This is a genomic window from Vibrio sp. HA2012 (assembly GCF_002812955.1).
Taxonomy (GTDB): Bacteria; Pseudomonadota; Gammaproteobacteria; order Enterobacterales; family Vibrionaceae; genus Vibrio.
The window spans coordinates 171,517-229,187 of sequence record NZ_PFXK01000006.1 but is presented as its reverse complement, the minus strand read 5'-3'; the positions used below and the strand labels follow the sequence as shown (position 1 = coordinate 229,187).

The 57,671-nt window shown below is 45.6% G+C and carries 57 protein-coding genes and 5 tRNA genes (2 of these 62 only partly in view); 37 read left to right on the top strand and 25 right to left on the bottom strand.

The window, feature by feature from the left end; translation table 11 throughout:
• The 4 genes from carA to secA all read right to left on the bottom strand — a co-directional run.
• Positions 1-933: the 5' portion of a glutamine-hydrolyzing carbamoyl-phosphate synthase small subunit gene (carA, locus tag CSW98_RS12960; protein WP_100800897.1), read on the bottom strand. It extends 207 nt beyond the left edge of the window; only the first 933 of its 1,140 coding nucleotides appear in the window; its start codon is at positions 931-933; its stop codon lies beyond the left edge, outside the window.
• 507 nt (positions 934-1,440) lie between these two features.
• Entirely contained in the window at positions 1,441-2,250 is an 810-nt protein-coding gene (gene dapB / locus CSW98_RS12955) for a 4-hydroxy-tetrahydrodipicolinate reductase (protein ID WP_100800896.1), read from the bottom strand.
• 75 nt (positions 2,251-2,325) lie between these two features.
• Entirely contained in the window at positions 2,326-2,724 is a 399-nt protein-coding gene (mutT, locus tag CSW98_RS12950) for an 8-oxo-dGTP diphosphatase MutT (protein ID WP_100800895.1), read from the bottom strand.
• 77 nt (positions 2,725-2,801) lie between these two features.
• Positions 2,802-5,528, bottom strand: a complete 2,727-nt coding sequence (gene secA / locus CSW98_RS12945) for a preprotein translocase subunit SecA (protein ID WP_100800894.1) — start codon at positions 5,526-5,528, stop codon at positions 2,802-2,804.
• A gap of 363 nt (positions 5,529-5,891) precedes the next feature.
• Here secA and CSW98_RS12940 point away from each other — a divergent pair, with 363 nt between their 5' ends.
• The 6 genes from CSW98_RS12940 (at position 5,892) to ruvX (ending at position 9,726) form a co-directional block, all read left to right on the top strand.
• Complete coding sequence (locus tag CSW98_RS12940; RefSeq protein ID WP_100800893.1) at positions 5,892-6,353, top strand: DUF721 domain-containing protein; 462 nt, start codon at positions 5,892-5,894, stop codon at positions 6,351-6,353.
• Complete coding sequence (locus CSW98_RS12935; protein WP_100800892.1) at positions 6,350-6,865, top strand: SprT family zinc-dependent metalloprotease; 516 nt, start codon at positions 6,350-6,352, stop codon at positions 6,863-6,865. Before CSW98_RS12940 ends, CSW98_RS12935 begins: the two co-directional genes overlap by 4 nt.
• An 83-nt stretch (positions 6,866-6,948) precedes the next feature.
• Positions 6,949-7,680 carry a 16S rRNA (uracil(1498)-N(3))-methyltransferase gene (gene rsmE / locus CSW98_RS12930; protein WP_100800891.1) on the top strand — a complete coding sequence of 244 codons (732 nt, stop codon included), beginning with the start codon at positions 6,949-6,951 and terminating at the stop codon, positions 7,678-7,680.
• 13 nt (positions 7,681-7,693) lie between these two features.
• Positions 7,694-8,641, top strand: a complete 948-nt coding sequence (gene gshB, locus CSW98_RS12925) for a glutathione synthase (protein WP_100800890.1) — start codon at positions 7,694-7,696, stop codon at positions 8,639-8,641.
• 50 nt (positions 8,642-8,691) lie between these two features.
• Positions 8,692-9,255, top strand: a complete 564-nt coding sequence (locus tag CSW98_RS12920) for a YqgE/AlgH family protein (protein ID WP_100800927.1) — start codon at positions 8,692-8,694, stop codon at positions 9,253-9,255.
• Between the two features lie 45 nt (positions 9,256-9,300).
• On the top strand, positions 9,301-9,726 hold the full coding sequence (ruvX, locus tag CSW98_RS12915) for a Holliday junction resolvase RuvX (RefSeq protein ID WP_100800889.1): 426 nt from the start codon (positions 9,301-9,303) through the stop codon (positions 9,724-9,726).
• Here the strand turns inward: ruvX and CSW98_RS12910 are convergent.
• Both CSW98_RS12910 and CSW98_RS12905 read right to left on the bottom strand, forming a co-directional pair.
• The gene (locus CSW98_RS12910) at positions 9,723-10,829 is read right to left on the bottom strand and encodes a PilT/PilU family type 4a pilus ATPase (RefSeq protein WP_100800888.1); all 1,107 of its coding nucleotides are present in this window, start codon (positions 10,827-10,829) and stop codon (positions 9,723-9,725) included. The genes ruvX and CSW98_RS12910 overlap by 4 nt on opposite strands.
• Before the next feature lie 21 nt (positions 10,830-10,850).
• Complete coding sequence (locus CSW98_RS12905; protein WP_100800887.1) at positions 10,851-11,888, bottom strand: type IV pilus twitching motility protein PilT; 1,038 nt, start codon at positions 11,886-11,888, stop codon at positions 10,851-10,853.
• A gap of 28 nt (positions 11,889-11,916) precedes the next feature.
• Here CSW98_RS12905 and CSW98_RS12900 point away from each other — a divergent pair, with 28 nt between their 5' ends.
• From CSW98_RS12900 to hemW, 6 genes are all read left to right on the top strand, one after another.
• Positions 11,917-12,627, top strand: coding sequence for a YggS family pyridoxal phosphate-dependent enzyme (locus CSW98_RS12900; protein ID WP_100800886.1), 711 nt, complete (start codon positions 11,917-11,919; stop codon positions 12,625-12,627).
• 29 nt (positions 12,628-12,656) lie between these two features.
• Positions 12,657-13,475: a pyrroline-5-carboxylate reductase gene (proC, locus tag CSW98_RS12895; protein ID WP_100800885.1), complete on the top strand. Its 819-nt coding sequence runs from the start codon at positions 12,657-12,659 to the stop codon at positions 13,473-13,475.
• Positions 13,476-13,498: 23 nt separating this feature from the next.
• Entirely contained in the window at positions 13,499-14,056 is a 558-nt protein-coding gene (locus CSW98_RS12890; RefSeq protein WP_100800884.1) for a YggT family protein, read from the top strand.
• Entirely contained in the window at positions 14,056-14,358 is a 303-nt protein-coding gene (gene yggU, locus CSW98_RS12885) for a DUF167 family protein YggU (protein ID WP_100800883.1), read from the top strand. The genes CSW98_RS12890 and yggU overlap by 1 nt, the downstream gene beginning before the upstream one ends.
• 140 nt (positions 14,359-14,498) lie before the next feature.
• Positions 14,499-15,092 carry an XTP/dITP diphosphatase gene (locus tag CSW98_RS12880; RefSeq protein WP_100800926.1) on the top strand — a complete coding sequence of 198 codons (594 nt, stop codon included), beginning with the start codon at positions 14,499-14,501 and terminating at the stop codon, positions 15,090-15,092.
• A 7-nt stretch (positions 15,093-15,099) separates the two neighbouring features.
• Positions 15,100-16,254, top strand: coding sequence for a radical SAM family heme chaperone HemW (hemW, locus tag CSW98_RS12875; RefSeq protein WP_100800882.1), 1,155 nt, complete (start codon positions 15,100-15,102; stop codon positions 16,252-16,254).
• A 203-nt stretch (positions 16,255-16,457) separates the two neighbouring features.
• Here hemW and trmB read toward each other — a convergent pair whose 3' ends face one another.
• On the bottom strand, positions 16,458-17,177 hold the full coding sequence (gene trmB, locus CSW98_RS12870) for a tRNA (guanosine(46)-N7)-methyltransferase TrmB (RefSeq protein ID WP_100800881.1): 720 nt from the start codon (positions 17,175-17,177) through the stop codon (positions 16,458-16,460).
• A gap of 141 nt (positions 17,178-17,318) precedes the next feature.
• Between trmB and mutY the strand changes: the two genes are divergently transcribed.
• From mutY to CSW98_RS12835, 7 genes are all read left to right on the top strand, one after another.
• Positions 17,319-18,380, top strand: coding sequence for an A/G-specific adenine glycosylase (gene mutY, locus CSW98_RS12865; protein WP_100800925.1), 1,062 nt, complete (start codon positions 17,319-17,321; stop codon positions 18,378-18,380).
• 13 nt (positions 18,381-18,393) lie between these two features.
• The gene (locus CSW98_RS12860) at positions 18,394-18,666 is read left to right on the top strand and encodes an oxidative damage protection protein (RefSeq protein WP_100800924.1); all 273 of its coding nucleotides are present in this window, start codon (positions 18,394-18,396) and stop codon (positions 18,664-18,666) included.
• A 123-nt stretch (positions 18,667-18,789) separates the two neighbouring features.
• Positions 18,790-19,920, top strand: a complete 1,131-nt coding sequence (gene mltC, locus CSW98_RS12855; protein ID WP_100800880.1) for a membrane-bound lytic murein transglycosylase MltC — start codon at positions 18,790-18,792, stop codon at positions 19,918-19,920.
• Positions 19,921-20,031: 111 nt separating this feature from the next.
• A tRNA-Phe gene (locus CSW98_RS12850) sits at positions 20,032-20,107 on the top strand.
• Between the two features lie 52 nt (positions 20,108-20,159).
• A tRNA-Thr gene (locus tag CSW98_RS12845) sits at positions 20,160-20,235 on the top strand.
• Between the two features lie 7 nt (positions 20,236-20,242).
• Positions 20,243-20,318: transfer RNA gene (locus CSW98_RS12840), tRNA-Phe, on the top strand.
• Positions 20,319-20,325: 7 nt separating this feature from the next.
• A tRNA-Asn gene (locus CSW98_RS12835) sits at positions 20,326-20,401 on the top strand.
• Between the two features lie 129 nt (positions 20,402-20,530).
• On the opposite strand, the gene CSW98_RS12830 is transcribed toward CSW98_RS12835, so the two are convergent.
• From CSW98_RS12830 to CSW98_RS17640, 3 genes are all read right to left on the bottom strand, one after another.
• Positions 20,531-22,093, bottom strand: a complete 1,563-nt coding sequence (locus CSW98_RS12830; protein WP_100800879.1) for a methyl-accepting chemotaxis protein — start codon at positions 22,091-22,093, stop codon at positions 20,531-20,533.
• Positions 22,094-22,223: 130 nt separating this feature from the next.
• Positions 22,224-22,841, bottom strand: coding sequence for a LysE family translocator (locus tag CSW98_RS12825; RefSeq protein WP_100800878.1), 618 nt, complete (start codon positions 22,839-22,841; stop codon positions 22,224-22,226).
• A gap of 210 nt (positions 22,842-23,051) precedes the next feature.
• Complete coding sequence (locus CSW98_RS17640) at positions 23,052-23,213, bottom strand: hypothetical protein (protein WP_198517336.1); 162 nt, start codon at positions 23,211-23,213, stop codon at positions 23,052-23,054.
• A 561-nt stretch (positions 23,214-23,774) separates the two neighbouring features.
• Here CSW98_RS17640 and CSW98_RS12820 point away from each other — a divergent pair.
• Positions 23,775-25,898, top strand: coding sequence for a methyl-accepting chemotaxis protein (locus CSW98_RS12820; protein WP_100800877.1), 2,124 nt, complete (start codon positions 23,775-23,777; stop codon positions 25,896-25,898).
• 96 nt (positions 25,899-25,994) lie between these two features.
• Here the strand turns inward: CSW98_RS12820 and CSW98_RS12815 are convergent, their stop codons facing one another.
• Positions 25,995-26,342 carry a hypothetical protein gene (locus tag CSW98_RS12815; protein WP_100800876.1) on the bottom strand — a complete coding sequence of 116 codons (348 nt, stop codon included), beginning with the start codon at positions 26,340-26,342 and terminating at the stop codon, positions 25,995-25,997.
• A 393-nt stretch (positions 26,343-26,735) separates the two neighbouring features.
• On the opposite strand from CSW98_RS12815, the gene CSW98_RS12810 reads away from it, so the two are divergent.
• Both CSW98_RS12810 and CSW98_RS12805 read left to right on the top strand, forming a co-directional pair.
• On the top strand, positions 26,736-27,962 hold the full coding sequence (locus CSW98_RS12810; RefSeq protein ID WP_100800875.1) for an IucA/IucC family protein: 1,227 nt from the start codon (positions 26,736-26,738) through the stop codon (positions 27,960-27,962).
• A gap of 96 nt (positions 27,963-28,058) precedes the next feature.
• Positions 28,059-28,143 (top strand) — tRNA-Leu (locus CSW98_RS12805).
• 64 nt (positions 28,144-28,207) lie between these two features.
• Here the strand turns inward: CSW98_RS12805 and CSW98_RS12800 are convergent.
• The gene (locus CSW98_RS12800) at positions 28,208-29,110 is read right to left on the bottom strand and encodes a LysR substrate-binding domain-containing protein (RefSeq protein ID WP_100800874.1); all 903 of its coding nucleotides are present in this window, start codon (positions 29,108-29,110) and stop codon (positions 28,208-28,210) included.
• 112 nt (positions 29,111-29,222) lie between these two features.
• On the opposite strand from CSW98_RS12800, the gene CSW98_RS12795 reads away from it, so the two are divergent.
• Complete coding sequence (locus tag CSW98_RS12795; protein ID WP_100800873.1) at positions 29,223-30,218, top strand: TDT family transporter; 996 nt, start codon at positions 29,223-29,225, stop codon at positions 30,216-30,218.
• Here CSW98_RS12795 and CSW98_RS12790 read toward each other — a convergent pair.
• Positions 30,155-31,477 (bottom strand): diguanylate cyclase, encoded by a 1,323-nt coding sequence (locus CSW98_RS12790; RefSeq protein WP_100800872.1) that lies wholly within the window; start codon positions 31,475-31,477, stop codon positions 30,155-30,157. The two genes, CSW98_RS12795 and CSW98_RS12790, sit on opposite strands and share 64 nt — an antisense overlap.
• Positions 31,474-32,445 (bottom strand): ABC transporter substrate-binding protein, encoded by a 972-nt coding sequence (locus CSW98_RS12785; RefSeq protein ID WP_269799023.1) that lies wholly within the window; start codon positions 32,443-32,445, stop codon positions 31,474-31,476. The genes CSW98_RS12790 and CSW98_RS12785 overlap by 4 nt, the downstream gene beginning before the upstream one ends.
• A 200-nt stretch (positions 32,446-32,645) precedes the next feature.
• Here CSW98_RS12785 and CSW98_RS12780 point away from each other — a divergent pair, with 200 nt between their 5' ends.
• Positions 32,646-33,128 (top strand): RDD family protein, encoded by a 483-nt coding sequence (locus CSW98_RS12780; RefSeq protein ID WP_100800871.1) that lies wholly within the window; start codon positions 32,646-32,648, stop codon positions 33,126-33,128.
• A 40-nt stretch (positions 33,129-33,168) separates the two neighbouring features.
• Here the strand turns inward: CSW98_RS12780 and lptG are convergent, their stop codons facing one another.
• Complete coding sequence (gene lptG, locus CSW98_RS12775; RefSeq protein ID WP_100800870.1) at positions 33,169-34,239, bottom strand: LPS export ABC transporter permease LptG; 1,071 nt, start codon at positions 34,237-34,239, stop codon at positions 33,169-33,171.
• A gap of 3 nt (positions 34,240-34,242) precedes the next feature.
• The gene (gene lptF / locus CSW98_RS12770) at positions 34,243-35,352 is read right to left on the bottom strand and encodes an LPS export ABC transporter permease LptF (protein ID WP_100800869.1); all 1,110 of its coding nucleotides are present in this window, start codon (positions 35,350-35,352) and stop codon (positions 34,243-34,245) included.
• 192 nt (positions 35,353-35,544) lie between these two features.
• Here lptF and pepA point away from each other — a divergent pair, with 192 nt between their 5' ends.
• The 4 genes from pepA to CSW98_RS12750 all read left to right on the top strand — a co-directional run bounded on the left by pepA (position 35,545) and on the right by CSW98_RS12750 (position 41,050).
• Positions 35,545-37,053, top strand: a complete 1,509-nt coding sequence (gene pepA / locus CSW98_RS12765; protein ID WP_100800868.1) for a leucyl aminopeptidase — start codon at positions 35,545-35,547, stop codon at positions 37,051-37,053.
• A 16-nt stretch (positions 37,054-37,069) separates the two neighbouring features.
• Positions 37,070-37,519, top strand: coding sequence for a DNA polymerase III subunit chi (locus CSW98_RS12760; RefSeq protein WP_100800867.1), 450 nt, complete (start codon positions 37,070-37,072; stop codon positions 37,517-37,519).
• Between the two features lie 100 nt (positions 37,520-37,619).
• Positions 37,620-40,481, top strand: coding sequence for a valine--tRNA ligase (locus CSW98_RS12755; protein ID WP_100800866.1), 2,862 nt, complete (start codon positions 37,620-37,622; stop codon positions 40,479-40,481).
• A 170-nt stretch (positions 40,482-40,651) separates the two neighbouring features.
• The gene (locus CSW98_RS12750; protein ID WP_100800865.1) at positions 40,652-41,050 is read left to right on the top strand and encodes a DUF2061 domain-containing protein; all 399 of its coding nucleotides are present in this window, start codon (positions 40,652-40,654) and stop codon (positions 41,048-41,050) included.
• An 83-nt stretch (positions 41,051-41,133) separates the two neighbouring features.
• On the opposite strand, the gene CSW98_RS12745 is transcribed toward CSW98_RS12750, so the two are convergent.
• Entirely contained in the window at positions 41,134-43,179 is a 2,046-nt protein-coding gene (locus tag CSW98_RS12745; protein ID WP_198517334.1) for a methyl-accepting chemotaxis protein, read from the bottom strand.
• A gap of 115 nt (positions 43,180-43,294) precedes the next feature.
• Entirely contained in the window at positions 43,295-43,717 is a 423-nt protein-coding gene (gene rraB / locus CSW98_RS12740) for a ribonuclease E inhibitor RraB (RefSeq protein WP_100800863.1), read from the bottom strand.
• Positions 43,718-43,923: 206 nt separating this feature from the next.
• Between rraB and arcA (CSW98_RS12735) the strand changes: the two genes are divergently transcribed.
• From arcA (CSW98_RS12735) to CSW98_RS12695, 9 genes are all read left to right on the top strand, one after another.
• Positions 43,924-45,144 (top strand): arginine deiminase, encoded by a 1,221-nt coding sequence (gene arcA / locus CSW98_RS12735; protein WP_100800862.1) that lies wholly within the window; start codon positions 43,924-43,926, stop codon positions 45,142-45,144.
• A gap of 537 nt (positions 45,145-45,681) precedes the next feature.
• A complete protein-coding gene (locus tag CSW98_RS12730) occupies positions 45,682-47,127 on the top strand; it encodes a YfcC family protein (protein WP_100800861.1) in 1,446 nt (481 codons plus the stop codon).
• 161 nt (positions 47,128-47,288) lie between these two features.
• Complete coding sequence (arcA, locus tag CSW98_RS12725; RefSeq protein ID WP_100800860.1) at positions 47,289-48,509, top strand: arginine deiminase; 1,221 nt, start codon at positions 47,289-47,291, stop codon at positions 48,507-48,509.
• Between the two features lie 54 nt (positions 48,510-48,563).
• A complete protein-coding gene (arcC, locus tag CSW98_RS12720; RefSeq protein ID WP_100800859.1) occupies positions 48,564-49,478 on the top strand; it encodes a carbamate kinase in 915 nt (304 codons plus the stop codon).
• 126 nt (positions 49,479-49,604) lie between these two features.
• Positions 49,605-50,609, top strand: a complete 1,005-nt coding sequence (locus CSW98_RS12715) for an ornithine carbamoyltransferase (RefSeq protein WP_100800858.1) — start codon at positions 49,605-49,607, stop codon at positions 50,607-50,609.
• A 423-nt stretch (positions 50,610-51,032) separates the two neighbouring features.
• Complete coding sequence (pyrB, locus tag CSW98_RS12710) at positions 51,033-51,962, top strand: aspartate carbamoyltransferase (RefSeq protein WP_100800857.1); 930 nt, start codon at positions 51,033-51,035, stop codon at positions 51,960-51,962.
• A 14-nt stretch (positions 51,963-51,976) separates the two neighbouring features.
• Entirely contained in the window at positions 51,977-52,438 is a 462-nt protein-coding gene (pyrI, locus tag CSW98_RS12705) for an aspartate carbamoyltransferase regulatory subunit (protein WP_100800856.1), read from the top strand.
• A gap of 308 nt (positions 52,439-52,746) precedes the next feature.
• Entirely contained in the window at positions 52,747-53,241 is a 495-nt protein-coding gene (locus tag CSW98_RS12700) for an arginine repressor (protein ID WP_100800855.1), read from the top strand.
• Between the two features lie 82 nt (positions 53,242-53,323).
• Entirely contained in the window at positions 53,324-53,716 is a 393-nt protein-coding gene (locus CSW98_RS12695; RefSeq protein WP_100800854.1) for a RidA family protein, read from the top strand.
• A gap of 66 nt (positions 53,717-53,782) precedes the next feature.
• Here CSW98_RS12695 and CSW98_RS12690 read toward each other — a convergent pair whose 3' ends face one another.
• The 7 genes from CSW98_RS12690 to mlaE form a co-directional block, all read right to left on the bottom strand.
• Positions 53,783-54,517 (bottom strand): 1-acylglycerol-3-phosphate O-acyltransferase, encoded by a 735-nt coding sequence (locus tag CSW98_RS12690; protein ID WP_100800853.1) that lies wholly within the window; start codon positions 54,515-54,517, stop codon positions 53,783-53,785.
• A 91-nt stretch (positions 54,518-54,608) separates the two neighbouring features.
• Positions 54,609-55,874, bottom strand: coding sequence for a UDP-N-acetylglucosamine 1-carboxyvinyltransferase (gene murA, locus CSW98_RS12685; RefSeq protein WP_100800852.1), 1,266 nt, complete (start codon positions 55,872-55,874; stop codon positions 54,609-54,611).
• A gap of 9 nt (positions 55,875-55,883) precedes the next feature.
• Positions 55,884-56,138, bottom strand: a complete 255-nt coding sequence (gene ibaG, locus CSW98_RS12680; protein ID WP_100800851.1) for a BolA family iron metabolism protein IbaG — start codon at positions 56,136-56,138, stop codon at positions 55,884-55,886.
• Between the two features lie 3 nt (positions 56,139-56,141).
• Positions 56,142-56,453 (bottom strand): STAS domain-containing protein, encoded by a 312-nt coding sequence (locus CSW98_RS12675; protein ID WP_100800850.1) that lies wholly within the window; start codon positions 56,451-56,453, stop codon positions 56,142-56,144.
• The gene (locus tag CSW98_RS12670) at positions 56,453-57,070 is read right to left on the bottom strand and encodes an ABC transporter substrate-binding protein (protein WP_232733530.1); all 618 of its coding nucleotides are present in this window, start codon (positions 57,068-57,070) and stop codon (positions 56,453-56,455) included. Before CSW98_RS12670 ends, CSW98_RS12675 begins: the two co-directional genes overlap by 1 nt.
• Before the next feature lie 41 nt (positions 57,071-57,111).
• Positions 57,112-57,597, bottom strand: a complete 486-nt coding sequence (gene mlaD / locus CSW98_RS12665; protein ID WP_100800848.1) for an outer membrane lipid asymmetry maintenance protein MlaD — start codon at positions 57,595-57,597, stop codon at positions 57,112-57,114.
• A gap of 2 nt (positions 57,598-57,599) precedes the next feature.
• On the bottom strand, positions 57,600-57,671 hold the 3' portion of the coding sequence (gene mlaE / locus CSW98_RS12660; RefSeq protein WP_100800847.1) for a lipid asymmetry maintenance ABC transporter permease subunit MlaE. It continues 720 nt past the right edge of the window; the window shows 72 of its 792 coding nt (coding positions 721-792); its start codon lies off the right edge, out of view — the gene reads right to left on this strand; the stop codon is at positions 57,600-57,602.

Here is a 57,671-nt window from a genome sequence, read left to right as displayed (position 1 = left end):
ATTCTGAGAAGTAATCATCACCACATCCCGATCCAGATCTTTTACCGGATGGTTAGCTCCATGGTGGCCAAATTTCATTTTTACAGTCTGGGCACCGGAAGCCAGAGCCAGGATCTGGTGTCCAAGACAGATACCGAAAACCGGTACCCCCTTCTCCAGAAATGTTTTCGTTGCTTCTATGGCATAGGTACAAGGAGCCGGGTCACCCGGACCATTAGACAGGAATACACCATCCGGACTCAGTGCCAGAACATCTTCCGCCGGAGTTTGCGCCGGTACGACTGTCAGACGACAGCCACGATCCACCAGCATACGCAGAATATTACGTTTCGCACCGAAATCGTAGGCGACGACATGGTATGGCAGTTCACTATCATCTTTAGCCTCAGGAAGTCCCTGTTCCAGGGTCCATGAACCTTGTTTCCACTGATAGGCTTCCTGCGTGGTAACTTCTTTCGCCAGATCCATACCTTTCAGCCCCGGAAACTCTTTCGCTTTAGCCAGAGCCAGAGCTTCATCCAGATTAGTACCGGCCAGAATACAGCCATTCTGAGCACCTTTTTCACGTAGAATACGTGTCAGCTTACGAGTATCGATATCTGCGATACCCACAATATTCTGTGATTTCAGATAATCAGAAAGAGATTGTTCATTACGGAAGTTGGAAGCTATAAGAGGAAGATCGCGGATCACAAGGCCTTGAGCATGAATAGAAGAGGATTCTTCATCTTCAGTATTAGTACCGGTATTGCCTATATGAGGATAAGTAAGAGTAACAATTTGTTGTGAATAAGAAGGATCGGTGAGTATTTCCTGATACCCCGTCATCGAGGTGTTAAAAACGACTTCTCCAACGGATGAACCATCTGCTCCAATGGATGTTCCGTGGAATACCGTCCCGTCTTCCAGGACTAGCAATGCTGACTTACTCAAGACAACCTCCAGAATAAAAATGCATAAATTTTAATTTAAATTGCAAATTACCTTACTTTAAACCAAAAAGAAACCATTCCTTGGAATTCAGGTAAATTGGCGGCATTTTAGTGATCGATGTGATGTATGTCAATATTTAACCCGGAAGAATATATGCACTTTCTTCACCAATAAGACAAATCAGACCACAAACCTCTAAAAAAACAACTTAATTATAGTTATCACCGGCTTTTTTTGTGAGAATTCTTTCAACCAAATGGAAAATCATACCCTTTTTTATCTTTTCACTAACAACACCCACGCAAACGTTACCTAACCAGAAATAACCTAGACTTTTGGATATCTCCACCAAAAAAAGACCTATCGACACGATAACAAACAGAAAATCAGCCACAAACAGAAATAATTCACTCAGTTAACTGTAAAGTTGTTTGCTACGAGCAAAAGAAACGCCAGATAAATCTGGCGCATAATTATGTGTTTTCAGTTTGAAGATAAGAAACCGGGTTATATCTCATTTAATCCCAGAACATCTGTCATGGAATAAAGACCAGCCGGTTTATCATTTAGCCAAATAGCGGCTTTAACCGCACCATTAGCAAACGTCATCCTGTCAGTGGCCTTATGAGTGATCTCCACGCGTTCACCGATATCTGCAAACATAGCGGTATGCTCACCAACAATATCACCGGCACGGATAGTAGCAAAACCAATCTCATTGTTTGAACGTTCACCGGTTATCCCTTCCCGGGCATACACGGCAACATCGCTAAGCTTGTTCCCCATAGCCCCGGCAATAGCCTCACCCATACCAAGAGCCGTTCCGGAAGGAGCATCCACTTTATACCGGTGATGTGCCTCTATAATTTCGATATCACAGTAATCACCCATCACCCTGGCAGCTTTTTCCAGCAACTTAAACACCAGATTAACACCTACGCTATAGTTAGGCGCCATAATCAAGGGTACCTGCTCTGCGGCTTTATCAATCAGTTGCTTTTCCTGCTCAGAAAAACCGGTAGTACCTATAACCATCTTCTTGCCATGTTTTTTACACAGTTCAAGATTGGCTATCGTGCTTTTCGGAGCGGTAAAATCAATAATAACATCAAAATTGGCAATCGTTTTTTCCAGATCATCGACAAGAGAAATATCGAAGTGTCCTTCTCCGCACAGCTCGCCAACATCCACACCAATTAAAGAAGACTCCGATCGCTCAGACGCTGCACCCACTGAAGCCTGATGATTATGGTAGGTAGCTTTGACTAAATTGCGGCCCATACGGCCTGCTGCTCCTGCAATCGCAATTCGAACCATTGCGTAAATCTCCGTTTGTTAGGGGTTGCACCAATCTAACGCAAAAGCGCCGGGTTATCAAAGGGAAAGGGAAAATTAAGAAAACTCCGCAATCACCCGCTCCAGCACAGGGATATTGGCTTCAGGAAAATCATAATGCATCAAATCTGTTATCGGCACCCACTCACCTCTCTGACCTTCTTTTCCATACGGTTGCTCGTTAAAGTTCGTAACAGCAAAAAAATCAAAAGCTAACGACTTTTCCGGATAATCATATTCTAGTGACTGGAAATGATATAACTCGGTTACATGGATCCCGACTTCTTCAAACAGCTCCCGGACAGTCGCCTGCTCTGCCGTTTCACCCGCCTCAACTTTCCCTCCGGGAAATTCCCAGCAACCGCCTTTATGCACCTTATCCGGACGTTTGGTAATAAATACCTGCTCTTTTTCTGCATTGAGAATAATTGCAGCAGCAATATGAAGACGTTGCATCTTTCTCTCCATGTTTCATAAAAAAGCCTGTCAACAATCAAGTTAACAGGCTTCTGTCTCGTACTTCAGAGCTGTATTTAACTCAGTTTACCGCAGCACTGCTTATATTTTTTCCCGGAGCCACAAGGACACGGGTCATTGCGACCAATTTTCTGGCCTTCCCGCACGACAGGCTGCGCCGGAGCTTCTGCATCTTCTTCCGCATTACTACCCATCTGACCAGCATCCTGATGCTGGAACTGCTGACGACGAGCGGCTTCTTCTGCCTGAGCACGACGCTGCGCTTCCATACGTTCGACTTCTTCCTGCTGCTGTACGCGAACTTTACTCAGGATGGTAATCACATCCATCTTCAGCGCGTCCAGTAAACCTTCAAACAATTCAAACGACTCACGTTTATATTCCTGTTTCGGGTTCTTTTGTGCATAACCACGCAGATGAATACCCTGACGAAGATGATCCATTGCCGCCAGATGTTCTTTCCACAGATTATCCAGAGTCTGCAACATAACTGATTTTTCGAAGTTACGCAGCACGTCAGCACCGACCGCTTCTTCTTTACTGTTATAGATATCAACAGCTGCTGTCAGGATTTTTTCACGCAAGGCTTCTTCATACAGTTTATCATCTTCATCCAGCCAGGACTGAATAGCCAGATCCAGATCAAAATCATTTTTCAGGCGTTCGCTCAGCCCCGGAATATCCCACATATCTTCCAGAGACTGTGGCGGAATATACTCATCGATTACCGCCATAAAGACATCTTCCCGATTCTGCTGCAGCATATCACTGATATCATCCGTCTCCATCAGCTCATCACGCAGCTCGTACACGACCTTACGCTGATCGTTAGCCACATCATCGTAATCCAGCAGTTGCTTACGAATATCAAAGTTACGGCCTTCAACTTTGCGCTGTGCTTTTTCAATCGAACGCGACAACATGCGACTTTCAATCGCTTCACCTTCACTCATGCCACTCTGAATAAGACCGGCCATACGATCAGAAGTAAAAATACGCAACAAGGTATCTTCCATAGACAGATAGAAACGGGAAGAGCCCGGATCTCCCTGACGACCGGAACGACCACGCAACTGGTTATCTATACGACGGGATTCATGTCTCTCAGTACCAATAATATGCAGGCCACCCGCTGCCAGCACTTTTTCATGTTCAACTTTCCAGTCAGCCTTAAGCTGAGCTATTTGAGCATCCGTTGGATTATCCAGTTTAGCCACTTCAGACTGCCAGCTACCGCCCAGAACGATATCGGTACCACGACCGGCCATATTAGTCGCGATCGTTACTGCACCAGCAGAACCGGCAAAGGCAACAATATCCGCTTCCTGTTCATGAAATTTAGCGTTCAGTACGTTATGTTTTATCTTGGCTTTTTTCAGTGCATTAGAAAGCAGTTCCGATTTTTCGATAGAAACCGTCCCCACCAGTACCGGCTGACCTTTTTCCACTCGCAGCTTAATATCTTCAATAATGGCACTGAATTTTTCAGCTTCAGTACGATAAACCATATCCGCCATATCATCACGGATCATCGGCTTATTGGTTGGAATAACCACTGTTTCCAGGCCATAGATTTGTTGGAATTCAAAAGCTTCCGTATCTGCCGTACCAGTCATACCGGACAGTTTTTCATACAGACGGAAATAGTTCTGGAATGTGATCGAAGCTAGTGTCTGGTTTTCATTCTGGATCCGGACTCCTTCTTTTGCTTCCACAGCCTGATGCAAACCTTCTGACCAGCGACGTCCCGGCATAGTACGTCCGGTATGCTCATCAACGATGATAACTTCACCGTCTTTTACAATATAATCGACATCTTTTTCAAACAAGACATGTGCACGCAGTGCTGCATTCACGTGATGAAGCAGGCTGATATTCGCCGGAGAATACAAGGTATCGCCTTCAGCCATCAGACCGTTGCTCACCATCAGTTCTTCGACAAACTCTTGACCGGTTTCTGTCAGATAAACCTGTTTGGATTTTTCATCTACAGTATAGTGACCATCCCCGCGATACTCTTCCGTATCTTCCTTATCCTGCTTTTGCAAAGAAGGGATCAAGGTGTTAATGCGGGTATACAATTCGGAACTGTCTTCTGCAGGACCGGAGATAATCAGTGGTGTTCGCGCTTCGTCGATCAGAATCGAGTCAACTTCATCGACGACGGCGAAGAAACGTGCGCGCTGAACACGATCTTCCTTGCGGAAAGCCATATTGTCACGCAGATAGTCGAAACCAAATTCATTGTTAGTACCGTAGAGGATATCAGCCTTATAAGCAGCCTGTTTCTCTGGCGGAGCCATATTAGGTACGTTAACGCCAACCGTCATACCAAGAAACTCAAATAAGGCACGGTTGGTTTCCGCATCCCGCTTAGCCAGATAATCGTTCACGGTAACGATATGAACACCTTTACCAGGCAATGCATTCAGATAAGCCGGTAAGGTGGCGGTCAGTGTTTTACCTTCACCTGTACGCATCTCTGCGATCTGACCGGAATTCAGTACCATACCGCCGATAAGCTGAACATCAAAATGCCGCATGCCGAAAACACGCTTAGACGCTTCACGTACGGTGGCAAATGCTTCAGGAAGAAGCTGATCCAACGTTTCGCCCTGCTCTAAACGTTCACGGAATTCTACCGTTTTTGCTTTAAGCTGCTCATCAGATAGAGCTTCAAAATCCGGCTCATAGTTATTAATTTCTTTTACAATTTTTCTTAAACGCCGCAAAGTTCGGTCATTACGGCTGCCAATTACTTTGGTCAGTAGCTTAGTTATCATCTGCTATGGATCTCTTGTTACTTTCCTGAACGGTCTCTATTTTGAAGATAACCACTCACTGATACTACTTAAATACGGTCAGTCTCTAAACTAAGAATACTGATATGAATCCTATGGTTCCGATATGGCGACCAGAGAGACTGTTTTCAAGCCTGATGGCTGTGTATCTTTCAAATTGAAACAAAACGGCACCTATAATAAGGGATTATCCAGCTAACAACCATCAGGAATACCATTAGTTTGAGCAAGTTAGTGTTTTCTGCATAAATTCGCTTGATGTATCCCTTCAATGGCCGCCTGCCCCTGTAGACTGAGTCTTCACACTTCATTACACTGGAAGTACATTTATACTACGAGTCATTTATGCGCGATCATCGACCCACGTCAACAGAAGCGATTATTTCCGACAGTAAGCTGCAGTTATTACAGGAACATGCAAGCCAGATCAATCGACTGAACCGGTTACTGATGCCTTTGCTGCCGAAAGGAACAACAGAACAGTGCCGGGCGGCCAATATTCGTGAAGGGATTCTGATCATTGAAACTGCGAGTGCCGCAATAAAAATGAAGCTCGACTACGAAAGACTCTCTATTCTTAACCATCTGAGGGCCAACGGTTTTGCCAGACTGAGTGGTATAGAGATAAAAATCAACCCTGCACTATACCGTCAGCAGGAAGAAAAGCATAAGCAACTGAAAAAAAGGCCCCCCTTGTCTGATTCTGCAGCCCTCTCTATTCTGACGACAGCCAGTATGGCTTCGTCACCAAAAGTAAAATCTCGTCTGGAAAGTATTGCCCGGCTGGCAAAAAAAGGGGACGAATGAGTTACTGTTTTACCCCGACCACTACAGACATTCATGCTATTGAAAACCAGCTCAGCCACTGCTTGCATCTGGCTGAAACCTTTTTCCAGCGTCACTTTTCTCGACCGGAAGTATCGTTTAGATTACGAGGTAAAACAGCCGGCAAAGCTTACCTGCAGTTGAATGAGATCCGATTGAATCCGGTTCTGTTTCAGGAAAATAAACTGGCATTTCTGAGTGAAGTTATTCCGCATGAAATAGCCCATTTACTCACCTATCAGCTTTACGGGCGGGTTCGCCCGCACGGCAGGGAATGGCAGGAGATCATGCAACAGGTTTTTACCCTGCAGCCGGAAACCACCCATCGCTTTGCTATTGATTCTGTTCAGGGAAAAACGTTTGAATATCAGTGTGAATGTACCTGCCATGCCCTGACCATCCGCCGTCATAATAAAGTACTGCGACAGGAGAACCGCTACCTGTGCCGTCAGTGTGGTCAGGAACTGGTATTTACCGGTCGCAGGCTTTCCTGAGTTCATCGGCTATTTCCCCTTGTTTTTTGGTCTCTCTGCATCCATGTTAAGAGAACTAACAATAACCTGCGGAATCAGCAGCAATGAGAATCCCCCGAATTTATCACCCGGAACCTATTACCACGCTGGGTCCTGTCATGCTCAGTGAAGATGCGACTGGCCATATAGGGCGAGTACTGCGCATGCAACCGGGACAGGACGTACAGCTGTTTGATGGCAGTGGTGCTGAGTTTCCGGCGACGATTACCGAAGTGAGTAAAAAACACGTTCAGGTCACACTCTCAGAGCGCACAGAACACAGCACTGAATCCCCGCTGAATATCCATCTCGGACAAGTCGTTTCCCGGGGGGAAAAAATGGAATTCACCATCCAGAAATCCGTCGAACTGGGGGTAAATACCATTACGCCGCTAATATCAGAACGCTGTGGCGTAAAATTGGATCCCAAACGTTTCGAGAAAAAACTGGCACAATGGCAGAAAATTGCTATTGCCGCCTGTGAACAATGCGGACGCAATATAGTGCCTCAGGTTCGCCCGCTTATGACACTGGAAGACTGGTGCGCTGAAGAAGATGATGCCCTGAAGCTCAACCTGCATCCCCGCGCTCAGTATTCTATCAATACTCTTCCTGAACCGGTCTCCAGAGTCCGTCTGCTTATCGGTCCGGAAGGTGGTCTCTCTGCGGAAGAGATCACCATGACAGAAAAATATCACTTTGCAGAAACACTGCTGGGCCCGAGAGTACTGCGTACTGAAACAGCGGCACTGACAGCCGTCACTGCACTTCAGGTTCGCTTCGGCGATCTGGGCTGATTAGGAGAAAATAATGATCAAACTAGGCGTAGTGATGGATCCTATTTCATCCATCAAAATCAAAAAAGATTCAACCTTTGCTATGATGCTGGAAGCTCAAAAACGTGGCTATGAAATCCACTACATGGAAATGGCCGATCTGCATCTGGATCAGGGTACAGCTTTCGCGGATACGAAGATCGTCGAAATTAAAGAAGATCCGGACAACTGGTACCAGTTTAAATCAGAACAGACCATTGAGCTGTCTGAGCTGGATGCAGTGCTGATGCGTAAGGATCCGCCTTTCGATACCGAATATATCTACGCGACTTATATCCTTGAGCGGGCAGAAGAGAAAGGGACTCTGATTGTCAATAAACCTCAGAGTCTGCGCGACTGTAACGAAAAATTATTTACCGCATGGTTCCCTGAACTGACACCGACAACCATAGTAACCCGTAAGGATAAGCAGATTCGTGCCTTCTATGAAAAACACGGTGATATCATTCTGAAGCCGTTGGATGGTATGGGAGGAGCCTCTATCTTCCGGGTAAAAGCTGGTGATCCGAACCTATCGGTGATTATTGAAGCTTTGACCAACCATGGCCAATACTACGCGATGGCTCAGGCTTTTATTCCGGATATCAGTAACGGCGATAAGCGTATTCTGGTTGTTGATGGTGAACCCATGCCATACTGCCTGGCCAGAATTCCGGCTCAGGGAGAAACCCGCGGTAATCTGGCAGCTGGTGGCCGGGGTGAACCAAGACCATTAAGTGACACAGACAGGAAGATCGCAGAAGCAGTTGCGCCTACACTTAAAGAAAAAGGACTGATCTTTGTCGGACTTGACGTCATTGGCGATAAGTTGACTGAAATAAACGTAACCAGCCCGACCTGTATCCGTGAGATAGAAGCAGAATTCGATATTTCAATTACCGGTAAACTGATGGATGCTATTGAGCGCCGTCTGAATCTATAATCTGAGATTCTGTTGGAGATGAGGTACAGAGAACGATGGGAGGAGAAATTATGAATCTGGCGAATCACTTTCTAGTCGCAATGCCCGGAATGACGGATCCATTCTTCTATCGTTCTGTGATCTATATCTGTGAGCATAATGAAGAAGGTGCAATGGGGCTAATCATCAATGCCCCGATCGACATCACCGTTGCCGGGATGCTGAAGCAGGTAGAAGTCGAATCGATCCATCCGAAGATCTATAAAGAACATTTGAATATGCCGGTACTGAATGGCGGCCCTGTCTCTGAAGATCGCGGTTTTATCCTGCACGAGCCCAAAGATGATTATCATTCCAGCATCCGTATGACGGATAATCTGTCGGTGACGACATCTAAAGATATCCTCGGAGTTCTGGGGACAGAAGCCGAGCCGAAAAATTATATAGTCGCTCTGGGATATTCAGGCTGGACAGCAGGACAACTGGAGAAAGAGCTGGCCGAAAATGCATGGCTGACGGTACAAGCAGATCCGGACGTTATGTTTAATACTCCGGTGCATGAACGCTGGCATAAGGCTTTAGAAATGCTCGGGGTTGACCCCGCACAATTGTCCTCAGAAGCCGGACATGCATAAATAAAAACAGATAGATAACTTAAATAAAAAAACAGACAGACAATTATGACATCAAAAACCATCATGGCTTTTGACTATGGCACAAAAAGTATTGGTAGTGCCATCGGTCAGGCAATCACCGGCACAGCTACACCGCTGAAAGCCTTTAAAGCCAAAGACGGGATCCCAAACTGGGATGAAATTGAAAAACAGATCAGAGAATGGCAGCCGGATCTACTGATTGTCGGACTACCCACCGATCTGCAAGGCAAAGATCTGGAAACCATCACACCCCGAGCCCGGAAATTTGCCAACCGCCTGCACGGACGTTTTGGTCTGCCAGTCGAACTGCACGATGAAAGACTTTCAACAGCAGAAGCCCGCGCAGACTTGTTTTCCATGGGTGGATACAAGGCATTAAGCAAAGGCAATATCGACTGCCAATCTGCGGTCGTCATCCTCGAAAGCTGGTTTGAGAACCTTTATGGTTAATCCATGTCAATCTGCACACCATCCAGCATGCTGCGATTCTGGCTGTCTCCACGCTTTGTTTTCAGCATCATCCTTAAGTCATTAGCCGAATCAGCACAGTGCATGGCATCCTGTTCAGCGACCTTCTCCTCAACAATCAATTCATACAGCGACTGATCAAACGTTTTCATGCCAGTCTCATTCGAGTTCGCCATGGTGCTTTTCAGTTCATGCAATTCACCCCGGCGGATCAAATCCGATACCCTTGGGGTGTTAAGCAAGATTTCAAACACACCATGACGCCCATTGCCCTGTTTGTCCCGTACTAGCTGCTGCCCGATGATCCCTCGTAAATTCATAGAAAGATCAAACAGAAACTGTTCTTTCTGCTCTTTAGGCACCAGATGAAGAATACGCTCTAGTGCCTGATTAGCATTATTGGCATGCAGAGTTGCCATACAGAGATGGCCTGTTTCAGCGAACATCATTGCGTACTGCATGGTTTCCCGGGTACGGATTTCACCAATCAGAATCATATCCGGAGCCTGACGCAGTGAATTTTTCAGTGCAATTTCATAACTGTCTGTATCCAGCCCGACTTCTCTCTGAGTAATAATGCAGCGGTTATGTTCATGCACAAACTCTATCGGATCTTCTACCGTTAAAATATGCCCGGGAAGGTTCGCATTCCGGTATCCAGTCATTGCAGCCATAGTCGTAGACTTACCGGATCCGGTAGCACCGACTACCAGTACCAGCCCCCGTTTAGACGTAGACAGTTCCTTTAACACCGGAGGCAGTTTCAATGCATCAAACGTCGGAATCTCCGTTTCGATACGACGTAAAACTGCTCCCGGCAATTCACGCTGATAAAACGCACTGACCCGAAACCGACCCGTTTCTTTTACCATAGCAAAATTGGCTTCTTTGCTTTGATGAAACTCCTGCTGCCGCTCTTTATCCATCATGGCATACAGAAGTTGCGTTACCTGCGTTTCATTCAACGCTACTCCCAGCGGCTTTAGCTCACCATCAACCCTTAACAGGCAAGGTGCTCCCACCGTTATATACACATCCGATGCCCGGGAAGAAATCATCGCATCCAGTATCTGACTCAGTTCCATTTATACCTCTTTCGTCACCGATTAAAACGGTGAGCTTTCTATCTCAACCTTCTTCTGTACTTCTTCAAAGTCCACAATACCCTGAGCAATAAGCTGTTTAGCACTTTGTTCCATGGTGCGCATACCGACGGACGACCCCGTCTGAATCATAGAAAACATCTGTGCCACCTTGTCTTCACGGATCAGATTACGGATAGCGGGGGTTGCCAGCATAATTTCATGGCAGGCAACCCGGCCACCACCAATACGCTTCAATAATTTTTGGGCAATAACTGCCCGCAGCGATTCAGAAAGCATAGAGCGCACCATCCCTTTATCACTACCGGGAAACACATCGATAATCCGGTCTATCGTCTTGGCGGCTGAACTGGTGTGCAGGGTACCGAATACCAGATGCCCGGTTTCAGCCGCTGTGAGCGCCAGACTGATCGTTTCCTGATCACGCAGTTCCCCAACCAGTATAACATCCGGATCCTCACGCAGAGCAGAACGCAGTGCTGCTTTAAAACTATGAGTATCTCTGTGTACCTCTCGCTGGTTTACCAGACATTTGTTATTCAGATGTACAAATTCGATCGGATCTTCAATAGTCAGAATATGCTTATTGAAATTACGGTTAATGTAGTCCACCATCGCCGCCAGTGTCGTTGATTTACCGGAACCCGTCGGCCCGGTCACCAGTACCAGCCCTTTTTCATAGTTAGCAATATCCGTGAAGATCTGCGGTGTATCCAGTTGCTCCAGCGTAGGGATGTCTGTAGGAATGGAACGAAATACGGCTGAACAACCACGACGCTGATGAAATGCATTGACACGGAAGCGACCGATTTTAGGTAGCTCGAATGAGAAATCGACTTCCAGTTTCTCTTCAAACTCACTTCTTTGCATATCGTTCATAATTTCAAACACCAGACGATGTACCTCTGAGTGTTCAAATGCAGGGAGTCCAAGCTTTCTGACGTCGCCATCAATCCTTACCATAGGAGGAACTCCTGCAGAAAGATGTAGATCTGACGCATTATGTTTTACACTAAACTCCAGTAACTCGGCGATATCCATTTACAATCCTTAATAAAGTCAACTAACTATGTGTAGTATTCAACAAAATATTGAGCAGGTCACCACACAGATCCGTAATACTGAACATAAGTGTGGTCGAGAACCAAATTCTGTACAACTTTTGGCTGTCAGTAAGACCAAACCCAACGCTGCCATTGTCGCCGCCCTTGCGGCAGGACAAAAAGCCTTCGGTGAAAACTATGTTCAGGAAGGTGTAGATAAAATCCATTATTTTTCAGAACACTATAGGGATGCAAAAATAGAATGGCATTTTATAGGACCACTTCAATCCAATAAAACCCGACTGGTTGCAGAAAATTTTGACTGGGTTCACTCTGTTGACAGAGCAAAAGTAGCCCAGAGACTTAATGATCAACGCCCTAAGGGGTTACCCCCGTTGCAGGTTCTTATTCAGGTCAATACTAGTGGGGAAACCAGCAAATCCGGCATTGATGAGTCAGAAGTTTTTGCTCTGGCCGAGTTGATTTCCGGCCTTCCCAACCTCACGTTAAGAGGATTGATGTCGATCCCTGCCAATGTTTCCGACTATGACTCTCAGTTCAGAGCGTTTAAACAGCTGGCAGAACTGAAAATAAAACTAGCCGAACAATACACTGAACTGGATACTTTATCGATGGGTATGAGCGGTGATATGGAGGCTGCCGTTGCCGCAGGAAGTACCATGGTTCGTATTGGAACCGCAATTTTTGGTACCAGAGACTACACAAGCAGAGATTAAAAGCAGGCTGACCATTTAAGGAAAAAATCATGCAACAGAAAAAAATCGCCTTTATCGGCGCTGGGAATATGGCTCGCTCTATTATCGCCGGACTGGTTGCCAGCGGTTATCCCGCAGAACTGATAACAGCCACTGACCCGAATCAGGAACAGAGAGACCTGCTGACAAATCTGTACACTATCAACACCAGTGCAGATAACTCAGCGGCAGCAACGCAGGCTGATGTTGTGGTTCTGGCGGTAAAACCTCAGTTAATGCAGGTCGTCTGTGAAGGTTTTACAGAAGTGGACTTTGCCGATAAGCTGGTGATATCCATTGCAGCCGGAGTATCCGTTTCCAGGCTGAATGCGCTGCTGAAAACAGACCTGAAACTGGTACGGGTAATGCCAAACACCCCGGCACTAGTCAGTAAAGGGATGAGCGGACTCTTTGCAGCAGAAACGGTTTCAGCGGCAGATAAACGCTTCGCCGCTGAGCTGATGCAGGCTGTTGGTGAAATTTGCTGGGTTAATCAGGAATCAGGCATAAATAATGTTATTGCTGCTGCAGGCAGTGCTCCGGCTTACTTCTTCCTGTTTATGGAAGCAATGCAGAAAGAAGCGATTGCACAAGGTTTCGATCAGAATACCGCCCGCTTGCTGGTGCAGCAGTCTGCGCTGGGGGCAGCGGCAATGGTTGTAGCCAACCCGGATACCGAACTGTCCGTGTTAAGAGAGCAGGTAACATCTAAAGGTGGCACAACAGCCGAAGCGCTGCGTACCTTTAACGAACATCAACTTTCCGATATTGTGGCAAAAGCCATGCAGGCCGCAGTTAACCGTGCCGAAGAGATGGAAAAGCTATTTTAAGCGAGCTGAACAAAGGGTAACCCATGAACTCGATACATTTTTTATTATCCACCGTACTTGATCTGTATATTATGGTGGTTCTGCTGCGAATCTGGTTGCAGGCGGTGCGAGCCGATTTCTATAACCCGTTTTCCCAATTTATCGTTAAAGCTACCCAGCCGGTTGTCGGTCCGTTAAGACGTATTATTCCGTCCCTCGGCCCTATCGATATGGCAACACTATTATTCGCTTATTTCCTGAGCGTAATGAAGTTTGTTCTGATGGTCATGCTGCTGTCCGGAGGCTCTGCTGTACTGAGTGTACAATTCCTGCTTCTTGGTCTGTTATCCCTGATAAAAGCTGCAGGCGGATTACTGTTCTGGATCCTGCTGCTGCAGGCAATTATGAGCTGGGTCAGTCAGGGGCGCAGCCCTATGGAATATGTGTTCCATCAACTGACGGCTCCTATGCTGGCCCCTATTCGCCGCATTATTCCACCCATGGGGGGACTGGATCTGAGTGTTCTGGTGCTGTTTATCGCACTTCAGTTTGCTAATTATCTGATGGGGGATATCGTCGGCCCCGTCTGGCATCAGCTCTAATGTCTCAAACAGAGAACCCGGCGGTACGGCGCGATGACGATGATCTGATCCTGAGGCTGTATATCCAGCCCAAAGCCAGCCGGGATCAAATCGTAGGACTGCACGGTGAAGAACTCAAAATAGCCATTACTGCCCCTCCGGTTGACGGCAAAGCCAACAGTCATCTAACGAAATATTTGTCTAAGCAGTTTAAGGTTGCCAAGGGACAGATTGATATCGAGAAAGGAGAACTGGGCAGGCACAAACAGGTGCGAATTCACTCTCCGGAGCTGATTCCCAAAGAAGTGGAAGTATTACTTTAATTCCGGTCATCCCTACGCGGGCAGAAGCGGATAAGCAGGGGATACGAGTTAAGTTACTCCCTGCCTTGCAAGGGATGCCCGTTATTGACCCCAAATATAAGACACCTATTTCCAACAGTTATATATTCAGAGAAAACATCATGACAAAAATCGTTCTGGCTACCGGTAATCAGGGTAAAGTTCGTGAGATGGCAGATTTGCTGTCTGATTTCGGTTTCGAGGTACTGGCACAAAATGAACTTAATGTGTCAGATGTTGCCGAAACAGGTACAACCTTTATTGAAAATGCCATCATTAAGGCTCGTCATGCAGCAAAAGAAACCGGCTTACCGGCTATTGCTGATGATTCAGGATTAGAAGTCGATGCGCTGAAAGGGGCTCCGGGAATTTATTCGGCTCGTTATGCAGGAAATGACTCTAATGATCGGAATAACCTGAATAAATTACTTGATGATATGCGTAATGTACCGGAAGCCGAAAGAACAGCACGCTTTCACTGTGTTCTGGTCATGATGCGTCACGCCGATGACCCTACCCCTATCGTTTGCCACGGTATCTGGGAAGGACGGATTCTGACCGAAGCTCACGGCAGCAACGGTTTTGGTTATGATCCTGTATTTTTTGTTCCGGAAAAAGGCTGTGCTTCTGCTGAGCTGGAAGCGGCAGTGAAAAAACAACTTTCCCATCGGGGCAAGGCTCTTCAACAGTTATTTACCACATTAAGACAATCTTAATACTGTTATGTTAATCCTTCCTCCGCTCAGCCTGTATATTCATATTCCCTGGTGTGTACAGAAATGTCCGTATTGCGACTTCAACTCGCATGCCATGAAATCTGAGATCCCGGAAGATCAGTATATCGATGCTCTTCTGGAAGATCTGAGTCTCGACCGTCAACGCTACCACTTAGAACAGGATAACAGGAAGCTGCACTCGATCTTTATCGGTGGTGGTACACCCAGTCTGGTATCCCCCGAAGGGATCGGCAGGTTACTCCGGGGAGTTGCAGAGCAGATCCCGTTTGCGACTGAGATTGAAATCACCATGGAAGCCAACCCCGGTACTATTGAGGCTCAGCGTTTTGCCGACTACAGGAAACAAGGGGTGACCCGTATTTCTATCGGTGTTCAAAGCTTTGAGCAGGATAAACTACAGAAGTTGGGGCGGATCCACGGACAGAATGAAGCCGTCAATGCCGCTAAACTGGCACACAGTATTGGCCTGAAAAGTTTTAATCTGGATCTGATGCACGGCTTACCGGATCAGACTCCAGAACAGGCACTCAAGGATCTGGATAAAGCCATTGAACTGAATCCACCACACCTTTCCTGGTACCAGCTGACTATAGAACCGAATACCCTGTTCTACTCTAAGCCACCACAACTACCAAACGATGATGCACTGTGGGATATCTTCGAGCAAGGGCATCAAAAACTGACTGATGCTGGCTATGTTCAGTATGAGATTTCCGGCTACAGCAAGCCGAGATATCAGTGCCGGCATAACCTGAACTACTGGCGTTTCGGTGATTATCTGGGTATCGGATGTGGTGCACACGGCAAGCTCAGCTTTGCTGACGGGCGCATTATCCGCACCACAAAGGTAAAACACCCCCGGGGTTATCTGAATCTGCTCAAGCCTTATCTGGAAACAGAAAGCAACGTTGCAGAAGAAGATCGCCCGTTTGAGTTTTTTATGAATCGTTTCCGTCTGTTAGAGGCTTGTCCGAAAAAGGATTTTCCTGACCGCACTGGTCTGTCGCTGGAGACAATCCAGTCAACAATCCGTCACGCTCTCAACTCTGATTATCTCATAGAGACAGAAACCCACTGGCAGGTAACAGAAAAAGGTAAGCTGTTTTTGAATGATTTGCTGGAGATGTTTGTTGGGGATTAAAGACCAGATGATATAGATTTGTCGCCCCGATGACTATCGTCATTCCCAAAATCACCGTCATCCTTGTGTAGGCAGCAAAGCATTTCGCTGAGTTAAACCAGATTCCTGCCTTCGCAGGAATGACGATATCATTGTTTCCGGAAGCAGAGCAGACTAAGGCTAGTATCTTATAAAGAGATCGGCGTCCGCTCTGTAATCTCGTCTTAACTTACGCGCTTAAACTTAATATCCCATACACCATGCCCTAAACGATGACCTCGTGCTTCAAACTTAGTCAGCGGACGTTCTTCCGGACGTGGCACATAATCCCCATCTTCTGCCGTATTTTCGTAACAGGGAGCAGCTTTCATCACTTCAATCATATGCTCAGCATAGTTTTCCCAATCTGTCGCCATATGGAAGATACCAGCACCCGGGATCAGCTTCTGGCGAACCATTTCCGCAAATTCTGCCTGAACGATACGACGCTTATGATGGCGTTTTTTATGCCATGGATCAGGGAAAAACAGTTGTAATGTAGACAGGCTACCATCCGGAATCATATGCGCAAAGACTTCCACTGCATCATGGCACATCACTCGCAGGTTAGTCAGCCCGGCTTCCTGAGCCGCAGCAAGACAAGCACCAACACCAGGGCTATGCACTTCGATACCGATAAAGTTTTTCTCCGGTGCATTTTTAGCCATTTCAACCAGAGAAGCCCCCATACCAAAACCAATTTCGAGTACCACAGGATTATCGTTACCGAACACTTCCTGCCAGTTCAGCAGCTGTTTCTGATAATCAACTCCCATCGCAGGCCAACACTCTTTCAGTGCGTGTTCCTGGCCTTTGGTTAAGCGTCCTTCACGACGCACAAAGCTGCGCACTTTACGTAATAGTTTGCCGTCTTCAGTGTATTCGTTAGTGGTCACTTCACTCATTGGTTCTGCCTGTTTATACCTGTTCATTGTTCAATCAAAGCGGGGATTATCCAAAGAAACCGTCGCTATGCAAGTGGAATTTACTTATCCCGGTAAGTGTGGTGCAATTTGCTGCCGGACAGAATAACAAAAGAGAAAATTGTGACACCATTTGCAAATGCCATTCTTGATTGGTACGAAACATACGGGCGGAAAAATCTGCCGTGGCAACAGAATAAAAATGCCTACAGAGTATGGCTGTCGGAAATTATGCTGCAACAGACACAAGTAGCAACGGTGATCCCTTACTTTGAACGTTTTCTGCAGAGATTCCCGACTGTACAGGCACTGGCAGAAGCCCCTCAGGATGAAGTACTGCACCAGTGGACAGGGCTTGGCTACTATGCCCGGGCTCGCAATCTGCATAAAGCAGCTAAAATTATCGTGGAACAATATCAGGGAGAATTTCCGCTCACACTTGATGAAATGCATGCTTTACCCGGTGTCGGACGTTCTACTGCTGCCGCCGTTCTCTCATCGGTCTACCGACAGCCTCTTGCTATTTTAGATGGTAATGTCAAGCGAACCCTCGCCCGCTGTTTTGCCGTAGAAGGGTGGCCAGGGAAAAAGCCAGTGGAAAACCGACTATGGGAACTGTCAGAAGAACATACCCCGGCAGAAAATACAGACAAATACAATCAGGCAATGATGGATATGGGAGCAATGGTTTGTACCAGAAGCCGCCCAAAATGTACTCTCTGTCCCGTAGAAACGCTCTGTGAAGCAAAGAAACAGCAACGTCAGGATGAGTTCCCAGGCAAAAAGACGAAACAGGAAAAACCGGTAAAAGCGACCTGGTTCGTGATCCTGTATTGTGATCATCAGATCTGGCTGGAACAAAGACCGGAAACAGGGGTCTGGGGAGGCCTGTTCAGTTTTCCAGAACATCACTGTGCAGAGATTATTCCTCAACTGGATCGTCTGTCTGTGGAAGAATCCGATATCGAAACAATCCGGCCACTGATCGCCTTCCGCCATACCTTCAGCCACTACCATCTGGACATAACTCCCATACTGGTAAAACTGAAACAAACACCAAATTTGGTGATGGATGGTGGTACAGGTCTCTGGTATAACTTAATCTGTCCGGAAAAAATCGGGCTGGCAGCGCCTGTTAAACAACTTATAGACAGCCTGCCTTCGGAGCTGAATGAACAACATTAAACAAGGAGAAGATATGAGTCGCATAGTATTCTGTACCCGTCTGCAAAAAGAAGCCGAAGGTCTGGATTTTCAGCTTTATCCCGGAGAACTGGGTAAACGAATTTTCGACAATATCTCCAAAGAAGCCTGGGCCGAATGGCAGGGAAAGCAGACGATGCTAATTAATGAAAAGAAACTGAACATGATGGAACCGGAACATCGCAAATTACTGGAGCAGGAGATGGAAAAGTTTCTGTTTGAAGGTAAAGATGTACAAATTGATGGCTACACACCGCCAAAACCATAATAAGTTACTCTCATCCCGGCAGAGAGCCGGTTCAACCGGATATATATTCCCACGCAGATGCGTGGGGATTTCTGGGAAAAACAAAACAAACCGGATATCCGGTTTAGCATTTGAACATCTGATATGAAGAAGCTTTACTGTCTACTGATCCCTTTTCTCCTCACTGGCTGCAGTCGAGAATTTATTGAGTCCGTCTATGAGGTAGATTACGAACCGACTAACCGTTTCGCCAAAAATCTGGCTCGGTTGCCGGGGCAATTTCAGAAAGACACCGCAGCAATGGATGCACTGATGAACAGCTTTTCCGGCAACATTGAGAAACGCTGGGGTCACAAGGAATTTCGTATCGCAGGTAAGAGTAACTACGTAAAGTACATAGACAACTATCTGAGCCGTTCTGACGTTAATTTTACCGAGGGCAAAATTACCATTGAGACCGTCTCTCCGACAGAACCGAAAAAACACCTGAAAAATGCCATCGTCACAACCCTGCTTACCCCGGATGATCCAGCCAATGTAGATCTGTTCTCCTCATCCAGTATTGAACTCAAAGGTCAGCCATTCCTTTATCAGCAGGTTATTGATCAGGATAAACAACCGATCCAGTGGAGCTGGCGTGCTAATCGCTTTGCTGATTACCTGATTGCTCATCATTTAAAAACCAAAACTGTGGATTACAAAAAAGCCTATTATGTTGAAATCCCGATGGTTGAAGAACACTTTGAATTACGCAGCTATAAATACGCCGAGATTGTACAAAGAGCAGCACGCCGATATGGTATTGCAGAAGATTTAATCTACGCCATTATAAAAACAGAAAGCAGCTTCAATCCTTATGCCGTAAGCTGGGCCAATGCTTATGGTCTGATGCAGGTAGTCCCGAAAACCGCCGGTGCCGATGTCTTTAAGCTGGTTAAGAAACGTTCCGGACAACCTTCTCCGGAATATCTGTTTGATCCGGCCAACAATATAGACACAGGAACAGCCTATTTTTATCTATTAAAAAACCGCTACCTAAAAGAAGTCAGAGATCCAATTTCTCTGGAATACAGTATGATTTCGGCCTACAACGGCGGTACAGGTGGTGTACTGAATACATTCGACCGCAATCGTTCACGGGCAATGCGGGATCTGAATGCCCTGCAACCAAATCAGGTTTACTGGGCACTAACCAAAAAACATCCGAACAACGAATCCCGTCGCTATCTGGAAAAGGTCACTGGATACAAAAGAGAGTTTAATCTGGTGAAATAACATAAGCTCCGTGCTTTTGCTTAAAATCACAGCACTCGGTCACTTTTTTGCGTTTTTTTTGCAAAAACAGGTTGACGCTGACAGCGAAAATCCGTTTAATAGCGCTCCGTCGCCCGGATAGCTCAGTCGGTAGAGCAGAGGATTGAAAATCCTCGTGTCGGTGGTTCGATTCCGCCTCCGGGCACCATAATTTAATGATTGGTGTCTAAGACATCAGTCTTTGTAAAAGATTATAGTGTGCCGACTTAGCTCAGTAGGTAGAGCAACTGACTTGTAATCAGTAGGTCACCAGTTCGATTCCGGTAGTCGGCACCATTCTTTTGCCTCGATAGCTCAGTCGGTAGAGCAGAGGATTGAAAATCCTCGTGTCGGTGGTTCGATTCCGCCTCGAGGCACCATTATTGTTCCCCCTTAGTTCAGTCGGTAGAACGGCGGACTGTTAATCCGTATGTCGCAAGTTCAAGTCTTGCAGGGGGAGCCACTTTTAAAGCCTGATCGCAAGATCAGGCTTTTTTATTTACCTAAGAAAAGTATGTTTTCGAAAAAGGAAGATCACCGCTTACTTCACAGCTACAAATAAGCTTTTCTGCAAAATAAGCGGCGTAACGTATTAATGAGACTGAAACTGCTTTATCAGACGCTGCAGAGCTTCCAGACTGTCTACCAGCTTACTGGTTCTCTCCACCGAACGGTTAGACATCTGCAATGTCTCGTCGGCCAGAGATTTAATGTTCACCACATTGCCGTTCACTTCCTGAGTCACACCGGCCTGCTGCTCAACCGCAACAGCAATCTGATGACTGTTATCAGTTATCTGTGACAACATACCGGAAATATTACTCAGTACTCCGCCTGTATCATTCGCTCTCTGAGTACACTCCCTGGACAGCTCTCCGCCTTTTTCCATAATGCTCACTGCATTTTGAGCGGTTTCCTGAAGCTCTGAAATCATCGCGTGGATCTGATCTGTTGAAGCACGGCTTTTTGTTGCCAGTGAACGGACTTCATCTGCAACCACAGCAAAACCTCTTCCGGCCTCTCCCGCACGGGCAGCTTCTATAGCAGCGTTAAGAGCCAACAGATTGGTCTGCTCGGAGATACCACCTATAACATCCAGAATACTTTCGATCTGAACACTATTCTGGGAAAGATGGTCAATAACCTCCCGGGAATTTTCCAGTTCAGCAGCTAATTGCTCAATCACATCAATGGTCACAGAGATACTTTCCATCCCCTTCTGTGACTCCTGATTCGCCTCACGGGTAGCCTGAGATGTAGCGGCAGCACTATCGGCAACTTCCTGAATAGAATGGCTCAGTTCTTCTACTGCTGTTGCAACCATTTCCGTTTCTGCTGACTGCTGCGTCAGGTTTTGTTCAATAGACTGAATAGTACCGAATTCATTTTCGGCTTCTTCCAGAATCTGTCCCGCTGTTTCAGCCGTCCTTCCGGATACCGCTCTCAGCTCAGCTTTTCGCATCATTAGGGCAAGCTCAATCTGTGAGTAATCATCAAAATAACCGGTATAAGGTTTTTCCATCAGAGGGTTATGATAAGAATCGTTAGCCAGTTTCCTGATATGGCTGAAACGCTTATTCTGATGCAAGGATATTCCCAGCATTCCACTACCACATATTAGTCCGGCAACAGCCATATATATGACCGGCACTCCGGTAAATAACAAAAAAGACTGGAGCAGAAAGCATACTGAAAAGAATATATTAAATGAAGTATATGCGATTCTGTTCTGCCGGATTTTTTCACCATTATTTAATTTCTTATATAAAAGTGATGCACGCTTTGTTTGTGCTTCATCGGGTCTGGAACGAACAGATTGATATTCAGTGATATCACCTTTATGATTTTTTATCGGAGTCACAAATGCAGAAACCCAATAATAACCATCACCTTTACGCTGGTTTTTTACCAATCCCATCCAGCTTTTTCCGGATTGCACATATTCCCATAACTGAGCAAACGCAGCTTTAGGCATCTCTTTATGCCGAACTTTATTATGCGGTTGCCCAAGTAACTCTTCTGTCTGATATTCCGCAACATCACAGAAAACACTATTGGCATATGTTATATAACTGGAGGGATCTGTAGTTGATATTAAATTCACATCCTTGGAATATTCCTTATTCTTAGGATCTTTCCATGTATCAACAGGCATATATTTCTTTGACCTCATACTTACACAGTCGCAACAGCGACCAACTAACTGGGATAAATGTTCACTAAACGTACTGATAACATACCCGGAACAATTTCTCTATCTTTATTGATAAAAATGTTTTTCCGGTTTAGAAACTCAACAGAACCTTTAAAGCCAGAGCGATCAGAACACATCCGGAAAGGCGATCAATCAGTAGAGCCTTTGCTCTCAGCTTTTCCAGAAGCAGAGAAGAAGACAAAACAAAAGTGATTAACGTATACCAGAGTCCGTCAACCAGCCACGGCGTTACGACAATTAATGCCTTACCACTAGTTTCACCATTACTGGCAGCGACAAACTGACTAAACAACGCAATGAAGAACAACATGATCTTAGGACTGGTCAGAGAAATAAAAAAGCCTTCCCGGGCAGATTGCCATACACTCATGCTTTCTCCAGCCTGTAACTTAGCTGCAATCCCCCCCTTAGAACGGATAGCATTCAAGCCTAAATACGCGAGGTAAAGCGCCCCGGCATAACTGAGTAAACGGAAGACTAACGGAGACTGCTGTAAAAGTGCCGCCAGCCCAATTAACGTAATCAAAGCATACAGTGCAATACCGGATGCATGTGCCCAGGCCGTTGCCAATCCATTTGCCCGGCCACCAGCCAGACTGTGTTTTGCTACCATAGCCAGACTCGGTCCCGGAGACATAGCTCCGAGTAAACAGACAGTAAACAGTGATAGCCAGATAGTCAGTGTCATTACGTACTCCTTGTATATGTTAATGCCACTTTATATCAAACCCGGCCAGGGCGATACCCGAATTCAGATCTGGAAGACATAAAAAAACCTCAGCCGAAGCTGAGGTTTCACACTATCTACATAAATTAAACATCAAACTATATAAACTGAACATCAAACTACACAAATTAATCATCAAACAGAACAGTAAAAGGAACGTAGTAATTTGTTTTATTTATCTTTTTTATTCCAGCCATCTTTAGCCAGATATTTACGAGCTTCACAACACGGACAATATGGCAGAGTTTCATGATCACTATTCAGTATCACAGCAATTCTGCACTTCTCACATACGTAAGATCCTTTCCCTGGTTTATCTCCTGTTGAAAACATCTCCAACCTCCTGTATCAACCTAGCCCGAATACGACTATACGTTCACACCCACAAACAAATCAATAAAGAATTTAAAAATTATTTAACAACTCTTAACATTTCAACGTATTCATTGATTAAGATCAACCCGTACATACCCATGGTTTTCTACCAAAAATCAACTCTAAAGTTATAAAAACAGAGTCCATAAATGAGTTGTTTTTTTAACAAATTTAGCAAAAAGGCGTTCTATTTTTAAAAGAGTACTTCTTCTCCACCAACTGTCTTGTTTCTCTCAACCATATAAGGCATCGCAAAACACCCAAATTGGTGCACAGATCGGGCAATTTGCACCATATTGGCAATTCACACCAGAAAAATAACCTGCAACGCCCCAAATTACGGCATTTATTATTGGCGCAAAGATTGCTTTCTCAGCAACATAAGAATAAAAAATCACACAAAGTTAACAGATGCAAATTCAGCAATATAAATCACCAATAATTAACCATTAATAAGCATAAATGGTTTCACCACAATGGTGCTGTATTGCCTTTCAGATCAATGGATGGAGACGAGACATGCAACTGACACAAGCAGAACGACACTGGTTACCCTGGTTCGGAAAAACAGGAAAACTAATGATGCGTAAGGCCTGCTTTCATAACCGGACAAGAAAAAGTGAACTGGAGGACACCTTTGAAAGTATTGCCCAGACTCGGGTCAAACTACTTACTACATGGACCAATAATCAGTGGTCTTTTCTTGAGAATGCAGCATTATATCTGGCTAGTAAGTCAGAAGAATCCAGAATCGATACACTGCAACAACTTCTGCTACGAGGTACAGACTTTTCTGAACTTTTTATCGTCAATACTGCTGGTACTGTCTGCCATTCTTCTGAAGATTCACATGCAGGAAGTAACCAGACTGACAGCAAGGCTCTGAATGCAGGTTTATCTGCTCAATATCTCCATGGCCCTTACATCGATAAACGTACAGAACAACTCGGAGCCTCAAGTTCCCGATTTCATGATGCCGTTACCCTAATGTTCTATCAGCCGTTTACCGATGAAAGCGGGCAGCCACTCTGCCTCTGTGGCCGGATACCTAATGATGTTATCGGCGATATTATTCAGCGGGAAGCCGGACATATCTACAGTGAGTCCGGAGATAACTACCTATTTATGGTAGAAGCAGTCCACGACCCGGATATTCGTCAGGGAACAGCGCTTTCCCGTTCCCGTTTTGAAGACAATACCTTTTCCCATGGTGAAAACCTGAAACAGGGGGTGAACACAAAATTCGGTACGGTAAAAGTTCAGGAACATACCGAATTTGAAATTATTTTTACCGACCCGGCAACCAGGCAGCTACATCCGGGTGTCAGAGAAACAATAAAGAACGGAGAAAACCTGTATATCGATTACCCCGGCTATTCTGACTACCGACATATTCCGGTGATCGGAAAAGGCGTAACCTTCCGACTTCCGGGATCACCAGACCTATGGGGAATGATGTGTGAATCCGATTTAGAAGAAGTATACCGTCACCGGAGTTTATCTCACACTCTGACCAATCACTTTATACTGCACCTGCTTTTCTGTCTGCTGCTCCCCGTTGCATCATCCGGTCTGCTACAGCTTACATCTGCAGCACAGGGAATACTGACTCTGCTGTGCGTGCTGATCAGTATCTTTACCTTCAGAAAATTAACCATTTCACCATTTAGTCAGAAGCTCTCTCAAATGACTCAGGTTATACAGACCCTTGCGGAAGGCGACGGCAATCTGACTCAAAGACTGGATGCTTCCCGCTTCAGTGCAGATGAAATCGGAGGGCTGGGACGCTGGATAAACAGTTTTGTCGATAGTCTGGAAGGCATCATTACAGAACTGATCTTTGCCAGTAATGAAGTCAAGCAGGTCTCAGAATCGATGTTCCGTCGTTGCCAGATCCTGTCCAGTACCAGTGATGATACCTCTGCAGCAGTAGAAAATATGCTGACACTGGCCAGACTGCAGCAGAGTGAAATTGCCGGAGCTCATCAATCGGCCCGGGATGTCGATCAGGTCATGCGGGAAGTTGTCAGAAATACAGAATCTGAATATCAACTGGCGGTAGAAAATGCCAACACCATCCGTTCTATCGTTGAAGCATCAGCACAGAGTGTCAATGAGGTGAATGACGAGATGCAAAAAATCTCCGGTATTGTTTCTATCATTACAGAGATCACCGAACAGACCAACCTGCTGGCTCTGAATGCAGCAATCGAAGCCGCACGAGCCGGTGAACATGGCCGGGGATTTTCAGTCGTTGCGGATGAGGTAAGGGTTCTGGCAAACCGGACAACAAAAGCAGCCAATAATATTGGTGATATGATGCGTCAGTTGCATGAGCGTTCAGCCACCGCAGTAGGTTATATGCAGCAAGGTATAGATAATGTTGAAAATAATTCGGTTGTGGTTGATTCGGCACAGCGTAATGAACAGATGCATCAGTCGGTTACCGAGTTATTCAAAATCATTCAGGAAGCGGCTGCCAATAGTGAAGAACACAGCAAAACAGCCGACCACACCAGACAGCATACTGAACAATTACAAATGTCATCACAGCAGCTTTCCCGCAGGATCACTTTGATGGAAAATGCCTTATCCCGTCTGGATCAACTTATTGGCCAGTTTGATGTAAAGCAAAACGCCTGATCATTACTGATAATCAGAAGGCTCAGCCGATTGGACTGAGCCTTTCTTAATTGCCCCTGTCTCTGATGATAGGCAGGGACAGTTTCATGTTCAGACCTATCCCTGACGACCTCTGTTTTTGTCCTGATCCAGCATCACTCTATACAGAGTCTGATTTGTTTGTGTCTCTTTCACAATTGGCACTACCGAAGTCTGATGACCTCTTGTCCCGGCAAATAACTGCATAAATCTAATCAGAAAATAAACGGGTGCAGTCAGAACATCTATACATAGAGAAGCCGCTTTCCCGCCTATCCGCCAGAACATTTTTAACACACCAAGAACAACCTGATATAAGAAAGGCAGCATGCAAAAAAACACACCAGCAATGATAAGAAGCACAATAACAACCCCCACCTTTCCGTTAGTACTCAGTCCGGAAAACATCCACATCCACTTATACATTATCTTCCTCCCCATCACTGCCACGATGAAACAGGCTTAAAAAATAAATGTGATAATAAAAACATAAGACACGGAGACATAAAGCTCAATGCGGAGATAATAATCACTCTCAACTATAGATAAAAATATCAGTTAAAACAAAATAAGAGATGAAAAATCATAAACCTATCTATATGTCTCAATTTTAATATAAACATATAATTATTCTTGGATATCCCATTAATATAAAACAGATTTAATAAAGATTGCGAATGTAAACCATCAGATAAACATAACCTTATGTATTTTGCCACTGAACATGAAAATCATTCTTTCTTGTATCAGATCTCTTTTTTCTGTCATCCTGGACGGTTATAGTTACTTTATAACTAAAGTAAAAAAGCGTAACTAAATATGCCATTACCCAATTTATATTATCTTGAACGGTATCGAAATAAGGGTACCAGAACCTACAGCCAGCATTCATCCTATACCGAAGCTGCCAGTGCCTATCAGCCGGATTCTGATAATCAGGAATTTGCTTTGTGCACCATCGATCTCCCCAGAGAGTGCGTCAATATTTATCAGGCTAACCCGTCAGAAAGTATCGCTGCTCGCTATATCCACGCTCAAAGTGTCAGCTTCTGTATTCACCCGCAGGTTATGGATGAAGCATCGTCAGATCCTTATCTGAATAATCAACTTAAAAATACAATAAAAAATAGCTCAATAAATGTGATTCCCAGCGCTTCCACCCGTACTTTATTTGTACAGGAAGAAGGAGAACTACACGCGGTAAAAGTCCACTTTCCATTCAAAGTTTCTCGCTATACACGTAAAATGCGAGATGAAGTTGTGGAGCAGGCCATTAATGTTTCTGCCGAACTGGAACAAGGCATTAACAAAATGAGGGATGATTTTGCCTTTCTGCGAGAAGTCATCGGGATCACCTTTAAAGAAAATACAACAACCCAGAGTGAAAGAGGGGAAAACTGGGGATTTGTTGTCCGAGATATGACCCCTTTTCCCGCAGCAGCAGAACCGCGCTCGCTTGTACCGGGTTTTGCACTCTACGGCGAAGATTTTTATCAGTCGGATATTCAGCCTCTGCTGTACGAGCTGATCGGTAACAGAGAGCCACTGGAATTTATATTAAGTAACATCATGCTGCCAATCATACGACACTGGATAGACTGTTTCCGGCACTTTGGCTATATGATTGAGCCACACGGGCAGAACATATTGCTGGAACTGGACAGTAGTAAAAATATAAAACGAATCGTTCACAGGGATCTCAGTGTCGGTATTGACATGCGTCGCAGAAGAGACCTTGGTCTTTCCAGCAATAACCTGAATAACTACAACAGAATGGAACACAGCGCTTTCCACAGTATTACTTATGACCGATTTATGGGGAATCATTTCTTCAACCGGCTGGCAGAATGCTGTATTGCCCGGTATCCATATCTGAAGAGAGAAGATTTCACCGTGCCCTGCCAGCGTACATTTGCGAAATACTTCCCTGAATATAGGAACTATTTCCCTGACAATGTCTGGTACTTCAGTGAAGAACGGGATCAATATAATAAACCCTTATATGAAGATACCGGCATTGCACCTGAATGGCGTCCGGCTGAATAACCTATTGCAATGGTGATTTAACCAGCAACCGACTAGCACATAAGACTTTTCTGCTTGCACGCTTTCAATTCATCCGTATAATGCATCGAACAATTTGGCGGTATGGTGAAATTGGTATACACGCCTGATTCAAAATCAGGTGCCTTCGGGCGTGGCGGTTCAAGTCCGCCTACCGCTACCATATTGAACAACAAAGCCCTCATCAGAGGGCTTTGTTGTTTTTATCTCATCTCAATCTCACTTTACTACAAGATATCCATCAGAGGCATTTCCCAGTTACGGCTGAAATGGATAAACGTTTCCATCAGAGGGCTACGATACTTTTCTTTATGGTAGATCAGCCAATACTGACGTTTTCTCTCCACTGGCAGCTTCAGAGCAGCAACCCGGCCATCCTTAACCGCATGAGCAATGGCGTAATTTGAAATACAGGTGATCCCCATCCCGGCAGCAACACAATTCAGAATCGCTTCTGTTTTATTCAGCTCCAGAACCAGATGCCATTGAGCCAGGTGAGACGCGACATGATTGATAAAAAAATCCCGCGTTCCAGAGCCCTGCTCCCTAAGGATCCATTCCGATTGCTCCAGAGCAGAAAAACTAAGCACGCCCATCTGAGTCAGTGGATGATCAGGAGGACAGGCGATAACCATTTCATCTTCCAGCCAGGGATGAATAGACAGATCTGGCTGACGGACATGTCCCTCCACCAAGCCGATATCCAGCTCAAATTCACTGAGCTTATGGCAGATTTCAGCTGTATTAGAGATAAACAGCGATTGGTCCTTATGCCCGGTATGCTGGCGGAAGTCACGTAAAAGAAATGGGGTTACCTGAATGCCAACCGTATCACTGGAACCAATCCTTAGTTTTCCGGATACTGCACCTTTCTGGTTAAACATGTGCTCAATGTCATGAGAACGGGATAACAGTTCATCCGCTGCGGGAAGTAAACGCTTACCCTGCTCATTAATTAACAACCGGTTGTTGTTCCGGTCAAATAACTGATGATCGAGTTGTTTTTCCAGTTCAGCCAACGCCATACTGACTGCCGCTTTAGACAAAAACAGCTTTGCTGCCGCACCGGTTATCGTCTTTTCCTGTGCAACGGAAACAAACACCCGCAATTGTTTCAGTGAAGTCGCCAATCGCCCTCCATTAACATATTAAGAAAAAATGAACGTTATTTTCAAAAAATTCAGATATCCTAAATATAACAACTTTTGTAAGGTTAGTCCGCTTACATAACAAGGTTCAGACATAATGAATATGATCAAACAAAAAACAGCCAATGCCCCAACCCCCATGGCAGGACTAGCTCTGGGCATTGCAAGTCTTAGCTGGTGCTGGGAAAGTATTGTACCTGCACATGGTTATATTCAACTGTCCGGTACTGTTGTGGCTTGCGCATTGCTGCTAATTCTGTGTCTAAAATTTATCAGCTTCCCTCAATCTCTGTGGCAGGATCTGATGCACCCTGTAGCGGGCAGTATTGTTCCAACCTTTGCAATGTCGCTGATGGTGATCTCTAAAACTACCGGTCAGTATTTTCCGTCAGCAGGTTCGATATTATGGCTGTTTGCTGTACTGCTGCATATCGTATTTTTCAGCCTGTTCACCTGCCACCGAATCAAAGCTTTTCATCTTGAACAGATGCTGCCAAGCTGGTTCGTTCCCCCGATAGGCATTATCGTTGCAGACGTTGCTTTTCCCGGAAACCCTACATTACAACCTTTGGCCGAATCACTGATGATGTTTGGTATGACTGCCTATGCCGTTATGCTGCCGGTAATGCTTTACCGTCTGATATTCATTACTGAAATCCCGGATCCGGCAAAACCAACCATTGCCATCATGGCTGCACCGGCAAGTCTGAGTCTGGCTGGATACCTTACGCTGCTCCCTGAGCCTTCACCATTTATCGTCGCTCTACTGGGTAGTATTGCCGTGCTGATGACAGTCACCATCTATGTCGCTTTATTCCGTCTGCTTCGCCTGCCATTCAGTCCAGGCTACGCGGCATTTACTTTTCCACTGGTTATCGGCGCAACTGCACTATTTAAAACGGCACAGTGGCTATCTGAAATAGAGGGAAGCGGAGAATATGCTCTGCTGATCCATACTCTGGCAACTATTGAACTCTATATCGCGACTCTGGTTGTAGGCTATGTGTGTATGCGTTATCTGAATTTCTACTGCTCGGCAAGCAATGTTGTCCCGTCAGAACAGACACTGCCCGGTAATGATTTGGCGTGATACATCGCCATATCTGCTTTCTGAATAAGAAGACTTCTGTCTTCAGTGTGATCCGGAAAATAACTGACACCGATACTGGCTCCGACAAACAGATTTTCTCCGCCAAAAGCAACCGGTTTACCAATTAATTCAATGATTTCTCGGGCTTTCTGACAGACAATCGTGAAATCATCCATCAGATCCAGACAAAGTAAGAATTCATCACCACCCAGCCGCCCAAGCAGATCCGTTTCCCGTATTGATTCTTTTAAACGGTTTGCAACTGTCGTCAGGATCAGATCTCCGGCATCGTGACCTTTCTGATCATTAATGGCTTTAAAATGGTCTAAATCAATAAACAGCAGCGCCAGCTTCTTCCCTGTACGCCCAGCCCTGATCATTGCCTCATCAATGGCCTTTTCCAAAGCCCGCCGGTTCATCAGATTTGTCAGCGGATCATGTTCAGACAAAAATTCCAGCCGCTGTTTCTGTTTTTCCAGTTCAGCCGTCTGCCTGCAGACTTCTTCCTCCAGCTCTTTTTTTGTCACCAGAGAAAGCCTTAACGAACTACTCATACGGTTAAACACTTTCGCCAGTTCAACAAACTCATTATCCAGCTTCTGATAATTGATTTTCGTACCTAGCATTCCCTGGCTTAGATCAAAAATTGCCGTCTGGAAAGCAATCCGATCTTTCCTGAAACGGCGTAGTATGGATAAGGCAATGAGACTGAGCATAATAGAACTGAGGATCAGGATTGCAGACGAATAATACATCATGACTCTGGTTTCCTGCTCATTACTGTCGAGCAATATTTTATGCACGTAGGCAATCTCTTCTGTCATATTCTGAATCAGCATATTGTAGCGGGCATGCAACAGACTGACGGGGTTGATTGACTGCTCGCTCTCACGGCTCCGGGCTGAAAGTCGTTTTTTCAGGAGCATTTCCTGCCTGAGTAAATGCGCCAAACTGTTATTCATCTTAATCAGACCAGCAAATGGCAAATTGTATGAATCCTTTTCCTGCAGATAATCAGACAGTTCCTGCTGAGCAATATCAACTTGTCTGAAGGTCTGTTCATCTCCCCTCTGAGAAAAAAACCACAGCTGACTTCTCAGCATATCTATACTTAACTGCACTCTGGCAAGGTATCTCAGCTCATCACCAGTATGTTGCTGCTCCCGGTAAATTCTGGCCATCGAGGTTATGATCAACACAGTCAGCAGAAAACTGATGATAAACAGAATAATCAGCTTTCTGTACATGGAGTTAATCATTGATTACCCCCACCTTCCGCGACCTCAAAAGGCTGACTGTAGATAACCGAACGATAATCAGGAGCCGTTCCCTGAACCAGCCCCCGTTCCATTGCCCAGCGGGATTGCAGTTGCAGACTGGTCAGCAGTGAACTGCCTATAGATAAGCGAAAAACATAATCATCCCAGGACCAGTCAATTTCATTTAACGGAATATCCAGTTTTTGCGAGACAATCTCTTTAGCCTGCTCTGGATGGGTATGGATCCACTCGATCGCATTGCCAAGCCCACGGAGAATGTCCGCCGCCTGCACATTGTTGCCATGCAAGTACGATTTACGGGATAACAGATTAAACGAAAGCTGGTAAACACCGGGGAGCCCCAGATTGACGACCGAATCGCCAGACTGAAGGTGTGTTCTGTAACCATAAGGCTCCCATATTGATACCGCATCCAGTTGATAAGAAATAAGCTGATTCACCATTTCTTCCGGAGAAAGATACACTTTGGTTACCGGCATATCTTTAAGGTTATTAACAATTAACAGAGTGTCGAAGTAAAACTCACTGGCACTGGCCTGAATAATACCTACTTTTTTCCCCGCCAGAGCATGAACAGAACTGAGATCCGAAGATTTCAGCGCCAATAGTTTCAAATCATTCATCGATTCAACAAAACTGACAACCAGAGCCAGATCATCGTCAGTAAAGCTATTAAACATGGCAACTGACTCTGATGCCGTTGCATACTCTACCGCCCCTTGATTCAGTAAATCGGCACATTTTACTCCCCCTTTGCAGGGAACATAACTGATATTTATATTGCGTTTTTTAAACAATTTCAGGTGCTCAGCAATAATAAAAGGGGCGCTGAGAGGCGTCTGAGACACGCCGATCCGGATTGGGGAATGGTTATTAATGACAGAATTGCCAGTATCCTTTATCTGCCAACAAATAATTAGCCCTCCAACCAAGAGCAATAAGAACATCCACTGTTTAAAGACTTTTCTGTTTATTACCATGTTATTTGTCTGAAAAACCGGCTGACCACCTTTAACTCTAGTACTTTTTCCAATCACCACCAATAAAACCGCATCACTTCCGGATAATAACTCTGTGCGCCGAACCTCTTTTCAGCAGCAAAACATAACGCTATGCTGCTATTAACTGAAATAACTGATGTATTAACATGGTAAAAACAATCATCTATCCCAAAGCCGGACTCGGTTCACGCCTTTATGCCCTGTTTTATGACGGGTTAATTATTCTTGCTCTAGAGATATTCGCCGCAGGTATCGTTGTCGCAGTGCTCAAGGCTCTGGTTGCCGACGGGCTAATGAACTATACCCCCTACTCCGGAGCCAGCGATCTGTTAGGCAATCACCCCGTCTGGCGGAGCGTATATACCTTCTATCTTGGAGGGATCTGGGTCGGATATTTTGTTTACTACTGGACAAACAGAGGACAGACTCCAGGCATGCGAGCCGGAAAATTAAAAGTGCAGAATAGTGACGGCAGCCTGATCACGATTACCCAATCATTGATACGCATCGGCACATCGGCTTTTGGCTTGTCTAACCTTTCCGTCCCCTTTGATATAAAGAAACGTGGCTTTCATGATATCTGGGCTAAAACAGATGTCGTCGTACTGCCTTATCAGAATAAGTACTGAATAAACAAAAACCGGGAACGCTGTTCCCGGTAATATCTGTCTATAATTTTCTTCGCAGCAAAAGAATCGCTATCAGCATAAAGACTATACTGGGAGCAATAGCACCCAATACCGGCGGAACCCGATAGACCAGACTGACCGGACCGAAAAACTCACTGGAAATATAAAACGCGAAGCCAGCAATAACCCCGGACAGGATCCGGGCCCCCATAGTAACGCTGCGCAAGGGTCCGAAAACAAACGACAGCGCCAGCAACATCATCACTGCAATAGATACCGGCTGGAATACTTTACGCCAAAATGCCAGCTCAAATCGGGACGCGTCCTGCTCAGACTCTTTCAGATAACGAACATAGCCATACAGGCCACTGAGTGCCAGCTCTTCCGGTTTCACTGATACGACAGATAATTTGTCTGGTTCCAGTGATGTTGTCCATGTGTATTCATCATAGCGGGCTTCGGCCAGTTCAATGCCATCCTGCATCAGCGTCACCACAACATCTTCCAGTTGCCACTGATTACCCGCTATATATTCAGCACGTTGCGCAGAAATCACTTCCGACAACTGTTTGTCAGCATCAAATTTCCAGACATTAACGACGTTCAGCTTGTCATCTTCTGCCCGGCCAATAAAAATAAAATCATTGCCATCTTTTGCCCATACCCCACGCAGCAGGGAAACGATTTTACCGCCAGAGATGGAAAACGATCTCAGTTCCAGAGCCATTTTCTGTGCCTGTGGAGCCCCCCACTGTCCCAAAGCCACAATAAACAGCATCAGAGGAACCGCTGTTTTCAATACCGATAACCCAATATCCAGTTTTGAATAACCAGAAGCCTGCATAACCGTCAGCTCCGAACTGGCCGCCAGAACCCCCAGACCGATGAGAGCCCCGAGTAAAGCTGCCATAGGAAAAAACATCTCTATATCACGGGGAATCGTCAGCATGACATACAATAAAGCCTGAATAAGGTCATAACTCCCCTCACCAACCTTACGCAACTGATCGACATATTTAATAATACTGGACAGCCCAATCAGGGTAGCCAAGCACAAAGAGCTGGTCGTAATAATGGTCCGGCCAATGTAGATATCAATAATCTTAAACACGGGTTATGCAGCCTTCTTTATTTTTCTCTGTTTGAAGTTATCCCTAATGCGTCTTACCGTTACGCTATCCATAAAATTCATCAGCACTCCGGCCATCAGCAATGCGATATGTACCGGCCACATACCAATACTGGTCGGGATACTGCCATCTTCAATACCAGCTCTCGTTGCACTAAGAACCAGGAAATACACCATATAAAAGACAATCGCAGGTCCCATTTTAGCGAAGCGTCCCTGACGAGGATTCACCGATGACAAAGGAATAACCAATAGTGTCAGCAGAGGAATACACACAACCAGAGCAATACGCCAGTGCAGTTCAGCCTGAGCATAGGGATCCGGATTATCCAGCAATGCTATCGTCGGAAATGCTTCCCACTCCCGGTTTTTTTTATGAATTTTCCTCTGCCCAATCAGCGCATCATACCGTTTAAAATGCGTCACCATATAGTCCAGACGAGAAGGAACCCCCTCATAGCGGGCTCCATCCTGCAAACTCAGGATCTGACGCCCGTCCTTCTGCTCTCTGACGACGCCTGATTTTGCCAGCGCAACACTCGGGCGAAAAGAATCCCTGGGTACCAGTTGTGCCACAAACACGCTATTCAGTGTTTTATTTTCCACATCATCAATAAAAACAACGGCGGAACCATCAGGTGTGCGCTGAAATTGCCCTTTTTGCAGTAATTCAACACTGTTATCTGCAGCCACCTCTTCCATCAGTCCGGCAACTCTGTCTTGTGACCAGGGTGACAAAAACAGGGTATTGTAGGCGGCAATAGCCGATGTAATAAGTGCAAGGTAAAGAGCCGCATGAATCAGAAACTTATTCCCGATTCCTGTCGCATTCATTACCGTAATTTCACTTTCAGCATAAAGGCGACCAAAAGTAATAAGAATGCCGACGTACAGACTCAGTGGCAGCATAAGCAACCCCATTGACGGCATATTCAGGCCGACAATAGAAAAAATCAGACTAGCAGGAATATCTCCGTCAGAGGCATCCGCCAGTACACTGATAAATTTCTGGCTGACAAACACCATAAACAGTATAAAAAAGATGGCAAACTGACTTTTGATTGTCTCGCGGATCAAATATCTAACAATAATCACGCTAAAAGTACCTATACAAAACTTGTTTTTTTGGTCGAATCACTATAATTTTCCGTTGAAGTTTATATTTTTTTAAATTTTTGACTAGCTGTTAGCCTAAACGTTCACAACAGATTCCGGGTTATGTATCCGGGCATTAATTCTGATTATCTAACATTTAGTTCTGTTTGTCTTTAAGATGTAGGAGTACGCATGGAGTTCAGTGTAAAAAGTGGTAGCCCTGAGAAACAGCGCAGCGCATGTATCGTTGTTGGTGTATTTGAGCCTCGCCGTCTTTCTCCTGTGGCTGAACAGCTGGATAAAATCAGCGACGGTTATATAAGTTCACTGCTGCGCCGTGGTGATCTGGAAGGTAAACCGGGTCAGATGCTGCTTCTGCATCAGGTTCCCGGAGTACTGTCTGAACGGGTACTGCTGGTAGGTTGTGGTAAAGAGCGAGAGCTGGACGAGCGCCAGTATAAAGAGATCTTCCAGAAAACCATCAGTACACTTAATGAAACCGGCTCTATGGAAGCCGTCTGCTTTCTGACCGAATTACACGTGAAAGGCAGAGATACCTACTGGAAAGTCCGTCAGGCCGTAGAATCAACAAAAGATGGCCTGTACACCTTTGACCAGTTCAAAAGCAATAAACCGGAAACCCGCCGCCCTCTGCGCAAACTGGTATTCAATGTGCCTACCCGACGCGAACTGAATTTGGGTGAAAAGGCCATTAGCCACGGTCTGGCCATCGCTTCCGGAGTTAGAGCCTCAAAAGATCTGGGCAATATGCCGCCTAACATCGCCAACCCAGCGTATCTGGCATCACAGGCTCGCCGCCTTGCCGACGATTTTACCAGCGTCACTACCCGCATCATTGGTGAAGAAGAGATGGAAAAACTCGGTATGACAGCCTATCTGGCTGTCGGCAGAGGATCCCGTAACGAATCCATGATGTCTGTCATTGAATACAAAGGTAACCCAGATTCAGATGCTAAGCCGATTGTTCTGGTCGGCAAAGGGCTGACCTTCGACTCCGGCGGTATTTCACTGAAACCGGGTGAAGCTATGGACGAAATGAAATACGACATGTGTGGTGCTGCATCCGTTTTTGGCACAATGAAAGCCGTAGCACAACTGAACTTGCCAATAAATATAGTGGCCATTCTGGCCGGTTGTGAAAATATGCCGGGAGGCAACGCCTACCGTCCAGGTGATATTCTGACCACTATGTCAGGCCAGACGGTAGAAGTAATGAATACTGATGCGGAAGGCCGTCTGGTACTTTGTGATGCCCTGACTTACGCAGAACGCTTTGAGCCGGATTGTGTGGTTGATGTCGCAACCCTGACCGGTGCCTGCATTATTGCGCTGGGACACCATATCAGTGGCCTGCTGTCTAATCATAATCCACTGGCACATGAACTGGTCAACGCCTCTGAACAGGCTGGTGACCGGGCATGGCGTCTGCCTATCAGCAACGAGTATCAGGAACAGCTGAACAGTCCGTTTGCAGATATGCAGAATATCGGTGGCCGCCCTGCCGGTACAATTACCGCTGGCTGCTTCCTGTCCCGTTTTGCCAAAAAGTATAACTGGGCGCATATCGATATTGCAGGAACTGCATGGAAATCAGGCCAGGCCAAAGGCTCGACGGGACGTCCGGTATCGATGCTGGTCCAGTTCCTGCTTAATCGCAGCGGACTGAATATTGAAGAATAAGTATTAAGAAAAGAAGGTGAATACAGCCACTTTCTACATCGTTGCTCCCGACACCCATCAGGCATCTTGTGAAGGGTTCCGGGAGTATGTGCTGTTTCTGATCCGGCACTTTGTTCAGCAAGGTGCCCGGATATATCTCAACGCACACGACAAACAAGAAGCAGAAGAATGGGATGAGCTCATCTGGCAACAGTCACCGGAGCGGTTTCTTCCTCATCACCTGGTTGGTGAAGGCCCCCGTTCAGGCACTGCAGTAGAAATCGGTTACTCCAAACTCAAACCAGGCTGGAATCGCCAACTGGTAATAAATCTTGCGAAAGATACGACAAATTTTGCGGGAACCTTTGCACAAGTGGTAGACTTCGTTCCTTGCGATGAAAAAGCGAAGCAAATTGCGCGAGAAAGATATAAAATCTATCGCCAGTCGGGCTATCAGCTACAGACCATCGACATACAATATCCATAGCCAATCCTTATAAGTAAAAATGCTTCAGATAAAGCTATTTACTTATAAGGTTTGGCATTTTCACCACAAGAATTAACGAAAAACATCCATTAAGAGCGCTATGGAAAAGACATACAACCCACAATCTATCGAACAGTCTCTTTACCAGAACTGGGAAAAGAACGGCTACTTCAAACCACATGGTGACACATCAAAAGATGCATACAGCATCATGATCCCGCCGCCAAACGTCACAGGTAGCCTGCACATGGGGCATGCTTTCCAGGATACCATTATGGATACCTTAATCCGCTGCCAGCGTATGAAAGGGAAAAATACCCTGTGGCAGGTGGGTACCGATCACGCAGGTATCGCGACGCAAATGGTTGTTGAGCGCAAGATCGCCGCAGAAGAAGGCAAAACCAAAAACGATTACGGCCGTGATGCTTTCATCGATAAGATCTGGGAATGGAAAGGCGAATCCGGTGGTACTATCACCAAGCAGCTGCGCCGATTAGGTGCTTCTGTTGACTGGGAACGCGAACGTTTCACAATGGACGACGGCCTGTCTAACGCAGTAAAAGAAGTCTTTGTTCGCCTGTATGAAGACGATCTGATCTACCGTGGTAAGCGTCTGGTTAACTGGGATCCGAAACTGCATACCGCGATCTCCGATCTGGAAGTAGAAAACAAAGACAAAAAAGGCCATATGTGGCACTTCCGCTACCCACTGGCTGACGGCGTAAAAACTGCGGACGGCAAAGACTATATCGTTGTGGCTACCACTCGTCCGGAAACCATGCTGGGTGATACCGGCGTAGCGGTAAACCCGGAGGATCCGCGTTATAAGGATCTGATCGGCAAAGATATTATTCTGCCTGTCGTTGAACGTCGTATTCCTATCGTTGGCGATGAGCATGCAGATATGGAAAAAGGCACCGGCTGTGTAAAAATCACACCGGCTCACGACTTTAACGACTACGAAGTCGGTAAGCGCCACAAGCTGCCGATGATCAACATTCTGACCTTCGATGCGAATATCCGTACAGAGGCAGAAGTATTCAACAGTAATGGTGAAGCCTGCGATGTCTACAGTTCCGGGCTACCAGAAAAATATCAGGGTATGGAACGTTTCGCAGCCCGTAAAGCCATTGTTGCTGAATTTGAAGAACTGGGACTGCTGGAAGCAATTAAAGATCATGAACTGACCGTACCATACGGTGACCGTGGCGGTGTTGTTATTGAGCCTATGCTGACTGACCAGTGGTATGTGCGTGCTGCCCCACTGGCAGAAGTTGCAACTCAAGCCGTTGAAGACGGTGACATTCAGTTTGTGCCTAAACAGTACGAAAACATGTATTTCTCCTGGATGCGTGATATTCAGGATTGGTGTATTTCCCGTCAGCTATGGTGGGGCCACCGTATTCCTGCCTGGTACGACAACGACGGTAACGTCTACGTAGGCCGTACAGAAGAAGAAGTCCGTGAACAGAATAACTTGGCTCCGGTCGTTGTATTACGTCAGGATGATGATGTACTGGATACCTGGTTCTCATCTGCACTGTGGACATTCAGTACTCTGGGCTGGCCAGAGCAGACAAACGAGCTGAAAGTGTTCCATCCGTCTGATGTTCTGGTTACCGGTTTCGATATCATCTTCTTCTGGGTTGCCCGCATGATCATGATGACCATGCACTTCATCAAAGACGAAAACGGCAAACCACAGGTACCGTTCAAAACCGTTTATGTTACCGGCCTTATCCGGGATGAAAACGGCGATAAGATGTCCAAGTCAAAAGGTAACGTACTGGATCCGATTGATATGATCGATGGTATCGATCTGGAATCTCTGGTTGAAAAACGTACCGGAAATATGATGCAGCCACAACTGGCTGAAAAAATTGAAAAGAACACCCGTAAGACCTTCGAAAACGGTATCGAAGCCTATGGTACGGATGCATTACGCTTTACACTGGCCGCAATGGCATCAACGGGTCGTGATATCAACTGGGATATGAAGCGCTTGGAAGGTTACCGTAACTTCTGTAACAAGTTGTGGAACGCCAGCCGTTACGTGCTGATGAATACCGAAGAACAGGATTGTGGTTTTGCAGCCGACGCGGAGCTGGAATACTCACTGGCAGATAAGTGGATCGAATCCCAGTTTGAACAGGCTGCGAAAGCGTTCAACGAACATATCGACAACTACCGTCTGGATATGGCGGCTAACACCCTGTACGAATTTATCTGGAACCAGTTCTGTGACTGGTATCTGGAACTGACCAAGCCAGTTCTGTGGAAAGGCAGCGAGGCACAACAGCGTGCAACCCGCCGCACCCTGATCACGGTACTGGAGAAAACCCTGCGTCTGGCACATCCGGTGATCCCGTATATCACTGAAACCATCTGGCAGAGCATCAAGCCTCTGGTTGACGGAGTGGAAGGTGACACTATCATGCTTCAGAGCTTGCCTCAGTACGATGCAGACAACTTTCATCAGGAAGCACTGGATGATATCGAATGGGTGAAAACCTTTATCACCAGCATCCGTAACCTGCGTGCTGAATACGATATCAACCCGGGTAAACCACTGGAAGTAATGTTGAAAGCCGCTACAGAAACCGATGCAGTACGCATGGAAGCCAACAAACAAGTTCTGCTGTCTCTGGCGAAACTGGAAAGCGTACGTGTTCTGACAACGGATGAAGAAACACCGGCTTGTGCAACGGCACTGGTTGGTAAATCTGAACTGATGATCCCTATGGCTGGTCTGATCGATAAAGATGCTGAGCTGGCTCGTCTGGCTGGCGAAGTTAAAAAGACTCAAGGCGAAATCAAACGTCTGGAAGGCAAATTGGGCAATGAAGGTTTTGTTGCTAAAGCACCGGAAGCGGTTGTAGCGAAAGAACGTGAAAAACTGGCCGGTTACAAAGAGACTCTGGTGAAACTGGAAGAACAGCAAGCAGCTATTGCCGTTCTGTAATCAGCAAGTTACACAGATAATCATTCTAAAAGCAGGTACTTATGTACCTGCTTTTTCTTTTTAATAGAAAATACCTATGGCGCTAATAGAAATATTTGCCTTTACCTATTGATAATAATTATCAATACTATCTTCACACCAACGATATTCCTTGAGTGAGGATAACCATCATGATTAAGACAGTCACCTTTGCAGCCATTCATTTTTCTATCGCAACTACTGTTGCTTATGTATTGACAGGTGACATCCTGATCGGCAGCCTTATCGCTATGATTGAGCCATCAATTAATACCGTGGCTTTCTACTTCCATGAAAAAGCGTGGCAACAGATACCGTTTTTAAACAAGCGTCAGGAAAGCACCCAGGTGAAAACCATCAGCTTCGCAGTGATCCACTTTAGTGTTGCGTTTACCGTGACCTATGTACTGACAGGAGATGCCTTTATCGGTGGTATGATGGCACTGATTGAGCCAAGTATTAATTCTGTTGCCTACTATTTTCATGAGAAAGTATGGTTACGCAGAAACATCACCTCTCAGCATTCTGCTGGTTTTATAGCAGCTCATTAAATCACAGAATTCTACTCACAAAAAAAGCAGAGATAAGAATATCTCTGCCTTCGATGTTTTTCTCTTTAAGAGAAAGATCTGGATTAGATTTTGAATTGTGAAACCAACTCACTCTGCTCACTGGAAAGCTGGTTCAGAGACTCACTGTTTCGAGCCAGAGCCTGTGCATCCTGAGCAATATTGGTTGCCATATCAGAAATACCAACCACATTTTCTGCCACATCTTTAGCGACGACACTTTGTTCTTCACAGGCTGTAGCAATGGAACGACTCATATCATTAATCGTACCTAAACGCTCGACCATGGCTTGTAATGACTGGCTGGTTTCCGTTGTCTGTGACACAGACTGATCCGCATAAGACTGATTATCCTCGACAATAGAAACCGCCTCCCGGGATTTCTCCTGCAAACTGAGTATCATCTGACTAATTTCATCCGCGGATTCACGGGAACGGTTGGCCAGAGAACGAACCTCATCCGCCACAACAGCAAATCCTCGCCCCTGCTCACCAGCTCGTGCCGCTTCAATAGCAGCATTCAGCGCCAGCAGGTTGGTCTGCTCAGATATCCCCTGAATGACCGTCAAAACCTCACCAATCTGCTGTGTTTCTCCGGACAGATTCTGGATAATACCCGATGCCTTATCCAGAGAATCCTTCAGACGACCGATAAATTCAAGATTACTCTGCATATTATCCATATTGGCATGCGCCAGAGATGTCACCTGTTCCACTTCTGAACTGGTTTCCACAGCATGGCTGGCCACTTCATGTACCGCCGATTCCATCTCTGTAACCGCCGTCGCTATCGAATCAGTCTGTCTTCTCTGCTGCTCAACATCCCGGTTAGTTTTCTGACTCATAGCGTGGCTTTGGTCAGCCACATTACTGACCGTTTGAGCCGACTGTTGGATCTTACTTATCAGACTGTTGAGCTGACCACCCAGCTCATTAATATTGCGTACCACAATCCCCATTTCAGAACGAAACTCAGTATCAATACGATAGGTCAGATTACCACGGGCAAGCTCGCTCAGGGCTTCGGTTATCGCTGCAAGAGGTTTCCGAATCGAAATAACCACAGTGACAGCAACAACAACCGCCACTGCCATCGACACCACAGTCAGAACAATATTCAGCACAACAGAACGGGAGGAAGCAACCTGTGCTGTAATGAGGGCATCCTCTGACATTGCACGGATTTGAGTCGTAATAGTTCCGGCATCGGCAATAATCATATCCACTTTATGCGCAATGCTCTGCAGTTGTTCTGTACTGCTATTCTGCAAAGCCAGATATTTCAGATGCTGTTGCAACAACCCTTGTTCTCCGGAAACTGAACGGGTTAACAACTCAAGATAAACCTTCAGAGTCTCCTCACTGGAAGGCATCGCCTGCATCACTCGGTTGGTTTTCTCTGTAAAAGCATTAAGATGCTGCTCAACCTCAGCCGTCAGTGTCTGGATTTCGTCTGATGAATCAACTGCCAGAACCTTCTGTAAATACCCCTTAGCACCAATACCCTGAGCCTGAATAACATCCAGATCCCAGACAGCCTGCTGGATGTCGTCAAACTCAGCATCAGATTTTAAGTCAGCGATATCCTGATCAAAAAAGATCCATTCGGAATCGTAACGCTTAAGCTCAGAAGAAGAAGCCTCTCTTGCGGCAATACGCTGATCCTGAATATCCAGGTGTTCAGATGCCATGCGTATGAATGATTGACTATCCTCCCCGACAGAAGTCAGCTTCTCAGCCAGTTCAGGATAAGTTTTCAGTGCATTATTCACTTGCGTGAAAGTATCATTGAATGCTGCGGTTGCAGCTGTAAACTGATGCCTCAGTTGATCCCGTTTATCCGCATCAGTACTGTTTGCATGTACCAGCATCAGACGGTTTGCATTCTGAATATGCAATACCATGGTATTGGAACGGTCCAGAAGCCCGGTCAGAGTGGATGCAGTCAGTTCAAGTTGTTCTGCCATTCTTACCTGAGAAAAATAAGCAGAACCACTAATAGTCAGAACAAATAAAATAACAACAGCAAAACCAGCGATAACCCGCTGGATCAGAGACAGATACATAACTAACCCCAGTGCATTTAGTCGGTGTGTCAACGTTACCGTCATATTATCGGCCACCATGCCGGTAACTTAAAGACCCCAAAGAAAGCAAATCTTTCTGAAAGGCTCATTATACCTCTGTCAAATGACAAAAAAGCGATGATTTTACCTGCTCAAACTTTTATTCTTCTTCGCTGTCCAGCTCATCTTCATCATCATACAAGGCATCTTCACCCTCGTAGAAAGTCCCCCAACCGTCATAGATAATGTCATATTTCTCGGCCAGATTAACCAGTTTTTCTACCTGTTCGTCGATCAGTTCTGCATTCAGTGCAGATTCCATTGTCGCGTCACAACACAGCAGGCGATGACCATCTTCATCTTCAGTTTCTTCTGCTTCCAAAACTTCAAATCCCATCTTAAAGGCTTCTACTGCCGCCTTTTCCAACGCTTCAAAACTCTCAGCAAACAGATGATGCTCAATCTCATACAGAGCGTCCGGCTCACTGCCGTCTTCAAGCAGTGCCGCAATAATTTCACGCGTCTCTTCCTGCTGAATAGCGATTAATTCTTCAACGGACATATATTCATCTTCATGAGACATAATGGAACTCCAGATAGTCAAGGTGGTTACAGATGGGTAATTTTGCCGGAAATATGGCACGGTTTACGATCAAATACCAGAAATTCTCAGTGAATAATTATATACCTCCACTTCATATTATCCCGACCAGAACGCCATGTTTCCCTCTTGCATCTTTTTCTCAAGCTTGTCATAACTAACTTAATCATACGCTGTAAGGAAACAAAATGAGTAAGTTATATGTTGGCTCAGAAGTGGGTCAGTTGCGTCGGGTACTGGTTCATCGTCCCGAACGCTCTCTAACCCATCTGACTCCGTCAAATTGCCAGGATTTGTTATTTGACGATGTACTGTCTGTCGAAGAAGCAGGAAAAGAACACGACAGATTTGTCCAGACCCTGATCTCTCAGAATGTAGAAGTATTACAGCTACATGATCTTCTGGCTGAAACGCTGGCGGAGCAGGAAGCAAAAGAGTGGCTTTTGCATCATCAGATATCCGATTTCCGTTATGGTCCGGTATTCGCGCAGGATCTAAGAGCCCATCTGGCTGATATGGATAATGAATATCTGGCCAATATACTTTTGGGAGGACTGGCCTATTCCGAAGTACCGGTACGCTCAGCGTCCATACTGCCCAAACTGCACCAGCCGGAAGACTTCGTCATTGAACCACTGCCCAATCATCTGTTTACCCGAGATACTTCCTGCTGGATCTATGGCGGTGTATCCCTGAACCCAATGACAAAGGCTGCTCGACAACGGGAAACCAACCATCTGCGAGCCATTTACCGCTGGCATAACACCTTCGCCAGCAATGACTTTATCCGTTACTTCGATGACGATAACCAATGCTACGATAATGCCAATATTGAAGGTGGTGATGTACTGGTGATCGGAAAAGGTGCCGTGCTGATCGGGATGTCAGAACGCACAACAGCACAGGGAGTGGAAAACCTTGCAGCCCGCTTGTTTGATTCTCAACAGGCAACTCAGGTCATTGCCATGAACCTGCCGAAACACCGCTCCTGTATGCATCTGGATACTGTCATGACTCATATCGATACAGATACCTTTTCTGTCTATCCCGCTGTTATTAACCATGAGCTGGAAACCTGGCGTCTGACGCCCAAAGGCCATGGGGAAATGGATGTCAAAGCAATGCCAAACTATATGCAGGCTATAGAGCTGGCTCTGGGACTGGATCAACTGAAAATTATTACGACCGGCGGAGACAGCTACGAAGCAGAGCGGGAGCAGTGGAACGATGCCAATAATGTGCTAACAGTAAAACCTGGTACCGTCATTGGCTATGAACGTAATGTCTATACCAATGAAAAATATGATAAAGCAGGAATAAAAGTACTGACAATTACAGGTAACGAACTGGGGCGAGGACGTGGAGGAGCCCGTTGTATGAGCTGTCCTGTGGAAAGAGACGGCATATAAATGTGATACAAATCACATTTACAACTATTTCTTAACGAAAACTATTTTTCTCCAAAGCCGGGTGAATATGCATAATATTCCCGGCTTTTTGCTTTTATTCATTCACTCATTGCGGATTTTTCGCAAAAAACAGAATAAATAACAGTTCAGGTACCATTTCAGCTTCCAGATCCCCTGTCATAACAGCGTTTAAGGCTTATGAGCCTGCATATTTCTGTAATTTATGCAGAAAATACCCACCACATATTTTGCTGTTTATTCATGAATAATCCATCACATCCATTTTCTGCCTATATTTCAGCCTTTGTTTATACAAAAAAAAGTGTGATAAATACCAAAGTTCACAGGAATTTATAGCGCTAAGATCTTCCTATAAATTAATCCAACAAAATATTAAAAGAATAAAGGAAAAGAATTACTCAATACTGAAACACACTTATACACATTAAATTATTCTGCCCGAATTCACGTTAAATAAATTTAGCGTGGCTTCATACACCCTGAATTTATTATTTAATTCAGGGAAGGAGAAAAAATATGACAACCCAAACAGTAAATAACGAAGGAAAAAGCAGTTTATTCGCTAACTTTAAGTTTCCTTCAGCCTATACCATTTTATTCGTCCTAATCGCCCTTGTTGCACTCATGACCTGGTTAATACCTGCCGGACAGTACGACAGAGTAATGAATGAAGAACTGGGACGCGAAGTCCCCGTGACCGGCACCTATCAATCAGTAGAAAGTAATCCTCAGGGAGTGATTGATGTGCTGTTGGCACCGATTGACGGTTTTTACGACCATAGCTCTTATGAAGCCGCTGCCATTGATGTTTCCCTGTTTATTCTGGTCATCGGCGGATTTCTTGGACTGGTAACCAAGACAGGAGCCATCGATGCAGGAATCGAGAGGGTTACCCACAAGCTGGAAGGACGGGAAGAACTGATGATCCCGATACTGATGGCTCTGTTTGCTGCCGGAGGAACAATTTACGGTATGGCAGAAGAATCCCTTCCCTTCTATACCCTACTGGTGCCGGTAATGATGGCTGCCCGCTTTGACCCTGTCGTTGCCGCAGCAACAGTACTGCTTGGCGCAGGCATCGGTACTCTGGGCTCAACCATCAACCCGTTTGCAACGGTAATTGCAGCCAACGCCGCCAGTATCCCTTTTACTGACGGAATGCTGCTACGTGTCGCAATGCTGGCTCTCGGCTGGGGTATTTGTGTCGCCTATGTGATGCGCTATGCCAAAAAGGTACGAGCGGATCAGAGCTGCTCTATCGTATACGATAAATATGAAGAGAATAAACATCATTTTCTGGGAGACAAAAGTGGAGAACAACTGACTTTTACTGGTACGCATAAACTTATTCTGCTGGTCTTCGGAGCCTCTTTCGCTACCATGATTTATGGCGTAGCCGTTGCAGGATGGTGGATGGCAGAAATTTCAGCCATGTTCCTTGCATCCACTATTATTATCGGTCTTATCGCCCGTCTGAGCGAAGAAGAATTCACCACCAGTTTTATCGATGGTGCCAGAGATTTGCTTGGCGTTGCACTCATAATCGGTATCGCCCGTGGTATCGTGGTGATTATGGACAGAGGAATGATCACAGATACGATTCTGTATTCTGCGGAGCAGGCTGTCACCGGACTTTCCTCCATCATTTTTATCAATGTGATGTACTGGCTGGAAATCCTGCTGTCCTTCCTCGTACCTTCATCCTCAGGACTAGCCGTACTGACCATGCCCATTATGGCTCCTCTGGCTGATTTTGCCGGTGTAGGACGGGAACTGGTTGTTACAGCCTATCAGTCAGCATCCGGCATTGTGAACTTAATGACACCGACATCGGCTGTTGTTATGGGTGGTCTGGCTATTGCACGGGTTCCCTATGTACGCTGGGTAAAATGGGTGGCACCGCTACTGGGTATACTCACCCTGTTAATTATGGCAATGCTAAGTATTGGAGCCATGATTTAAATAAATATTCTGAAATAATAAATAATATTTCCACTTACACAACTAAATTAGTTTTATACATAACTCAAGGGTTAAATAAATATCTTCATTGATATTTATTTAACCACCAATGACCGGAAAATATCTGGTTAATAATCGATTTAGATATAGAGAGAAAAATTATGAGTGATCTTTACGTTGGTTCCGAAATAGGCCAGTTACGCCGTGTTTTACTGCACCGTCCTGAACGGGCACTCAGTCATTTAACACCATCAAACTGCCAGGACTTATTATTTGATGATGTACTGTCTGTAGAATCTGCCGGAAAAGAACACGATGCCTTTGCCAATACACTGAGCCGTGAAGGTATCGAAGTTCTTCTGTTGCAGAATCTTCTTGCAGAAACTCTGGCTATTCCGGAAGCAAAAGACTGGCTGTTATCCAGCCAGGTCTCCCCTTATCGCTTTGGCCCCCGTTTTGCCGGTGATGTTCGCTGCTACCTTGGCGATCTAAGCAATAACGAACTGGCCTCTGTATTGCTGGGAGGATTGAGTTACGGAGAACTGCCTATTCCTTCCGGTTCAATGATGCGCGGTATCCATGACAAAGATGATTTTATTATCAAACCGCTGCCTAACCACCTGTTCACCCGGGATACCTCATGCTGGGTATACGGTGGAGTGTCCATCAACCCAATGGCAAAACGAGCCCGTCAGCGGGAAACCAACCATCTGCGCGCTATCTACCGCTGGCATCCGACATTCGCCGGACAGAGTTTCATCAAATACTTCGGTGATGAAGAGAAAAACTATGACCTGTCCACCATAGAAGGCGGTGATGTATTGGTTATCGGTAAAGGTTCTGTACTAATCGGTATGTCAGAAAGAACGACTCCTCAAGGTGTAGAACAACTGGCTTCCGGTCTGTTCAAGCACGGACAGGCAACACAGGTGATTGCTATAGAGCTGCCGAAACACCGCTCCTGTATGCATCTGGATACCGTAATGACCCACATGCGTGAAGATACATTCTCCATCTACCCGGAAGTGGTACGTAAGGATGTGAAATGCTGGAGCCTGACCGGTGATGAATCCGGCTCAGTAAACGTAAAAGAAGAAGGCTATTTCGTCACAGCAATCGAAAAAGCACTCGGTGTCGGTCAGCTTAACCTGATCACCACCGGCGGTGACAGTTTCGAAGCAGAACGTGAACAGTGGAACGATGCCAACAATGTACTGACCATCAGACCCGGAGTGGTTGTTGGCTATGAACGTAACACTTATACCAATGAAAAATATGATAAAGCCGGTATTACCGTACTACCGATTCCTGGCGATGAACTGGGACGAGGCCGCGGCGGAGCCCGTTGTATGAGCTGTCCGATCGAACGAGATGGCATCTGAGCCAAACATCCTCTTTCAGATGGTAATAAAAAACAATAACAAGTGAGACAGATTATGACAAAACCAACTGTTGTCGTAGCCCTCGGCGGAAATGCTCTGCTGCGCCGGGGAGAACCGCTGGAAGCAGAAACCCAGCGGCACAATATCGCGATTGCCGCACAAACTATAGCAGCCATTGCCAAAGAATATAACGTAGTTCTGGTGCACGGAAATGGCCCACAGGTCGGCTTACTGGCTCTGCAAGGACTGGAATATAAAAAAGTGAATCCCTATCCGCTGGACGTTCTGGGATCTGAAACACAGGGCATGATCGGCTATATGCTAATGCAGGAACTAAAAAATATCCTTCCGGAGAAAGAAGTTACCTGTATGCTGACACAGATGACGGTTAATCCTGCTGACCCAGCCTTTGCCAATCCGACTAAACCGATCGGACCGGTTTACGAAGAAGCAGAAGCCCGGGTACTGGCTGAAAAATACTGCTGGACAGTAAAACCGGATGGTAAGCATTTCCGCCGTGTCGTTCCGAGTCCTAAGCCTACGGGTATTATCGAGCGGGATGCGATCACAACGCTGATAAAAGAAAATCACCTTGTGATCTGTACTGGTGGCGGTGGCATACCAGTGAAACATGAACATGGTAAGCTGCTGGGAGTTGAAGCTGTCATTGATAAAGATATGTCAGCCGCTTTCCTTGCCAGACAACTGAATGCCGATGCATTACTGATATTGACCGATGCCGATGCCGTATATATCGACTGGGGAAAACCTACTCAGGAAGCTCTGCATAAAACCACACCAGCTCAATTGGCAGAATACTCGTTTGATGCAGGTTCGATGGGCCCTAAAATTGATGCTTCATGCGAGTTTATAAAAGCAGGTGGAAAACTGGTTGGAATTGGTTCACTGGAGGATGGCCTGCGTATCCTTCGCGGCGAAGCTGGAACAAATATTATTGCAAAAATATAGAATATTTATTCACTTTTTAATCTAAATAAGATACACATAGTAATAACGAATTCGGTTACCGCTGCAGCCACATTAAGCAGCCTGCCGCGGTAACCGTCGAAAAAGTTTTAATAAGAGGAATACAACATGGCTTTCAATCTTCGCAACCGTAATTTTCTGAAGCTTCTGGACTTCACTCCTCGTGAAATTCAGCATCTTCTGGATCTGTCTGCCGAACTAAAAAAAGCAAAATACGCAGGTTATGAACAGCCTCACCTGAAGGGAAAAAATATTGCCCTGATCTTTGAAAAAACCTCCACCCGCACCCGTTGTGCTTTTGAAGTCGCCGCATTTGATCAGGGAGCCCAAGTTTCCTACTTAGGCCCTTCCGGTTCACAGATCGGTCATAAAGAATCCATGAAAGATACCGCCCGGGTACTTGGCCGTATGTATGATGGTATTGAGTATCGTGGCTTTGGTCAGTCTATTGTCGAAGAACTGGGTGAATATGCAGGTGTACCAGTATGGAATGGACTGACTGATGAATTCCATCCAACCCAGATTCTGGCAGATTTTCTGACCATGCAGGAATTTGCCCGTGGAAAAAAATTGCATGAAATAACTTTTGCCTATCTCGGCGATGCCCGTAACAATATGGGGAACTCCCTGATGGTCGGTGCAGCCAAAATGGGGATGGATATCCGCCTTGTTGCCCCTAAACAATTCTGGCCAGAAGAAGAACTGCTGGCAACCTGTCGCAACATTGCTGCAGAGACAGGAGCTAAAATTACTCTAACCGAAGATGTCGCTGAAGGCGTAAAAGGCTGTGATTTTCTATACACCGACGTATGGGTTTCCATGGGTGAATCTAAAGACGCATGGGATGAGCGCGTGAAGCTGATGACACCATATCAGGTCAATATGGATATGATCAAAGCAACGGGTAATCCTCACGTGAAGTTTATGCACTGTCTACCTGCTTTCCACAACGATGAAACAACCGTAGGTAAAGAAGTCGCTGAAAAATATGGTATGAAAGGACTGGAAGTCACCGAAGAAGTCTTTGAATCGGACTACTCTATCGTCTTTGACGAAGCAGAAAACCGTATGCATACCATTAAGGCAGTTATGGTTGCCACATTAGGCGATTAACTTAAAATCATTCCATTTTTATCTGTAATACCGACAAAATGTCAGCTTCCCAAGCTGGCATTTTTTTCATTCAAACATCAATAAAAACCAACTAACAAACTGATAATAAAGGGAAAACAGAGTAAAAGCACTCTAACTTTCAGTGCATAATTTTTCATCTTATGAATAGGTTACGCAATCGCTTGCCTTCACAAAAGATAGAGGTATAATCCTCTGCAATTTGTCTGGGGAGAGATAGAAAATGAGCCTTGTGTGTCAACACAATATCGCCGGTTACCGACCAGAATCTGTGGTTACCCGTTTCTATTTTTCTTTTCCGGAAAAATTAAGCCTCCTTGTTTAAGGGGGCTTTTTTTTGTTCTGTATTCAGGACGTTTCCAGACACAAAACATCTTTTAACAGATAACAAGAGGGAAGAGAACCATGGCGCATTCGCTATATAAAAAACATATCATTTCCATCCCGGAGTTAAACAGAAGCGAACTTGAACTCATCGTCAATACGGCCGGAAAATTAAAAGCAAAGCCGAATCCGGAATTACTGAAAAATAAGGTTGTTGCCAGTTGTTTTTTTGAGCCATCCACCCGAACCCGCCTCTCTTTTGAAACCTCTATTCAACGTCTGGGAGGGACAGTGATCGGTTTTGACAGCGGTGGTAACACATCTCTGGCTAAAAAAGGCGAAACACTAGCTGACTCTGTACAAGTCATTTCCTCTTATGTTGATGCTTTTGTCATGCGCCATCCACAGGAAGGAGCAGCCCGACTGGCTTCTGAGTTTTCCAACGGCGTTCCTGTCGTTAATGGCGGCGACGGAGCTAACCAGCACCCGACCCAGACTCTGCTTGATCTCTTCTCCATCTATGAAACACAAGGCCGTCTGGACAACCTGAATGTCGCTCTGGTAGGTGACCTGAAATACGGTCGCACCGTTCACTCACTGACTCAAGCACTGGCTAAGTTTGATAATAACCGTTTCTTCTTTATCGCACCGGAAGCACTGGCAATGCCGGACTACATCTATGAAGAACTGGATGAAGCAGGGATCCCATACAGTCTTCACAAAGATATGGAGAGCGTCATTCCTGAACTGGATATCCTATACATGACCCGGGTGCAGAAAGAACGTTTTGATGAATCAGAATATGCTCATATTAAATCCGCTTTTATTCTGGATGCCGATATGCTGGAACAGGCCAAGAATAATCTGAAAGTACTGCATCCGCTTCCTCGTGTAGATGAAATCACAATAGCGGTGGATAAAACCCCGTATGCCTATTATTTCCAGCAAGCAGAAAATGGCGTGTATGCCCGCCAGGCGCTACTTGCACTGGTACTGAACGAAGAACTGTAAGGAGAGGATGCATCATGTCGAATAAAACAAAGCTACAGGTTGAAGCTATCAAAAATGGTTCTGTTATCGATCATATTCCAGCACATATCGGTATCAAAGTATTAAAGCTATTTGGTATGGATAACAGCAATCAGCGCATTACCATGGGTCTGAACCTCCCGTCTTCCGCTCTGGGAGCCAAGGATCTGATCAAAGTAGAAAATACTTATATTACGGAAGAACAGGCTAACCAACTGGCTCTGTATGCACCACATGCAACCGTAAATCAGATAGAAAATTATGAAGTCACCAGAAAGCTGGTACTCTCGCTGCCGGAACAGATTCTGGGGGTATTTAAATGCCCGAACAGCAACTGCATTACCCACGGCGAGCCAGTAGAAAGCAGCTTTAAAGTGGTTGAAAAAGCAAACAATATACAGCTGAAATGTAAGTACTGTGAAAAAGTATTCTCCCGGGAAATTATGACCGAAAGCTAATATAACTGTAATACAGAGCACTCCTGAAGTGCTCTGTATTAAACGTCTCCGAAAACAGGAATAAAACCCGCTTATCTCCGCATAAGAATTCAGTCAATAACACTATAAAAACGCAATATTTCAGTGTTTTTTTTGGTGAGCCATATCAATAAACCCACCAGAGCACGCTGATATACTTAACAAATCATTAAAAACAGAGCTACTCAGAAATCACATCTGATTCGTTTATACCTATGGTTCATTTATACCAGGCCCGATAACGAAAACTCGAGTAACACTGGTCTCTTATTTGCTATAAGGAATCGAGTATGTCTTATACAGATATATCGGCTCAGCCCCATGACTGCGCACATGAAGAAAATATCACAGCAGCCTGTAAACGCTTACTGCAACAACAGAGCTTTACCACACAGGACGATATCCGCACCGCACTGATCACTCAGGGATTTCTGGATGTCAGCCAATCCACAGTTTCCCGGTTATTATCCCGTTTGAATGTAGCGAAAATACCGAATGCGTACGGCAAAAAAGTGTACTGTCTGACAGTAGAAAGTGAAGATGTACGGGTAAATTCCTCTATCGCGTCTCAGATAGAGTTTATTACTCACAATCAACTGGTGGTGGTTGTCCGGACACACCCCGGTTGTGCCCAACTGGTTGCACGCCTTATTGATGTACAGCCACATAAAGAAATCTTAGGTACAGTCGGAGGTAACGATACCGTAATGGTTGCTCCCCGCGATATCAACCATATCGATGCCTGTGAGGAAGTGGTACGCAGCCGACTGGGAGTGCCTGCATAATCAGGCAGAAAAAACTTTTGACCTGACAGGCATGTCGCTGCAAACTGTCCTGCACAACAAAGCTCATTAAAAAGGATACATAATGACTAAAGTTTTACACACAGAACAGGCTCCAGCGGCTATCGGCCCATATGTTCAGGGCGTTGACCTTGGCAATATGGTAATGACGTCAGGTCAGATCCCGGTTGTTCCGGCAACCGGTGAGATTGTCGCTGAAGATGTTGCCAAGCAGGCTCGTCAGTCTCTGGACAATGTAAAGGCCGTTGTTGAATCATCAGGCCTGTCTGTCAGCGATATCGTAAAAATGACTGTATTTGTAAAGGATCTGGCTGATTTCGGAACCGTTAACCAAGTATACGGAAACTTTTTCGATGAACACGGTGTAGCAAACTACCCGGCACGTTCCTGTGTAGAAGTAGCCCGACTGCCTAAAGATGTAAAGATTGAAATTGAGGCAATTGCGGTACGCAAATAGAGCAAAAAAATTCCCACGCAACTGCGTGGGAATCCATATCAAAATTCAAACAGTTCATCCGTATTCTTATTTACCACCAACATTCAGGCGATCGACTTCAGCATCCAGCTCCGCCAGCTTCTGTTCCATTTGCTCCCGGCATTGATCCGCCAGCTTACGTACATCCGACTTTGTGCAGCCTTCTGTACTGATCGGTGGCAGCATCTCAATGATCACATGTCCGTTATTCCATTGATTCAGATTCAGTTTTCCCTGTGTTGTACTGCATACAATAGGAATAATAGGGACACCGGCACCGATAGCGGTATGAAAAGCACCGGTTTTAAACGGAAGCAGGCCTCGCCCGCGGGATCGGGTTCCTTCCGGAAACATCCACACAGAAAGATCACTGCCTTTCATCTTCTGAATAACCTGCTCTATAGTTCCTACGGCCTTGGTCCGGTTAAAACGATCAATAAGAATATTACCGGTCAGCCAGTAGATCTGACCAAACAAAGGGATCCACAGCAGACTTTTTTTACCAACAGTCACCACCTTAGGGGTCACTGCTGCAGAAACCGTAAACAGATCCCAGGTATTCTGATGATTAGCGATATAAACATGCTGCCCGCGATCATAGGCATTTTCCGGTAAACGAACCGATAACTTATAACCTAAAATGCCAGAAATCCGGCTGAACAGACGGCCGATAACAAACACATTCTTCGGGTTACGCGGACTCATCAGGCAATACCCACAGCCAAATACAAACATCAGCACAGCAAAAATTGCGACCACAATAATACGCAACAAAGCAATCATCTTTTATCTCCAGCAGAATCCCTGCCGCTCTCCAAGTTAAAAATAAAAAAGCCGAAACCTTAAGATTTCGGCTTTAATAGCTGAACCAATCTTAACCAGCTCCGTGAATACGCTGAATATCAGCGCCTAAAGCAGATAACTTGTCTTCAATTTTATCGTAGCCACGATCAATATGATAGATACGATCCACGATGGTTTCGCCTTCAGCGATACATCCCGCAATCACCAGACTGGCAGAAGCGCGCAAATCCGTGGCCATTACCTGAGCCCCACTCAGCGTTTCCACGTCACCGCAAATAACGGTATTGCCTTCAATTTCAGCTTTTGCACCCATTCTCTGTAATTCAGGCACATGCATAAAACGGTTTTCAAATATAGTTTCGGTGATCACACCTCCACCTTGGGCAACCATATTCAGTAAGGTAAACTGCGCCTGCATATCAGTAGGGAATCCTGGATGCGGTGCGGTACGGATATTAACAGCTTTCAGTTTCCGGCCAGTCATATCAAGGCTAATCCAGTCATCACCGGTCGTTACTTCGGCTCCGGCTTCTTCCAGCTTCGCCAGTACCGCTTCCAGCAGGCCGGAGCGGGTATTGCGACAGGTAATCTTACCTCCGGAAACAGCCGCCGCAACAAGGAAGGTTCCGGTTTCAATGCGATCCGGCACAACAGCATGTTTGCCACCACCAAGACGTTCTACCCCTTCAATAGTAATGGTATCGCTACCGGCACCGGATATTTTTGCTCCGATGGTATTCAGGAAGTTAGCTGTATCGACAATCTCCGGCTCACGAGCAGCATTATCCAGTACCGTTTTACCTTCAGCTAGAACAGCAGCACACATAATGGTAATCGTGGCTCCTACACTGACCTTATCCATGACGATATGCGCCCCTTTAAGGCGTCCGTCTACCTCAGCTTTTACATAGCCTTCATCCAAAGTAATGGTCGCACCAAGCTGTTCCAGACCATGAATATGCAGATCAACCGGCCGGGCACCAATGGCACAACCACCAGGCAGAGAAACCTGTCCTTTACCAAAACGAGCAACCAGCGGCCCTAATGCCCAGATGGATGCCCGCATCGTTTTAACCAGATCATACGGAGCACAATACTCGTTGATATTGCTGCCGTCGACATGTACTGAACCATTACGTTCTACTGTTGCCCCCAACCGCTTCAACAGTTCCATGGTGGTATCGATATCTCGCAATTTAGGGACATTAGCGACTTCAACCGGCTCTTCAGCAAGAATAGAAGCGAATAAAATAGGCAGAGCAGCATTCTTTGCTCCGGAAATAAGAACCTCACCCGTCAGAGGACGACGTGAGCCTTTAATTTGAAACTTATCCATTAAAAAACCTTAAAAAGACATCAGCTTTTTATCACGTTCCCACTCTTCAGGTGTGAACGTTTTTATAGAAAGGGCATGTATATCATTATTTTGAATGTGTTCCATCAAAGGAGCGTAAATTAGTTGTTGTTTTTTGACACGGCTCATTGCTTCAAAACAAGCATCTACAGCAATTATCTCAAACTGGCTACCGTCCCCTTTAACATGAATTTCCTGCAATACTAATGCAGTATCCAGAATTTGCTTTACTTCAGCAGCTTCCATTGATTAACCTTTTTTTATTTTAATATGTTCGAGCATGACTGCCTCGATATTACTCAGCCGGAACAGAGTGTGAAGCTGTTCCGGTACAAAGCTGAGTATTATATGACAACCGGAACATTTCGCATGTTCAATCAAATGGATCAACATCACCATTCCGGCAGAATCTATACGTTTCACCTGTTCCAGAGAGACTTCTACCTCATTCACTTCAGGCTGCCAGCTTTGCAGGCGTCCCCATAGTTCCGGAACCGTATCTCTGCTGAGATCACCATTCAAACAATACAACTGCGGTGTTTTCTGCTGCCACTGACTCATTACTGACTACCCTTCTCGCCTTCAAAACGAATTGGCTGAGCGGCAAGCCGTTCCAGTTCCTTACTGACAGCAGAAATTCCATCTTTACGGATCATTCCGTTCCATTCTGACTGTTTGCTGGAAAGCATACTAATGCCCTCCACAACCATATCGAAAGCTTCCCACTCACTGGTTTTCTTATCTTTACGCAGTTTAAATTCCAGCAGGATATTCGGACGGGGAGCATCGATGACATCCATCTTAACAGACAGGATCCGACGATCATCAGGCACCGTCTGTTTAGGTTCAAATTCAATGACCTGATCCTGATACAGGGTCAGTGCCTGAGCATATGTAGTCACCAGATAACTCTGAAAAGCATCCACAAATTGTTTTACATGCTCTTTGTTTGCACCTTTCAGATTCGGCCCCAGCAGTTTTAATGCTGCATAGCGGTAATTAACATAAGGCATCAGCTCTTCCTGAACAACCACCTTGAGAATATCCGGATCCGTCTGGATCTGTGGCTGCTCAGCTTTCAGACGCTGAAAAGTATTTTCCGCCACCACTTTAATCATGTCATAAGGCTGGGTTTTATCGACCACAGACTGCGCCTGAACACCAAACGAAATAAGCATGATACAAACCAGAAACTTAACGGTCCGTCTGCAGAAATGGATCATTCTGACTCCTCCCCGGAATCACCGATACTATAAAGAACCTGACCGATCAGATCCTCAAGAACCAGAGCCGATTTCGTATCTTCGATCACGTCCCCGTTACCCAGCATATCAATATCTTCATCCACAAAACCGGGAACCAGACTGACATATTGCTCACCAATCAGACCGGAAGTCAGAATATGAGCACTGGAAGTTTCAGGAAAATATCCGAACTTCTGCTCGACATCAAACGTTACCACAGGAACATAGTTCTCCGTATCCAGAGTGATCTCACTGACACGCCCAATGACCACACCACCGATTTTAACCGGAGAACGAACCTTAAGGCTGCCGATATTGTCAAAATAGGCTTTTAGCTGGTAGGTATCATTGGAACCTAGCCCGGTGACATTAGCAACTTTGAACATCATGACCAGTATTGCAATAACACCGGCCAGTACAAACCCGCCAACCATCAATTCTAATTTTCTTGTCTGTTGCATGTTTAATTCCCGAACATCAATGCGGTCAGCACAAAGTCTAACCCGAGTACAGCTAACGAAGAGTGAACCACAGT

Coding starts and splice junctions, on each gene's coding strand:
- dapB (WP_100800896.1), bottom strand. CDS start 2,250: ATGGTTCGAATTGCGATTGCAGGAGCAGCAGGCCGTATGGGCCGCAAT.
- mutT (WP_100800895.1), bottom strand. CDS start 2,724: ATGCAACGTCTTCATATTGCTGCTGCAATTATTCTCAATGCAGAAAAA.
- secA (WP_100800894.1), bottom strand. CDS start 5,528: ATGATAACTAAGCTACTGACCAAAGTAATTGGCAGCCGTAATGACCGA.
- CSW98_RS12940 (WP_100800893.1), top strand. CDS start 5,892: ATGCGCGATCATCGACCCACGTCAACAGAAGCGATTATTTCCGACAGT.
- CSW98_RS12935 (WP_100800892.1), top strand. CDS start 6,350: ATGAGTTACTGTTTTACCCCGACCACTACAGACATTCATGCTATTGAA.
- rsmE (WP_100800891.1), top strand. CDS start 6,949: ATGAGAATCCCCCGAATTTATCACCCGGAACCTATTACCACGCTGGGT.
- gshB (WP_100800890.1), top strand. CDS start 7,694: ATGATCAAACTAGGCGTAGTGATGGATCCTATTTCATCCATCAAAATC.
- CSW98_RS12920 (WP_100800927.1), top strand. CDS start 8,692: ATGAATCTGGCGAATCACTTTCTAGTCGCAATGCCCGGAATGACGGAT.
- ruvX (WP_100800889.1), top strand. CDS start 9,301: ATGACATCAAAAACCATCATGGCTTTTGACTATGGCACAAAAAGTATT.
- CSW98_RS12910 (WP_100800888.1), bottom strand. CDS start 10,829: ATGGAACTGAGTCAGATACTGGATGCGATGATTTCTTCCCGGGCATCG.
- CSW98_RS12905 (WP_100800887.1), bottom strand. CDS start 11,888: ATGGATATCGCCGAGTTACTGGAGTTTAGTGTAAAACATAATGCGTCA.
- CSW98_RS12900 (WP_100800886.1), top strand. CDS start 11,917: ATGTGTAGTATTCAACAAAATATTGAGCAGGTCACCACACAGATCCGT.
- proC (WP_100800885.1), top strand. CDS start 12,657: ATGCAACAGAAAAAAATCGCCTTTATCGGCGCTGGGAATATGGCTCGC.
- CSW98_RS12890 (WP_100800884.1), top strand. CDS start 13,499: ATGAACTCGATACATTTTTTATTATCCACCGTACTTGATCTGTATATT.
- yggU (WP_100800883.1), top strand. CDS start 14,056: ATGTCTCAAACAGAGAACCCGGCGGTACGGCGCGATGACGATGATCTG.
- CSW98_RS12880 (WP_100800926.1), top strand. CDS start 14,499: ATGACAAAAATCGTTCTGGCTACCGGTAATCAGGGTAAAGTTCGTGAG.
- hemW (WP_100800882.1), top strand. CDS start 15,100: ATGTTAATCCTTCCTCCGCTCAGCCTGTATATTCATATTCCCTGGTGT.
- trmB (WP_100800881.1), bottom strand. CDS start 17,177: ATGAGTGAAGTGACCACTAACGAATACACTGAAGACGGCAAACTATTA.
- CSW98_RS12860 (WP_100800924.1), top strand. CDS start 18,394: ATGAGTCGCATAGTATTCTGTACCCGTCTGCAAAAAGAAGCCGAAGGT.
- mltC (WP_100800880.1), top strand. CDS start 18,790: ATGAAGAAGCTTTACTGTCTACTGATCCCTTTTCTCCTCACTGGCTGC.
- CSW98_RS12830 (WP_100800879.1), bottom strand. CDS start 22,093: ATGCCTGTTGATACATGGAAAGATCCTAAGAATAAGGAATATTCCAAG.
- CSW98_RS12825 (WP_100800878.1), bottom strand. CDS start 22,841: ATGACACTGACTATCTGGCTATCACTGTTTACTGTCTGTTTACTCGGA.
- CSW98_RS17640 (WP_198517336.1), bottom strand. CDS start 23,213: ATGTTTTCAACAGGAGATAAACCAGGGAAAGGATCTTACGTATGTGAG.
- CSW98_RS12820 (WP_100800877.1), top strand. CDS start 23,775: ATGCAACTGACACAAGCAGAACGACACTGGTTACCCTGGTTCGGAAAA.
- CSW98_RS12815 (WP_100800876.1), bottom strand. CDS start 26,342: ATGTATAAGTGGATGTGGATGTTTTCCGGACTGAGTACTAACGGAAAG.
- CSW98_RS12810 (WP_100800875.1), top strand. CDS start 26,736: ATGCCATTACCCAATTTATATTATCTTGAACGGTATCGAAATAAGGGT.
- CSW98_RS12790 (WP_100800872.1), bottom strand. CDS start 31,477: ATGATTAACTCCATGTACAGAAAGCTGATTATTCTGTTTATCATCAGT.
- CSW98_RS12785 (WP_269799023.1), bottom strand. CDS start 32,445: ATGTTCTTATTGCTCTTGGTTGGAGGGCTAATTATTTGTTGGCAGATA.
- CSW98_RS12780 (WP_100800871.1), top strand. CDS start 32,646: ATGGTAAAAACAATCATCTATCCCAAAGCCGGACTCGGTTCACGCCTT.
- pepA (WP_100800868.1), top strand. CDS start 35,545: ATGGAGTTCAGTGTAAAAAGTGGTAGCCCTGAGAAACAGCGCAGCGCA.
- CSW98_RS12755 (WP_100800866.1), top strand. CDS start 37,620: ATGGAAAAGACATACAACCCACAATCTATCGAACAGTCTCTTTACCAG.
- CSW98_RS12750 (WP_100800865.1), top strand. CDS start 40,652: ATGATTAAGACAGTCACCTTTGCAGCCATTCATTTTTCTATCGCAACT.
- CSW98_RS12745 (WP_198517334.1), bottom strand. CDS start 43,179: ATGACGGTAACGTTGACACACCGACTAAATGCACTGGGGTTAGTTATG.
- rraB (WP_100800863.1), bottom strand. CDS start 43,717: ATGTCTCATGAAGATGAATATATGTCCGTTGAAGAATTAATCGCTATT.
- arcA (WP_100800862.1), top strand. CDS start 43,924: ATGAGTAAGTTATATGTTGGCTCAGAAGTGGGTCAGTTGCGTCGGGTA.
- CSW98_RS12730 (WP_100800861.1), top strand. CDS start 45,682: ATGACAACCCAAACAGTAAATAACGAAGGAAAAAGCAGTTTATTCGCT.
- arcA (WP_100800860.1), top strand. CDS start 47,289: ATGAGTGATCTTTACGTTGGTTCCGAAATAGGCCAGTTACGCCGTGTT.
- arcC (WP_100800859.1), top strand. CDS start 48,564: ATGACAAAACCAACTGTTGTCGTAGCCCTCGGCGGAAATGCTCTGCTG.
- CSW98_RS12715 (WP_100800858.1), top strand. CDS start 49,605: ATGGCTTTCAATCTTCGCAACCGTAATTTTCTGAAGCTTCTGGACTTC.
- pyrB (WP_100800857.1), top strand. CDS start 51,033: ATGGCGCATTCGCTATATAAAAAACATATCATTTCCATCCCGGAGTTA.
- pyrI (WP_100800856.1), top strand. CDS start 51,977: ATGTCGAATAAAACAAAGCTACAGGTTGAAGCTATCAAAAATGGTTCT.
- CSW98_RS12700 (WP_100800855.1), top strand. CDS start 52,747: ATGTCTTATACAGATATATCGGCTCAGCCCCATGACTGCGCACATGAA.
- CSW98_RS12695 (WP_100800854.1), top strand. CDS start 53,324: ATGACTAAAGTTTTACACACAGAACAGGCTCCAGCGGCTATCGGCCCA.
- CSW98_RS12690 (WP_100800853.1), bottom strand. CDS start 54,517: ATGATTGCTTTGTTGCGTATTATTGTGGTCGCAATTTTTGCTGTGCTG.
- murA (WP_100800852.1), bottom strand. CDS start 55,874: ATGGATAAGTTTCAAATTAAAGGCTCACGTCGTCCTCTGACGGGTGAG.
- ibaG (WP_100800851.1), bottom strand. CDS start 56,138: ATGGAAGCTGCTGAAGTAAAGCAAATTCTGGATACTGCATTAGTATTG.
- CSW98_RS12675 (WP_100800850.1), bottom strand. CDS start 56,453: ATGAGTCAGTGGCAGCAGAAAACACCGCAGTTGTATTGTTTGAATGGT.
- CSW98_RS12670 (WP_232733530.1), bottom strand. CDS start 57,070: ATGCTTATTTCGTTTGGTGTTCAGGCGCAGTCTGTGGTCGATAAAACC.
- mlaD (WP_100800848.1), bottom strand. CDS start 57,597: ATGCAACAGACAAGAAAATTAGAATTGATGGTTGGCGGGTTTGTACTG.